52 protein-coding genes and 3 tRNA genes are annotated in these 54,351 nt (G+C 66.9%); 28 read left to right on the top strand and 27 right to left on the bottom strand.

From position 1 onward, the window contains the following. Window positions 1-106: 106 nt before the first annotated feature. The 7 genes from ACYDAT_RS07855 to ACYDAT_RS07825 all read right to left on the bottom strand — a co-directional run bounded on the left by ACYDAT_RS07855 (window position 107) and on the right by ACYDAT_RS07825 (window position 4,354). A complete protein-coding gene (locus tag ACYDAT_RS07855; protein WP_461449431.1) occupies window positions 107-253 on the bottom strand; it encodes a DUF3309 family protein in 147 nt (48 codons plus the stop codon). A 108-nt stretch (window positions 254-361) separates the two neighbouring features. Further along, window positions 362-514 carry a DUF3096 domain-containing protein gene (locus ACYDAT_RS07850; protein WP_461449429.1) on the bottom strand — a complete coding sequence of 51 codons (153 nt, stop codon included), beginning with the start codon at window positions 512-514 and terminating at the stop codon, window positions 362-364. Between the two features lie 104 nt (window positions 515-618). Beyond that, window positions 619-819 carry a CsbD family protein gene (locus ACYDAT_RS07845; protein ID WP_461439630.1) on the bottom strand — a complete coding sequence of 67 codons (201 nt, stop codon included), beginning with the start codon at window positions 817-819 and terminating at the stop codon, window positions 619-621. A gap of 102 nt (window positions 820-921) precedes the next feature. Then, window positions 922-1,086: a DUF1328 domain-containing protein gene (locus ACYDAT_RS07840; RefSeq protein ID WP_461439629.1), complete on the bottom strand. Its 165-nt coding sequence runs from the start codon at window positions 1,084-1,086 to the stop codon at window positions 922-924. A gap of 348 nt (window positions 1,087-1,434) precedes the next feature. Next, window positions 1,435-1,917, bottom strand: coding sequence for a GNAT family N-acetyltransferase (locus ACYDAT_RS07835; protein ID WP_461449427.1), 483 nt, complete (start codon window positions 1,915-1,917; stop codon window positions 1,435-1,437). A 161-nt stretch (window positions 1,918-2,078) separates the two neighbouring features. Then, window positions 2,079-3,869: an acyl-CoA dehydrogenase C-terminal domain-containing protein gene (locus tag ACYDAT_RS07830; RefSeq protein WP_461439626.1), complete on the bottom strand. Its 1,791-nt coding sequence runs from the start codon at window positions 3,867-3,869 to the stop codon at window positions 2,079-2,081. Window positions 3,870-3,898: 29 nt separating this feature from the next. Beyond that, window positions 3,899-4,354: a hypothetical protein gene (locus ACYDAT_RS07825; RefSeq protein ID WP_461439625.1), complete on the bottom strand. Its 456-nt coding sequence runs from the start codon at window positions 4,352-4,354 to the stop codon at window positions 3,899-3,901. 258 nt (window positions 4,355-4,612) lie between these two features. Here ACYDAT_RS07825 and rpsP point away from each other — a divergent pair, with 258 nt between their 5' ends. The 4 genes from rpsP to rplS are packed head-to-tail and all read left to right on the top strand — an operon-like array spanning window position 4,613 to window position 6,540. After that, window positions 4,613-4,864 carry a 30S ribosomal protein S16 gene (rpsP, locus tag ACYDAT_RS07820; RefSeq protein ID WP_297900139.1) on the top strand — a complete coding sequence of 84 codons (252 nt, stop codon included), beginning with the start codon at window positions 4,613-4,615 and terminating at the stop codon, window positions 4,862-4,864. Then, on the top strand, window positions 4,861-5,370 hold the full coding sequence (rimM, locus tag ACYDAT_RS07815) for a ribosome maturation factor RimM (protein WP_461439624.1): 510 nt from the start codon (window positions 4,861-4,863) through the stop codon (window positions 5,368-5,370). Before rpsP ends, rimM begins: the two co-directional genes overlap by 4 nt. A gap of 17 nt (window positions 5,371-5,387) precedes the next feature. After that, window positions 5,388-6,137 (top strand): tRNA (guanosine(37)-N1)-methyltransferase TrmD, encoded by a 750-nt coding sequence (gene trmD / locus ACYDAT_RS07810; protein ID WP_461439623.1) that lies wholly within the window; start codon window positions 5,388-5,390, stop codon window positions 6,135-6,137. 46 nt (window positions 6,138-6,183) lie between these two features. Then, entirely contained in the window at window positions 6,184-6,540 is a 357-nt protein-coding gene (gene rplS / locus ACYDAT_RS07805; RefSeq protein WP_461439622.1) for a 50S ribosomal protein L19, read from the top strand. Window positions 6,541-6,665: 125 nt separating this feature from the next. On the opposite strand, the gene ACYDAT_RS07800 is transcribed toward rplS, so the two are convergent. Then, the gene (locus tag ACYDAT_RS07800; RefSeq protein WP_461442110.1) at window positions 6,666-8,705 is read right to left on the bottom strand and encodes an EAL domain-containing protein; all 2,040 of its coding nucleotides are present in this window, start codon (window positions 8,703-8,705) and stop codon (window positions 6,666-6,668) included. Between the two features lie 120 nt (window positions 8,706-8,825). Next, complete coding sequence (gene epmB, locus ACYDAT_RS07795) at window positions 8,826-9,833, bottom strand: EF-P beta-lysylation protein EpmB (RefSeq protein WP_461439620.1); 1,008 nt, start codon at window positions 9,831-9,833, stop codon at window positions 8,826-8,828. Window positions 9,834-9,922: 89 nt separating this feature from the next. Here epmB and efp point away from each other — a divergent pair, with 89 nt between their 5' ends. The 7 genes from efp to ACYDAT_RS07760 all read left to right on the top strand — a co-directional run bounded on the left by efp (window position 9,923) and on the right by ACYDAT_RS07760 (window position 16,253). Next, window positions 9,923-10,489: an elongation factor P gene (gene efp, locus ACYDAT_RS07790; RefSeq protein ID WP_297922211.1), complete on the top strand. Its 567-nt coding sequence runs from the start codon at window positions 9,923-9,925 to the stop codon at window positions 10,487-10,489. A gap of 220 nt (window positions 10,490-10,709) precedes the next feature. After that, window positions 10,710-12,038, top strand: a complete 1,329-nt coding sequence (locus ACYDAT_RS07785) for a TRZ/ATZ family hydrolase (RefSeq protein WP_461439619.1) — start codon at window positions 10,710-10,712, stop codon at window positions 12,036-12,038. Window positions 12,039-12,057: 19 nt separating this feature from the next. Beyond that, window positions 12,058-12,768: a bifunctional 2-polyprenyl-6-hydroxyphenol methylase/3-demethylubiquinol 3-O-methyltransferase UbiG gene (gene ubiG / locus ACYDAT_RS07780; protein ID WP_461449425.1), complete on the top strand. Its 711-nt coding sequence runs from the start codon at window positions 12,058-12,060 to the stop codon at window positions 12,766-12,768. Further along, window positions 12,765-13,436 carry a phosphoglycolate phosphatase gene (gph, locus tag ACYDAT_RS07775; protein WP_461449423.1) on the top strand — a complete coding sequence of 224 codons (672 nt, stop codon included), beginning with the start codon at window positions 12,765-12,767 and terminating at the stop codon, window positions 13,434-13,436. Before ubiG ends, gph begins: the two co-directional genes overlap by 4 nt. Next, window positions 13,433-14,275 carry a phytoene synthase gene (locus ACYDAT_RS07770; protein WP_461449421.1) on the top strand — a complete coding sequence of 281 codons (843 nt, stop codon included), beginning with the start codon at window positions 13,433-13,435 and terminating at the stop codon, window positions 14,273-14,275. The genes gph and ACYDAT_RS07770 overlap by 4 nt, the downstream gene beginning before the upstream one ends. Window positions 14,276-14,309: 34 nt before the next feature. Then, window positions 14,310-15,308, top strand: coding sequence for a GTP cyclohydrolase FolE2 (gene folE2, locus ACYDAT_RS07765; protein WP_461449419.1), 999 nt, complete (start codon window positions 14,310-14,312; stop codon window positions 15,306-15,308). A gap of 216 nt (window positions 15,309-15,524) precedes the next feature. Next, window positions 15,525-16,253: a class I SAM-dependent methyltransferase gene (locus ACYDAT_RS07760; RefSeq protein WP_461449417.1), complete on the top strand. Its 729-nt coding sequence runs from the start codon at window positions 15,525-15,527 to the stop codon at window positions 16,251-16,253. Between the two features lie 152 nt (window positions 16,254-16,405). Here ACYDAT_RS07760 and ACYDAT_RS07755 read toward each other — a convergent pair whose 3' ends face one another. Then, on the bottom strand, window positions 16,406-17,593 hold the full coding sequence (locus ACYDAT_RS07755; RefSeq protein ID WP_461449415.1) for an alpha/beta hydrolase: 1,188 nt from the start codon (window positions 17,591-17,593) through the stop codon (window positions 16,406-16,408). Window positions 17,594-17,659: 66 nt separating this feature from the next. Then, entirely contained in the window at window positions 17,660-18,283 is a 624-nt protein-coding gene (locus ACYDAT_RS07750; protein ID WP_461439912.1) for a GNAT family N-acetyltransferase, read from the bottom strand. A 197-nt stretch (window positions 18,284-18,480) separates the two neighbouring features. On the opposite strand from ACYDAT_RS07750, the gene ACYDAT_RS07745 reads away from it, so the two are divergent. The 6 genes from ACYDAT_RS07745 (at window position 18,481) to dsbG (ending at window position 30,932) form a co-directional block, all read left to right on the top strand. After that, entirely contained in the window at window positions 18,481-19,092 is a 612-nt protein-coding gene (locus ACYDAT_RS07745) for a Maf family protein (RefSeq protein ID WP_461439913.1), read from the top strand. A gap of 120 nt (window positions 19,093-19,212) precedes the next feature. Then, window positions 19,213-20,727, top strand: a complete 1,515-nt coding sequence (rng, locus tag ACYDAT_RS07740) for a ribonuclease G (protein WP_461439914.1) — start codon at window positions 19,213-19,215, stop codon at window positions 20,725-20,727. Window positions 20,728-20,829: 102 nt separating this feature from the next. Then, the gene (locus tag ACYDAT_RS07735; protein ID WP_461449413.1) at window positions 20,830-24,732 is read left to right on the top strand and encodes a YhdP family phospholipid transporter; all 3,903 of its coding nucleotides are present in this window, start codon (window positions 20,830-20,832) and stop codon (window positions 24,730-24,732) included. An 88-nt stretch (window positions 24,733-24,820) separates the two neighbouring features. Continuing rightward, window positions 24,821-26,260: a metalloprotease TldD gene (gene tldD / locus ACYDAT_RS07730; protein ID WP_461439916.1), complete on the top strand. Its 1,440-nt coding sequence runs from the start codon at window positions 24,821-24,823 to the stop codon at window positions 26,258-26,260. Between the two features lie 202 nt (window positions 26,261-26,462). Beyond that, on the top strand, window positions 26,463-29,840 hold the full coding sequence (locus ACYDAT_RS07725) for a S41 family peptidase (protein ID WP_461449411.1): 3,378 nt from the start codon (window positions 26,463-26,465) through the stop codon (window positions 29,838-29,840). 219 nt (window positions 29,841-30,059) lie between these two features. Then, window positions 30,060-30,932 carry a thiol:disulfide interchange protein DsbG gene (dsbG, locus tag ACYDAT_RS07720; RefSeq protein WP_461449409.1) on the top strand — a complete coding sequence of 291 codons (873 nt, stop codon included), beginning with the start codon at window positions 30,060-30,062 and terminating at the stop codon, window positions 30,930-30,932. 70 nt (window positions 30,933-31,002) lie between these two features. Here dsbG and ACYDAT_RS07715 read toward each other — a convergent pair whose 3' ends face one another. From ACYDAT_RS07715 to ACYDAT_RS07680, 8 genes are all read right to left on the bottom strand, one after another. Then, complete coding sequence (locus ACYDAT_RS07715; protein ID WP_461449407.1) at window positions 31,003-31,929, bottom strand: aspartyl/asparaginyl beta-hydroxylase domain-containing protein; 927 nt, start codon at window positions 31,927-31,929, stop codon at window positions 31,003-31,005. A gap of 80 nt (window positions 31,930-32,009) precedes the next feature. Then, the gene (locus tag ACYDAT_RS07710) at window positions 32,010-33,422 is read right to left on the bottom strand and encodes a bifunctional enoyl-CoA hydratase/phosphate acetyltransferase (protein WP_461439662.1); all 1,413 of its coding nucleotides are present in this window, start codon (window positions 33,420-33,422) and stop codon (window positions 32,010-32,012) included. A 7-nt stretch (window positions 33,423-33,429) separates the two neighbouring features. Then, a complete protein-coding gene (locus ACYDAT_RS07705) occupies window positions 33,430-34,116 on the bottom strand; it encodes a DUF502 domain-containing protein (RefSeq protein ID WP_461439663.1) in 687 nt (228 codons plus the stop codon). Window positions 34,117-34,401: 285 nt separating this feature from the next. Beyond that, window positions 34,402-34,881 (bottom strand): thioredoxin family protein, encoded by a 480-nt coding sequence (locus ACYDAT_RS07700; RefSeq protein ID WP_461439664.1) that lies wholly within the window; start codon window positions 34,879-34,881, stop codon window positions 34,402-34,404. A 63-nt stretch (window positions 34,882-34,944) separates the two neighbouring features. Next, a complete protein-coding gene (gene rlmM / locus ACYDAT_RS07695; protein ID WP_461449405.1) occupies window positions 34,945-36,036 on the bottom strand; it encodes a 23S rRNA (cytidine(2498)-2'-O)-methyltransferase RlmM in 1,092 nt (363 codons plus the stop codon). Window positions 36,037-36,048: 12 nt separating this feature from the next. Further along, complete coding sequence (locus ACYDAT_RS07690; protein WP_461439666.1) at window positions 36,049-36,609, bottom strand: nucleoside deaminase; 561 nt, start codon at window positions 36,607-36,609, stop codon at window positions 36,049-36,051. Window position 36,610: 1 nt separating this feature from the next. After that, window positions 36,611-37,000, bottom strand: coding sequence for a hypothetical protein (locus ACYDAT_RS07685; protein WP_461449403.1), 390 nt, complete (start codon window positions 36,998-37,000; stop codon window positions 36,611-36,613). A gap of 14 nt (window positions 37,001-37,014) precedes the next feature. Next, window positions 37,015-38,754, bottom strand: a complete 1,740-nt coding sequence (locus ACYDAT_RS07680; RefSeq protein WP_461449401.1) for a glutamine--tRNA ligase/YqeY domain fusion protein — start codon at window positions 38,752-38,754, stop codon at window positions 37,015-37,017. 97 nt (window positions 38,755-38,851) lie between these two features. On the opposite strand from ACYDAT_RS07680, the gene ACYDAT_RS07675 reads away from it, so the two are divergent. The 5 genes from ACYDAT_RS07675 to msrA all read left to right on the top strand — a co-directional run bounded on the left by ACYDAT_RS07675 (window position 38,852) and on the right by msrA (window position 43,174). Further along, window positions 38,852-39,130 carry a putative signal transducing protein gene (locus tag ACYDAT_RS07675; RefSeq protein WP_461449399.1) on the top strand — a complete coding sequence of 93 codons (279 nt, stop codon included), beginning with the start codon at window positions 38,852-38,854 and terminating at the stop codon, window positions 39,128-39,130. A gap of 119 nt (window positions 39,131-39,249) precedes the next feature. Further along, a complete protein-coding gene (gene nadA / locus ACYDAT_RS07670; protein WP_461449397.1) occupies window positions 39,250-40,227 on the top strand; it encodes a quinolinate synthase NadA in 978 nt (325 codons plus the stop codon). After that, a complete protein-coding gene (gene nadB / locus ACYDAT_RS07665; protein ID WP_461449395.1) occupies window positions 40,228-41,727 on the top strand; it encodes an L-aspartate oxidase in 1,500 nt (499 codons plus the stop codon). A 52-nt stretch (window positions 41,728-41,779) separates the two neighbouring features. Beyond that, the gene (locus ACYDAT_RS07660; protein WP_461439672.1) at window positions 41,780-42,415 is read left to right on the top strand and encodes a glutathione S-transferase; all 636 of its coding nucleotides are present in this window, start codon (window positions 41,780-41,782) and stop codon (window positions 42,413-42,415) included. A 93-nt stretch (window positions 42,416-42,508) separates the two neighbouring features. Next, complete coding sequence (gene msrA, locus ACYDAT_RS07655; RefSeq protein WP_461439673.1) at window positions 42,509-43,174, top strand: peptide-methionine (S)-S-oxide reductase MsrA; 666 nt, start codon at window positions 42,509-42,511, stop codon at window positions 43,172-43,174. A gap of 76 nt (window positions 43,175-43,250) precedes the next feature. Here the strand turns inward: msrA and ACYDAT_RS07650 are convergent, their stop codons facing one another. The 4 genes from ACYDAT_RS07650 to ACYDAT_RS07635 form a co-directional block, all read right to left on the bottom strand. Next, a complete protein-coding gene (locus tag ACYDAT_RS07650) occupies window positions 43,251-43,832 on the bottom strand; it encodes a DUF3501 family protein (RefSeq protein WP_461439674.1) in 582 nt (193 codons plus the stop codon). Between the two features lie 10 nt (window positions 43,833-43,842). Continuing rightward, entirely contained in the window at window positions 43,843-45,168 is a 1,326-nt protein-coding gene (locus ACYDAT_RS07645) for a (Fe-S)-binding protein (RefSeq protein ID WP_461449393.1), read from the bottom strand. 99 nt (window positions 45,169-45,267) lie between these two features. Continuing rightward, on the bottom strand, window positions 45,268-45,687 hold the full coding sequence (locus tag ACYDAT_RS07640; RefSeq protein ID WP_461447452.1) for a rubrerythrin family protein: 420 nt from the start codon (window positions 45,685-45,687) through the stop codon (window positions 45,268-45,270). Window positions 45,688-45,957: 270 nt separating this feature from the next. After that, the gene (locus ACYDAT_RS07635; protein ID WP_461449391.1) at window positions 45,958-46,914 is read right to left on the bottom strand and encodes a LysR substrate-binding domain-containing protein; all 957 of its coding nucleotides are present in this window, start codon (window positions 46,912-46,914) and stop codon (window positions 45,958-45,960) included. 92 nt (window positions 46,915-47,006) lie between these two features. Here ACYDAT_RS07635 and prmC point away from each other — a divergent pair, with 92 nt between their 5' ends. Together prmC and ACYDAT_RS07625 are read left to right on the top strand one after the other, a co-directional pair. After that, window positions 47,007-47,855 carry a peptide chain release factor N(5)-glutamine methyltransferase gene (gene prmC, locus ACYDAT_RS07630; protein ID WP_461449389.1) on the top strand — a complete coding sequence of 283 codons (849 nt, stop codon included), beginning with the start codon at window positions 47,007-47,009 and terminating at the stop codon, window positions 47,853-47,855. A 29-nt stretch (window positions 47,856-47,884) separates the two neighbouring features. After that, entirely contained in the window at window positions 47,885-48,370 is a 486-nt protein-coding gene (locus ACYDAT_RS07625; protein WP_461449387.1) for an acyl-CoA thioesterase, read from the top strand. Here ACYDAT_RS07625 and ACYDAT_RS07620 read toward each other — a convergent pair. Genes ACYDAT_RS07620 through ACYDAT_RS07605 form a run of 4 tightly spaced genes read right to left on the bottom strand, consistent with a single transcriptional unit; the run spans window position 48,367 to window position 53,285 of the window. Further along, entirely contained in the window at window positions 48,367-50,985 is a 2,619-nt protein-coding gene (locus ACYDAT_RS07620; RefSeq protein ID WP_461449385.1) for a hypothetical protein, read from the bottom strand. The genes ACYDAT_RS07625 and ACYDAT_RS07620 overlap by 4 nt on opposite strands. An 8-nt stretch (window positions 50,986-50,993) precedes the next feature. Then, the gene (locus tag ACYDAT_RS07615; RefSeq protein WP_461449383.1) at window positions 50,994-51,839 is read right to left on the bottom strand and encodes a fimbrial biogenesis chaperone; all 846 of its coding nucleotides are present in this window, start codon (window positions 51,837-51,839) and stop codon (window positions 50,994-50,996) included. Next, window positions 51,836-52,633, bottom strand: coding sequence for a hypothetical protein (locus tag ACYDAT_RS07610; RefSeq protein WP_461449381.1), 798 nt, complete (start codon window positions 52,631-52,633; stop codon window positions 51,836-51,838). Before ACYDAT_RS07610 ends, ACYDAT_RS07615 begins: the two co-directional genes overlap by 4 nt. Window positions 52,634-52,652: 19 nt before the next feature. Beyond that, window positions 52,653-53,285 carry a hypothetical protein gene (locus tag ACYDAT_RS07605; protein ID WP_461449379.1) on the bottom strand — a complete coding sequence of 211 codons (633 nt, stop codon included), beginning with the start codon at window positions 53,283-53,285 and terminating at the stop codon, window positions 52,653-52,655. 557 nt (window positions 53,286-53,842) lie between these two features. On the opposite strand from ACYDAT_RS07605, the gene ACYDAT_RS07600 reads away from it, so the two are divergent. From ACYDAT_RS07600 to ACYDAT_RS07585, 4 genes are all read left to right on the top strand, one after another. Then, window positions 53,843-53,928: transfer RNA gene (locus ACYDAT_RS07600), tRNA-Tyr, on the top strand. A gap of 70 nt (window positions 53,929-53,998) precedes the next feature. Then, window positions 53,999-54,072 (top strand) — tRNA-Gly (locus ACYDAT_RS07595). A 26-nt stretch (window positions 54,073-54,098) separates the two neighbouring features. Further along, a tRNA-Thr gene (locus tag ACYDAT_RS07590) sits at window positions 54,099-54,174 on the top strand. A 54-nt stretch (window positions 54,175-54,228) separates the two neighbouring features. Then, a partial coding sequence (locus ACYDAT_RS07585; protein WP_304059801.1) for a GTP-binding protein occupies window positions 54,229-54,351 on the top strand: 123 nt, incomplete at its 3' end.

Raw genomic sequence — 54,351 nt, 5'->3', positions numbered from 1 at the left:
GATCGCCAACATGCTCGGCGTGCGTCGCGAGGGCGTGACCGAAGCGCAGGCACAAGGAAGGAAACGCTGCGCGGCATTCCTGCAACCGAAGCAGCACGGCAGCGACTCAGATGCGGCCCATGAGCAGCAGAATGATCACGATGATCAGGACGATGCCCAAGCCACCGCTGGGTCCATAGCCCCAGCTTCTGCTGTGTGGCCAACGCGGAATCGCGCCGAGCAAAAGTACAATCAGGACAATCAGCAATATCATGCCAAGCATCGGGTTTCTCCATGCGCAACGGGCGGTGACGCAGGTGCACTGCCACCATGCGCGGATCGATTGACGGAAACACAGCAGGGTCGCTGCAGTGGATGCGGATCAGAGATGCAGGGCGCCCGTGCCGAAGATTCCGATCAGTCCGATGATGATCAGATAGATCGCGACGATGTAATTCAGCAGTCGCGGCATGATCAGGATCAGCACGCCGGCAATCAGCGAAACCAGTGGCCCGATACTCAGATACAGATGCATGATGATGTTGTCCTTTGATCACGCGATAGCACATCGCGCCAGTGATCAGCCTTCGGTTGTTGAAAAGTGCCTCGCGGATCGGCAATCGGCCCGTCTGAGCCGGTTCAGCGCAGCGACCGCTCGAATGCGGCGACCTGGGCGTCGGCCATGTCCTTGGCGATGCCATAGCGCTCTTGCACTTTGCCCACCAGGTACTCGCGATGGCCGTCCTTCTGGCCCAGATCGTCGTCGGTGAGCTTGCTCCACTGCGTCTTGAGCTTGCCGTGCAGTTGTGACCACTTGCCTTTGATGATGTCGTTATTCATTGTTGTTCCTTCAAGTTGGTGGGTACGGAGCAGCGATGGACTTCTGGCGCACGCTGCCTGTCTTGCCGAACAGGAACGGGCTTGGCATCAAGCGCGCCTGCATCAATGTCGGCCGCGCCGGCTGTAAACAAACGAGACGAGAAACAGCACCAGAAACACGATGAACAGGATCTTGGCGATTCCAACCGCGGCGCCGGCGACACCGGTAAAGCCAAGAATCCCGGCGGCCAGCGCGATGACCAGGAATATCACTGCGTAATACAGCATGCTGTCGCTCCTCAATTGTGATCGCATGACGCTGGGCTCCATGGCGGCGGGGTGGACAGATCACGGCAAAGTGCGGTCGATTTGGAACTGGTCGAACATGCAGCAGCCGGAAGAACGTCGTGGCTGATTCATGCGCCGCCAGAGCGGGTGCCGCACTTGGCAGAATCCGAACGGAACTTTATCCATCAGATGGTTTGCAGTCGGTGCGCTGACGTACAAAGCAACCGTGTGCTCTCGGTGACACCGGTGCGATGTGCTCGTTGAATGCGCCTGCGGTGCGGACCCCGGGGTGTTGGACTGCGAAGTTCAGTCATGCCATGCCCACCGCGCGCAGCGATGGGTGCGTCCTCACCGTAGCGGCCGCACCAGCTTGAGCAGGTCGGTGTGGAAGCCGTTGCGCTCGTACAGGGTGCGGGCGCGGGTGTTGCCGGGGAACACGTTGAGGGTCAGCGCGACGGCGCCGTGTTCGCGCGCCCAGTCCTCGGCCCAGACGAGCAGGGCGCGGCCGATGCCTTGGCTTTCGCGCGCGGCGGGCACGGCGAGGTCGGAGATGTGCGCGGTGGGTTTGCCGCTGAGCAGGTCGCTGCTTTTTTGCAGATGCAGCAGCGCGGCGGGCTCGCCGTCGTTGTCTTCGGCGATGAACATGTAACTGCCGGGCGGCTCGTCCAGCAGGTGCCGGCGCAGGTCGCCGCGCAGGTGGCTGAGCGCCTCGCTGCGCTTGCGCCACGCGGGCAGGTCAAAGGCCAGCAGGCGCTCGGCCAGACTCAGGATGAAAGCTTCATCGCCGGCTTCGGCGAGGCGGAAGTGCAGCTCCGGGGTGGTGTCGCTCATGCGCGGTGCGGTCGTGACGGCGGCGGTGTGTCGTGGGAGCCAATTTAGCCTGAACGCAGGGCTGTGGAAAAGGGCCGGGCGCTTGTGGCGTCGCGTCGTGGTTTGCACGCACTGCGGAAACGCCGTGTATGCGTTTTCGCAGTGGTGTCTGTATCTGTGGCTCAGCCGAACAGCGCTTCCGGCAGATCCATCAGGCTGGCGGCGCCGGCGCGCAGGCTCGTGGCGTGCGCCTCGGTGCGCGGCAGGATGCGCTGAAAGTAGAACCGCGCGGTGGCGCGCTTGGCCTGCTTGAACTTGGCGCCGCGCGCGCCGGCATCGGCGGCGGCTACGCCGCGCGCCCAGAAGTAGGCGAGGGTGATGTAGCCGCTGTAGAACAAATAGTCGACCGCGGCCGCGCCGATTTCATCAGGATTGCCGGCGGCGGCCACGCCCACGCGCTGGGTGATCTCGCCCCATTGCTGCGCCAGCTTGCCCAGCGGGGCGACGAACTCGGCGAGCGGCGCGTTGCCGGCATGCTGCTGGCAAAACGCGCCGATGCGCTCCAGGAACAGCTTGAGTCCCGTGCCTTGCAGTTGAAACACCTTGCGCCCGAGCAGATCCAGCGCCTGGATCTGCGTGGTGCCCTCGTAAATGGTGGTGATGCGCGCGTCACGCGCGAACTGCTCCATGCCCCATTCGGCGATATAGCCGTGGCCGCCAAGAATCTGCTGGGCGTCGTAAGTGCACTGGTTGGACAGCTCGGTGAGCAGGCCCTTGCAGATCGGAATCAGGAACGACAGCTCCTGCTCGGCGCGCTCGCGCTGTGCGGCATCGGTGCTGCGCAGTTCGGTATCGCCCAGCAGCGCGGCGTGCAGCACCAGCACGCGCCCGGCTTCGGCGATGGCTTTCTGCGTGAGCAGCATGCGCCGCACATCCGCGTGCACGATGATCGGGTCGGCCGGTTTGGCGGGGAACTTGGCGCCGCTGAGCGCGCGCATCTGCAGGCGTTCGCGCGCATAGGCGAGGCTGTTCTGGTAAGCGCGTTCGATCAACCCCAGGCCTTGAATACCGACCGCGAGACGCGCCGCATTCATCATGGTGAACATGGCGGTCAGACCTTTGTGTGGCTGGCCGACTAGATAGCCTTCGGCACCGTCGAAGTTCATCACGCAGGTCGCCGAACCCTTGATGCCCATCTTGTGCTCGATCGAGCCGCAGGCGACGCCGTTGCGCGCGCCCACGCCGCCATCGCGCGCCACCTTGAATTTGGGCACCACGAACATGGAAATACCCTTGGTGCCGGCCGGAGCGTCGGGCAGGCGCGCCAGCACCAGATGCACGATGTTCTCGCTCAGATCCTGCTCGCCGCCGGTGATGAAGATCTTGGTGCCACTGATCTTGTAGCTGCCGTCGCTGCCCGGCTCGGCGCGCGTCTTCAGTAGGCCCAGATCGGTGCCGCAATGCGGCTCGGTCAGGCACATGGTGCCGGTCCAGCGCCCGGCGACGATGGGCTTGAGAAACACCTCGCGCTGCCATTCCTCGCCATGTTGCAGCAGTGCCTCGGTGGCGCCGGCCGAGAGCAGCGGATAGTTGCTCCACGACAGGTTGGCCGAGTCCAGCATCTCCTTGACCAGCGCGCCGATGGTCTCGGGCAAATCCTGGCCGCCGTAAGCCTCGGGCGCGGTCAGCCCGGCCCAGCCACCAGCCACGAACTGCGCGTTGGCGTCCTTGAATCCAGCCGGCGTGGTCACGCTGGCGCTGGCCTTGTCGTAGTGGCAGCCCTCGGCGTCGCCGCTCTGGTTGAGCGGGGCCAGTACCTGCTCGCTGAAGCGCGCGGCTTCATCGAGTACGGCGTCAATGAGTTCGCGGTTGAGCGCCTCGCCGCGCGGCAGCGCCTTGAGCACCCGTTCGGCGTCGAGCACGTCGTAGAGGGCAAAACGCATGTCTTCCAGCGGCGCGGCGTACTTGGTCATGGTCGATCTCGGGATGGGCGGGAATATGGTCAGCGCCAGGCGTCGGGCAGGCCGGGCACCGGCGACAGGTAACCCTGATGCGTCAGCGGATAGTCGCGTTGGTCCCCGGGCTTGGGTCCGGCGCGTACGCTGCCGTCGAGGTTGTAGGCGATGTTGCCGGCCTTGTCGGCCAGCAGCGCAGCGCGCGCGGCAACGCCGGGCTGCAGAGTGAGCACGGCGACGTCGGAGCCGGTCGCGGCGATGTCCATATCCAGCGTCGTGTCGACCAAGCCGGCCAGGTGTCCGGCGATGCTCAGGCGCAGTTCCAGTCGGGTGAAGCGCATGCTGCGCAAGGCGTAATTTTGCAAGCGCACGGTGACCCGCCAACGGCCATCGGCCTGCTGGCGGATCTCCTGCACGCTGGTCGCGGGCGGGAAGATCGGCCGGGTCGTGGCGCAGCCAGCGAGCAGCAGCACGGCGACAAGTGGGATGAGCGCACGCTTCATGACAAACCTCGAACAAGCGTTTGAATCATACTCCCGAGTATGGTGTGGCCCGCAAGCCGGCTGTGGCGTTTGGCGGCACCTGCCGCGGTCGCCAATGCCAGCCAAAAACACGGCGTGGTGACTGCCGGCGAGACCGCCGCAGACTTGCCCGAGCGTCGGAAGGGGCTTTCTTTTGCGCCGGGAATGCTTACAATACACGGCTTTTCCACGCCGCAATCCCGGAACGGGACTCGGTGTCACTCGGGAGTTTTGTTCCTCATGGTCAAGATTCGTCTGACGCGCGGCGGCGCCAAAGGTCGCCCGTTCTACCACGTGGTAGTCACCGATCAGCGCAGCAAGCGCGATGGCCGCAGCTTGGAGCGCGTCGGGTTCTTCAATCCGATGGCCGCCGGTGGCGAACAGCGCCTGCAGCTTGACGTGGCCAAGGTGCAGGGCTGGGTGGCCAAGGGCGCGCAACTGTCCGACAAGGTGCGCGTGCTGGTCAAGGAAGCCTCGCGGCAAGCTGCTTGAGCGAAACACGCTGGGTCGTGCTGGGCCGCATCGTTGGCCATCACGGATTGCGCGGCGAGTTCAGGCTGTATTCGTACACCGAGCCTCCCGAGCAGATATTCAGCTACCGCCCCTGGCGCCTGCGGGCCGCCGATGGACGTGAAACCGAGCTGCAGCGCGTCAACGGCAAGCGTCACGGCAAGGCGCTGATCATCAGCCTACCCGGGGTGCTGGATCGCGACGCGGCCACCTGGATGGATGCCGAAGTCAGTGTGGCGCGCGCGGCGCTGCCGCCGCTGGCGGAAGGCGAGTTTTACTGGGCCGATCTCGAAGGACTCGAGGTCATCACCCTCGAAGGCGTGTCGCTGGGGCGGGTCAGTCACCTGATTTCGACCGGCGCTAACGATGTGATGGTAGTGCGGGATTCCGAGCGTGAGCGGCTGCTGCCGTTCGTGCCCGGACAGTGGGTGCAGCAAGTGGATCTGGCCGCCGGTCGCATCGTGGTGGACTGGGATCCGGCGTTCTGAATCGCGGGAGCGGGAACATGCGTATCGATGTCGTCACGCTGTTTCCAGAATTCGTACAGCAGAGCGCGGCGCTGGGAGTGATCGGCAGGGCACAGACGCGCGGGCTGCTCGAGCTCGGCACCTGGAATCCGCGCGATTTCGCCAGCGATGCCTACCGCAGGGTGGACGAACGTCCCTTCGGCGGTGGGCCTGGCATGGTGATGCTGATCGAGCCTTTGCGCGCGGCGCTTGCCGCAGCGCAGGCCGCAGCGGCAACACCGGCGCCCGTGGTGTACCTGAGCCCGCAGGGCACCAGGCTCACCCAGGCGCGCGTCGAGCAGTTTGCGCAGATGCCGCGCCTGCTGCTGCTGTGCGGGCGTTATGAAGGTGTGGACGAGCGCTTGCTCGAACACGCGGTCGACGAGGAAATTTCGCTCGGCGACTACGTGCTTTCGGGCGGCGAGTTGGCTGCCGCCGTCGTGCTGGATGCGGTTGGGCGCCTGCTGCCGGGGGCGCTCAATCACAGCGAATCGGCGGCGCAGGATTCTTTCGCGGATGGCCTGCTGGACTGTCCGCACTACACGCGGCCCGAGCGGGACGCGCTGGGTGATGTACCGCGGGTGCTGCTTTCTGGCGACCACGCGGCCATCCGCCGCTGGCGCCTGAAACAGGCGCTGGGGCGCACCTGGCTGCGGCGCCCGGACCTGCTGGCGGAACGCGTGCTCGATGCCGAGCAACGCCAACTGCTGGACGAATTTCGCCGCGAGCGGCTGGCGGCGTTAGGCTAGGCGTTCATTGTCGGGCGCATGCACTACGGAACCCAGGATCATTGCCATGAACAAGATCGTTGAACAATTCGAAAAGGTCCAGATGACGCGCACCCTGCCCGAGTTCTTTCCGGGCGATACGGTGGTGGTCAACGTCAAGGTCAAGGAAGGCAACCGCGAGCGCGTGCAGGCCTTCGAGGGCATCGTCATCGCCAAGCGCAATCGTGGCCTGCATTCGGCCTTCACGGTGCGCAAGATCTCGCACGGCACCGGCGTCGAGCGTGTGTTTCAGGCGCACAGTGCCGCGATCGATTCGGTGCAGGTCAAGCGCCGCGGCAAGGTGCGTGGCGCCAAGTTGTATTTCCTGCGCGAGCTGGAAGGCAAGGCCGCGCGCATCAAGGAAGACGTCGCCGCGCGCGACTGATTCCGGCTTGGCTGGTTCCCGCCTGCGGGCTTCGGCCTGCTTGCGCTTGACGCCCGTTTTGCCACCACCCGCACGCGCGTCGTGCGGGCTTGGTCGTGTCCGCGCTGCGCATCCGCGCGCGGTGCTCAGCCGGCGAGGCGCTCGGGCTCGTGCTGGAAATTGCCCTGCACGTAGCTGATGCCGGCGGCAAACAGCAACGACACGCTGTTGACGTCCTCGACCCACTCGGCCACGGTTTCCTTGCCCCGCGCCTGCGCCTGCTGCGCGATCTCGCGCACGCGCCGCTGATTCTCGGCATTGCGCGCTAGGTCGTTGACGAAGCTGCGATCCAGCTTGAGGAAATCGGCGTCGACGTGATCCAGCAATTGGAACGAGTTGAGGCCGACGCCGAAACGCTCCAGCGCCAGACGGCATCCCAGTGCGCGCGTCTGCTGGCTGAAGCGCCGTGCGTGCCTGAGGTTGGTCACCACCTCGTTTTCCTGGAACTCCAGAATCAGGCGTTGGCCATCGACGCTGGACTCACGCAACTTCTCGCCGATCCAGTCGGCCAGTTTCTCGTCGAGCAGGCTGGGCGTGGAGATCTTGACGAAAAAACTCTGCTGCGAGAAGCCGGACGAGCCCAGCAGGCGGATCGCCTCGCGCAGCACCCAGCGGTCGATCGCCGGCAGCAGGCCGTGACGCGCGGCCACCGGCATGAAAATGCCGGGCAGCACCAGACCTTGCGCGCCGTCCATGCGCAGCAGCAATTCGCTGAGGTTGCTCTCGCTGCCGAGCAGGGCGATCACCTGCTGGTGGAACATCACGAAGCGACCATGCGCCAGCGCGTCGCGCAGCAGGTTGTGCCAACGCTTGTCTTTCTCGGCCTCGGCGCGCTCCTGCGCGGCCGGGTCGAACAGCGCGAAGCGATTGCCGCCCTCGCCCTGCGCGTTGCGCAGCATGTTGCCGGCCTGATCGAGCACCGCCGCGGTGTTGGCATTCTTCTCGCCCATCAGGCTGCCGCCGATGCTGATGGTGACCACCAGCGAGTGATTGCCAAGATCGAGGATCGCGCCGTTGATCGCCTGCAGCAGCGCGGTGCACAGCACCTGCACCGATTCGTGCGGGCGTCCGCGCAGCAGGATCACGAAGCCGTGGTCGGAGAAGCGCGCGGCGATGTCGTTGGGACCGAGCACGCCCTTGATGCGCTCCACCGAGCCGCGCAGCAGCGTATCGACGTTGCTGATGCCGATACGATCGACCACGCTGGCGAAGTGGTCCGGCTCCAGCAGCAGCACGGCCTGATCGTTGCGGCCCTTGCCGGCGTCGGTGACCGCGTTGCCCAGCAGATCGATGAAATGGGTGCGGTTGTACAGTCCGGTCACGGCGTCGCGCTGCAGCTGTTCCAGCAGCGATTCGTCCACGACCTGGCGGCGCACGATGATCTGCAGGCAGGGCTCGCCCTCGAACGAGGCCTGCGAGAACTCCAGCAGTGCGTCGAACACGCTGCCATCGGCGCGCTTCAGGCGCAGGTCCAGCCGTGCCGGCGGCGGTTCGCCGCGTGACAGGCGCTTGAGCAGGCCGCGGAAGTCCTCGGTGCCGTCCTCGGCGACCAGATCAAGCAGGGTCTGACCCTCGATCTCGGCGAATTCCTCGAAGCCGAGCATCTCCAGGTAAGCCTGATTGGCGCGCACGTGCATGCCCTCGTGCACATAGGCGATGGGGTCGCGCGAGGAATCCAGCAGCGCGTCGCAGCGGCGGTCGGATTCGCGCAGGGCGGCCTCCAGGCGGCGCACCGCGCGGCGCGCGATGAGCGCTTCGGCTTCCTGCAGCACGATACCGCGCAGTTGTTCGCTATTGCCGGCCAGCGCCACGGCGCGCGCGCCGCCGCGAAAGGCCTGTGCCAGCGCAGCGGCATCGATGTTATCCAGCAGCGCCAGTAGCGCGATGTCGCGCGCGCTGGCGCCGATCAGGCGCGCCACGTCCGCCAGCGGTAGATCGCGCGCGCTGGGTACCGCCAGCACCAGATCCGGGCCGAGGCTGTCCAGCGCCGCCAGGAACTCCGCCTCGTTGCCCACGCGCGCGGGGCGCACGGCGATACCGCCATTGCGCAACTGGCTGATGATCTGTTCGGCGTGCTCCAGCGCATCGGCGACAAACAGGATCTTGATGACGGAGTCTTGCTTCATGCACCCATCTTATTCGGCGAGGCCCGCGTGGCGCGGGCGTTGTTCCCTGTTTCGGCTTTTACCGCAAGCAAGACGTCATTGCCATGCCTGGCGCGCGCGCGACGAATGTTGGCGAACGCATCACGGACTTTGCAGCGGGGTCTTGGCGGGCTGGCCGGGCTCCTCGCGCACCAGCCGCGGCAGCAGATAACCGGGCAGGCGCTGGCGCAGGGCATCCACCAACTCCAGCGCGCGCGCATCGTCCACCTCGAAGTGCAGCGTGCCCTGCACGTGATCGAGCTGGTGCAGGTAGTAGGGCAGCACGCCGATGGCGAACAGTTGCTCGCTGAGCGCACGGAGGCAATCGGCCGAGTCGTTGATGTGCTTGAGCAGCACCGATTGATTGAGCAACTGCGCACCGGTCGCGCGCAGGCGCGCGCAGGCGTCGGCCACGCTGGCGTCCAGTTCCTGCGCGTGGTTGGCGTGCAGCACGATGACCACCGGCCATGGCAAGGCGGCGAGCCACGCGCACAGTTCGGCATCGACGCGCTCGGGCAGCACCACCGGCAGGCGCGTGTGCAGGCGCAGGCGCTTGAGCTGCGGCAGATCGCGCAGCGCGTCGCTCAGCTCGGCCAGCTTGGCGGTGGACAGTGACAATGGGTCGCCGCCGGACAGGATCAGCTCGTCGATGTCCGGGCGCGCGCGCAGCCAGTCCACGGCGCCGCGCCAGTGCTGCGCGGCGGCGGCTTCTTCGGCGTAAGGAAAATGGCGACGGAAGCAGTAGCGGCAATGCACCGCGCAGGCGCCGCTGGCGATCAGCAGCGCGCGCCCGCGGTACTTGTGGATCACTCCCGGCGCGGCGCGCGCGGCGCCATCGCCAACCGCATCCAGCAGCGCCGCGGGGCGGCTGTCGCACTCGGCCAGTTGCGGCAGTACCTGCAGCAGCAGCGGGTCGCGCGCATCGCCGCGGCGCATGCGCGCCACGAAGCCGCGCGGCACGCGCAGCGCGAAGCCGGCATCGGCGGCCGGCAGGTTGCCAGCCAGATGCGCAAGATCGAGCAGATGCAGCAACTCGTGCGCGTCGGTGATCGACTCGCGCCACAGGGTCTGCCAGCGTGGCTGCGGGCGCGTGCTGCTTGCCGCTATCATTGATGGTTCCAGTTCCGGGCCAGCCCGGCGCCAACCCCCGCATTCTATCCGCATGCCGCCCGCGCGCGGCCCCACGCCTCGGAGCACGCATGGCCAGCTACGGACTCAACGACGTCAAGAACGGCCTCAAGATCATCATCGACAACGACCCCTACACCATCGTCGATGCCGAGTTCATCAAGCCGGGCAAGGGTCAGGCGTTTACCCGCATCCGCATCCGCAACCTGCGCAACGGGCGCACCGTCGAGCGGACGATGAAGGCCAACGAGTCGGTCGAAGGCGCGGATGTGGTCGACAGCGACATGCAGTACCTGTACAGCGACGGTGAGTTCTGGCACTTCATGCAGCCGGACAGTTTCGAGCAGCACACCGCCGACAAGACCCAGGTGGGTGACGCCGCGCAATGGCTGAAGGGCGAGGAGATGTGCATCGTCACGTTGTGGAACGGCGTGCCGCTGACGGTGACGCCGCCCAATTTCGTCGAGCTGAAGGTCACCGAGACCGATCCCGGCGTGCGCGGCGATACTTCCGGCGGCGGCGGCAAGCCGGCCAAGCTGGAAACCGGCGCGGTGGTGCGCGTGCCGCTGTTCGTCAATCAGGACGAGATCATCAAGGTCGATACGCGCTCCGGCGAATACGTCGGACGGGTGAAGTGACGCGCCGGCGCGCAAACGCAGTTCGCGCCTTTGCCGGCGCGCCATCCCCGCGCAGGCGGGGATCCAGTGGGGTGCGGCGCGCGAACGCAGTTCGCGCCTTTGCCGGCGCGTCATCCCGGCGCATGCCGGGATCCAGTCGGGCTTGCGCTGCGCTGCGCTGGATCCCGGATCTGCGCTGCGCGCCGTCTACAATGACGTCATTGACGGAGATGCCGTCATCATGAACGGCATAGCCACACCCATCGACTTGCTGCTCAGCGCGCGCTGGGTGGTGCCGGTGGAGCCGCGCGGCGCGGCGCTTGAGGATCACGCCGTGGCCGTGCACCAGGGCGCGATCGTCGCGCTGCTGCCGCAGGCCGAGGCGCAGGTGCGCTACCGCGCGACACAGCACATCGCGCTGGGCGAGCACGCGCTGCTGCCGGGGTTGGTCAACGCGCATACGCACAACCCGATGACGCTGCTGCGTGGCCTCGCCGACGACCTGCCGTTGATGACCTGGCTGCGTGAGCACATCTGGCCGGTGGAGGCGCGCGTGCTGGGACCGGAGTTCGTGCGTGACGGCACCGAGCTGGCCATCGCCGAGATGCTGCGCGGCGGCACCACCTGCGCCAATGAGAATTACTTTTTCCCCGATGTATCGGCGGCCACCTACCGCGCGCACGGTTTCCGCGCCGTGGTCGGGCTGCCGATCATCGAGTTTCCCAGCGCCTGGGCGCGCGATTCCGACGAGTATTTCGCGCGTGCCTGCGAGCTGGCCGATGCGCTGCGCGACGACGCGCTCATCAGCGCCGCCTTCGCGCCGCACGCGCCCTACACGGTGGGCGACACCAGCTTCGCGCGCGTGCGCCTGCTGGCCGATCAGCTCGATCTGCCAGTGCATTTGCACCTGCACGAAACCGCGCAGGAAATCAGCGACTCGCTGCGCGAGCACGGCCAGCGCCCGCTGGCGCGCCTGCAGCGCATGGGATTGCTCAACGATCGCCTGATCGCGGTGCACATGACGCAACTGACCGAGGCCGAGATCGCGCAATGCGCGCAGGCCGGCGTGTCGGTGGTGCATTGCCCTGAGTCCAACCTCAAGCTGGCCTCGGGTTTTTGTCCGGCCGAGGCGCTGCGTCGCGGCGGCGTCAACCTTGCCCTCGGCACCGACGGCTGCGCCAGCAACAACGATCTGGACATGTTCGGCGAGATGCGCAGCGCGGCGCTGCTGGCCAAGGGCGTCAGCGGCGATGCCAGCGCCATGGACGCCGCCAGCACGCTGCACGCGGCCACCCTCGGCGGCGCGCGCGCGCTGGGGCTCGACGCGCGCATCGGCTCGATCGTGCCCGGCAAGCGCGCCGATCTGATCGCCGTGCGCATGGACGCGCTGGAAACGCAGCCGCTGTATCACATCGTCTCGCAACTGGTGTACGCCACGCCGCGCAGTCAAGTGAGCGATGCGTGGATCGACGGCCGCGCGCTGCTGCGCGACGGCGCGTTGACCACGCTCGAACGCGATGTCCTGCTGCGGCGCGCGCGCCATTGGCGCCAGCGCATCGCCACCATCTGAACCCGACCCAGGCCACACCATGAGCACACCCGCCGCCAATGCCGATCCCGCCGAGCTGGCCAAGTTCGGCAGCCACGCCGCGCGCTGGTGGGACGCCAGCGGCGAGGCGCGGCCGCTGCACGATCTGAACCCGGTGCGCGCCGCATGGATCGCCGCGCGCATGTCGTTGCAGGGCGCGCGCATCGCCGATGTTGGTTGTGGTGGCGGCTTGTTGTCCGAGGCGCTGGTCGCATGCGGCGCGCGCATCACCGGCATCGACCTCAGCAGCGAGCTGATCGAGGTCGCCAGGCTGCACCTGCACGAATCGAATCTGAGCGTCGATTACCGCGTCAGCAGCGCCGAGGATCTGGCGCGCGGCGAGCCGGCGAGCCGCGACGGCGTGTGTTGCCTCGAACTGCTCGAACACGTGCCCGATCCTGCCGCGCTGGTGCAGGCGCTGGCCGACCTGCTCAAGCCCGGCGGCAAGTTGGTGCTGTCCACGCTCAATCGCAGCCCGCAGGCGTTTGTCGGTGCGATCGTCGGTGCCGAATACCTGCTGCGCCTGCTGCCGCGTGGCACGCATCACTATGCTCGTTTCATCCGCCCCAGCGAACTCGCCGGCATGCTGCGCGCGGCCGGACTGGAGCTGGTCGAGCTGGCCGGGCTGGGCTACGAGCCGTTCACGCGCCGCGCCTGGGTGAGCGCGCGCGTGGACGTGAATTACATCGCGCTGGCGCGCAAGCCGGAATGAGCGCGGCCCCTCCGCGCTGCGCCGGCGTGCTGTTCGATCTCGACGGCACCCTGCTCGACAGCGCGCCCGATCTGGCCGCCGCGCTGGCGGTCATCACCCGGGAGCAAGGCGTCGCCATGCCCGATTACGCGCGCGTGCGTGCCGTGGTTTCCGCTGGCGGCAGCGCGGTCTTGCGCACGGCATGGCCGCAAGCTGCGCCTGGGCAAGTCGCCGCGCTGCTGCCGCGCTATCTGGATATTTACGCCGGCATGCTGGCCGAGCACTCACGGATGTTTCCCGGCATCGATGCGTTGCTGGCGCGCATCGAACGGGCCGGGTTGCCTTGGGGCATCGTCACCAACAAGATCGAGGCGTTGACGCTGCCGCTGCTGCAGCGCATCGGTCTGGCCGCGCGCGCCGGCGTGGTGGTGTGCGGCGACACGTTGGCGCAGAAAAAACCTGACCCGGCGCCGGTGCTGCACGCTTGCGCGGCGCTGGGCATTGCGCCCGACGCGACGCTGTTCGTCGGCGACGATCGTCGCGACGTCGAGGCTGGTCGCGCCGCTGGCGTGAGCACCATCGCCGTGGGTTGGGGCTACAGCAGCGGCGAAAATCCCGCCGATTGGCAGCCCGATGTGCTGGTGCAAACGCCTGCGCAACTGGCGCAGGCGCTGGGTTTCTCCGCATGAGCGCCGAGGCCGCGGCCAGCTTCGTGCAGCAATGGCGCGCGGCGCGTCCACTGCGCGACCTGGCGCTGCGTTTTCTGCCCGCCGATGAAACCGGCGTGCCGCTGCTGCTGGCGCTGGAGTCCGAGCTGTTCGGCATCCTGCATGCCATCGCCGCCGCGCAAGTGGCCGGCGCCAAATTGGCGTGGTGGGCCGAGGAACTGGCCGGCTTCGGCACGCCCGCCGCGCGCCATCCGCTGAGCCTTGCGCTGGCCGCCGATGCACGTGCCGCGCGCGTACCCGTGGCGCTGTGGCCGCAGGCCGCCGTGTCGTTGCTGCACGCGCTCGAAGCCCCCGCCAGCGCCGATTTCGCCGCGCAATTGCAGGTCGCGGAGGCCATGGCTGAGCCGTTCGCACGCATCGAGTGCGCGTTCGTGTTCGGGGTGCAGGCCGACTGCGCGCGCACGCGGCGCGTGCTGGCCGTGCAGCACCTTGGCAGCGAACTGTTGCAAACGCCGCAACGGGCGACGCAGGGGCGCGCGCCGCTGCCCATGCAAAGCCTGGCGCGGCATGCGCTGGCGCGCGCCCAGCTCGATCAACCTGGCGCCGTGCGCACGGCGGCGCTGGCCGAGCAGTGCGCGGCGCTGGCCGCTGCACTGCGTGCGGCCACCAGCTTGCCGGGACCGATCAACGGCCTGCGTGCCGCCGAGGCCGCGCACGACCGCCGCGCCTTGCAGCGCGCCGCGCGCGCCATCGAGCCGTTGGATACCCTGCTGGCCCAGCGTCAGGGTCTGACACCGGCGGCCGCCTTTGTCAGTTGGCGCGCGGCGCGCGCACAGCGCCGCATGCGCGGCGAGCCTTGACGCGACCGCCACGCCGCCCCACATAGCCTGCTTCATGTCCAAGACACCCGTTCCCGAGGATTTTCCCATGGCCTTCGATGTTCCGGCGCCGCGCGCCATGCCCGATGTCGCCTGCGAGCGCGACCCCGAGGTTTCCGGCCGCCTCGAGCGCGTCGGCATGCAGCGCATCGAGGCACTGCTGTGCCTGCCGCTGGCCGACGGTAGCCTGCGCGAGCTGCCCGCGCGCATCGATGCCTGCGTCGATCTGCAGGCCAGCGACGCGCGCGGCATCCACATGTCGCGCCTGTACCGCCAGATCGACGCCGCATTGGCCGCGCAGGCGTTCACCCCGGCCTTGTTGCACGAACTGCTGCAAGGCTTTCTGCGCTCGCACGAGGGTTTGTCCGCGCGCGCCATGCTGCAGGTGAATCTGGATCTGCCGCTGCGCCGCGCCGCGCTGGTCAGCAACCACAGCGGCCTGCGCCATTATCCATTGGCGCTGGCCGGCAGCCTCAAGCGCGGCGGCGCGCCGCGCATGGAGCTGGGCGTGGCGATCACCTACGCATCGACGTGTCCGTGCTCGGCGGCGCTGGCGCGGCAACTCATCCAGGAGCGTTTCACGCGGGATTTCTCCGCGCATGCGCCGCTCGACCACGCCGCGATTCGCGCATGGCTGGGTAGCGAGCAAGGCATCATGGCCACCCCGCATAGCCAGCGCAGCCGCGCCGACCTGCGCCTGCACCTGGCCACCACGGCCACGCAGTGGCCGATCGAAAGCTTGATCGACCGCGCCGAAGCCGCGCTAGGAACGCCGGTGCAAACCGCGGTCAGGCGCGAGGACGAGCAGGCCTTCGCGCGCCTCAACGCCGCCAATCTGATGTTTTGCGAGGACGCCGCGCGGCGCCTGCAGCACGCGCTGGACGCCACCCCCGACGTCGCGGATTTCTGGTTGCGCGTCGCGCACTTCGAAAGCCTGCACCCGCACGACGCCGTGGCGGTGGCCTGCAAGCGCGTGCCCGGCGGCTACGGCGCCGATGAGCGGGCGTTGACCTGATGCGCGGGTTGCCGGTCTCGATAGTGGCGCTCAACAGAGCAGCAAGCGTGTCGTGCGCCGAGCCTCATCCGAGCGCAGCAGAAACGACGCGTAATCGATGCGATGTCGGAACATCGGACAAGCCCCGGATTGCCCTTGCGCCAGCGCCAAGCAGCGATAGACAAGCGATGTGTCCGAAGCTCGGAATTTGTTTCGCTCGATGAGAACGATCCACTCATGCTTCAACGCTTTCTCAAAGCTGTCCGATTGCTTCAACCGAGTGCCCTGCGTTTTGGGTGGTGGGCATGTCCAATCTGCGGCTCCGCCCTTCAGGTACGCCTCAACACCAATGAAATGGGCGTGCGCTGCATGCGTTGTGGCGCGTCGCCGGTCACGCAGTCCATCGTGGACGTGATTCGCGGCAAGTGTTTGGATTTGTCTTCCCTGTCCGTCTACGAACTGTCATCTCGTGGAGTGCTCGTCGATTGGCTCGCACCACGTGCCGGATCGTTGACAACCAGCGAGTACATCCCGGAGGTGGCGCCGGGGAGTATCCGCCAAGGCGTGCGCTGCGAGGATGTGCGGCGACTGACATTTGCGGATGGCGCGTTCGACTTGTGCACGTCCACCGAAGTATTCGAGCACGTCGATGACGATCACGCTGGATTCGTGCAAGTGCGGCGCGTGTTGCGTCCTGGCGGCATGTTCATCTTCACCGTACCGCTGAGCGGAGCCGCGCACACCATCGAGCGTGCGCGCGTGCTCGATGGTCAATTGACGCACTTGCTTGAACCTGAATACCACGACGACCCGTTTTCCCGCAGCAAGCAGATTCTGTGCATGCGCAACTACGGAACCGATATCGTGGAACGGTTGCGCGATGCGGGATTTTCCCGTGCTGAATTGACGCGCCCGGCGTTTGACATGATGCATTACGCCCGCACGGTGATTGTTGCCCAACGCTGATAGAGCTGGCTCCGGTTGTCGGTTAATTCCCTCTGAAAACTCATGTTGTCGCCTTATCGTCGGTTGCGCGTGGCGCACTTCAGAAGCCTGCATCCGCACGACGCGGTCGCCGTGGCCTGCAAGCGCGTGCCCGGTGGCCATGACGCCGATGATCAGCCCTTGGCCTTGACCTGAGACACCGCCAAGGCGCCGCTGAATTGCCAGTCGAAGTAGCGTGTCAGCCAGGTCGTGCGCGTGGTGGTATTCGCGCGCAGCAGAAACGGCGGGTAGTCGCGGTGGTGCCGGAACACCGGGCAACGTCGCGCCGGCTGCTGGGCCACGGAACCCATCCAGTGCACAAACTCGGCGCCGAAACCCTGCACGGCGAATGGCAGCGAGAGATGGTCATACGTGCGTGCCGTGACTCGTTGCACGCGCGGCAGGCCCTGCGCCAGGCGCGCCAGCCCGCGGCCGCTGATCAGCCGGTCGCGGCTGCCGCGCACGACCAGCACGCAGGACGTTGTGTGCGCGAGCGCAGGTCGCGGCGACAGCGTGTACAGGTCGAGACCCAGCGCGCGGTCGACGTGATCGACGGCGGCGTCCATCTCGCCGCGCGTCACCAGCAGATGCGCCAGCCACAGCGGGATGAACAAGCCCGAGTCGGGTGTGCGGCGGATCGCCGACGCCGCATTGGCGAAAGGCTCCAGCGCGATGATGCCGCTCGGCGGTTGCGCCAGCCGAGCGGCCGTGAACAGCGCCACGTCGGCGCCGTAGGACACGCCGAACAGGTACAGCGGGTAATGGATCGCGCCGGCCAGTTCGAGCTGCGGAACCAGCTCGCTCAAGTCCATGGCCTCGGCTGGGCCGAATCCGGGTGGCGCCCGCGACGAGCCGCCCTGGTCGGGCAGGTCCACCATCACCACGCGATAGCCGGATTGCGCGAAGGCGATGGCCCACGACGACATCAGCAGCGCATTCATGCTCCAGCCCGGCAGCAGCAGCACGGTGCCCTTGCCCGGCAAGCGCGCGGGCAGCAGGTAGGGTGCCAGCGGCATTCCTGGCGCCCTGAACGACCAACTGCTGCTGTGCAGGCCGTGCTGGTCCTGCTGATGGATGCCGAAGACGCGCGGCGCGCTGTACCAATAGACCAGGGTCAGGCCGTTGGGTAGGTGCACCTGCGCGCGCCGGAATCCGATGACATGCCGCGCCATTTCGTGCTCGAAGTGCACGACCGTGTGTCCGGGTCGCGCGGGGTGCTCGATCTGCTGCGCGACGTAGCGCGGGACGATTTCCGCGCAGCCTGCCAGCAGCACGGCGGCCAGCAACACGCTCGTGCGCAGGATGAATCGCAGCGAATGCATGCTGAAAGTGTAGCCATTGCAGGCAATGTTGTGCCCGGCAGCGCGTCGTGGCCCGCCGCGCGTGCATCACAGCGGAATGCGCACCCGCACCACGCCGGGATCGCCGGACACGCGCGCCAGTTCGCCACCGTGCGCACGCGCCAGATGCAGCATGGTCACGTTGTCGTGGGCGACGTGGCTCCACAGCTCGCGCATGCCGGCGTGTCGCGCCGCGTGCATCAGGGTTTGCAGCAGCAGCCGGCCGTAGCCTTGACCGGCTTCGGCGCGCTCCACCAGCAGGGCAAACTCGGCGCAGGCGCAGGCCACATCAAGGAACATGCGGCCCACGCCGTGCAGTTCGCCGTGGCCCGGCTGCGCCGCGCTGGCAATGACCCATGCCTGCTCGATTTCGCCATCGGGTGTGCACAGGCGCTGCGGCGCGCCGGGCGGCAGTTCGCGCATGCTGTGCAGAAAGCGGCGGCGGATTTCGGTGGATGTCAGCCGCGCGAACAGGCGTTCCAGCGCCGGCTGGTCGGGCGCCTGGATGCTGCGCAACCACAGCGCATGCTGGCCGGTGCGCGTCAGTGCCGGTACGGCATCGCCGCCGGGCGCGAGCTCATGCGCGGCATAGCGCTGCGCGGCGGGCGCGGGCGGGCGACCGTGGCGCAGCGCATCGAGGGGGCTGCTGGCGTTGCTATCAAGGATCGGCATGGTGCTATTGTGCGCCGCAACATAAGTTGTTGTATACGCCTGCGTACGGGCCGTTCAAGCGTGCGTTCATGGTGGCCCCATGTTGCGGGCACGGCAGCGTTCGGCACCTTTGAAATGACGCGTGATGTCGGCGGACAGCCGTTCGGCAATAGCCGCACCGCTTCCGCTGTGTCGCGCGCTGCTGCGATCATCCGCGCATGAATCCCGCGCCGCGCCTGTTGCTTGCCTCCCGATCGCCACGCCGCCGCGAATTGCTGGCGCGTCTGGGCTGCGCCTTCGAACTGCTCGATGTGCAAGTACCCGAACAGCGCCACGCCGGGGAAACGCCGGCCGAGTACGTGCAGCGCGTGGCGCACGACAAGGCCGCGGCGGGCTGGGCGCAGGTGCGCGGGCCGCAGCCAGCGCTGGTGCTGGGCGCCGATACCGAGGTGGTGTTGGACGACACGGTGTTTGGCAAACCCGCGCACGCGGCGGCGGCGCTGGCCATGCTGCAACGTCTGAGCGGACACGAGCACGAGGTGCTTTCGGCGCTGTGCCTGCTGGGTGCCGGCGGCACGCGCGCCGCGCTGGTGCGCAGCACGGTGCGTTTTGCGCCACTCGACGCGGAAACCTTGCACGCTTACGTCGCCAGCGGCGAGCCGTTCGGCAAGGCCGGGTCTTATGCGATTCAGGGCTATGCCGAGAGCTTCGTGACACACCTTGCCGGCAGCTATTCGGGGGTGATGGGTTTGCCGCTGCACGCCACCGCCAGTCTGCTGCGTGCCGCCGGGGTGGCCCTGGGGCCACCGCGTGCCGCATCGTGGGAATGAACCGCCGCGCGCGTTTCCGGGCCGCACTGCCGCATTGCGCATGACAGTTGCAGCGGTGGAAGGCTATAAAGCATCCAGAACATTTGGCCGCGGTCTTGAACGCTGGCACATGAGGTTGGAGTGAGCGAGGAAATCCTGGTCAACGTCACCCCGCGCGAGACGCGCGTGGCGGTGATCGAGAACGGCATGTTGCAGGAGGTGCACCTCGAGCGCGCTTCGCGGCGTGGCAACGTGGGCAACATCTACAAAGGCCACGTGTCGCGGGTGATGCCTGGCATGCAGGCCGCGTTCGTCGATATCGGGCTGGAGCGCACCGCATTCCTGCATGCCGCCGACATCGCGCGCGCGCCGCTGGCCGAGGGCGCCGAGGCTGCGGCGGGCAATGGCGCGGGTAGCGGCGTCAATGGCAACGGTCACGGCCACGCCGCGTTGCCCTCGATCTGCGAGCTGCTGCGCGATGGCCAGGACATCGTGGTGCAGGTGATCAAGGATGCGATCGGCAGCAAGGGCGCGCGCGTATCGGCGCACCTGTCGATTCCCTCGCGCTGCCTGGTGCTGCTGCCGCAGGCGCGCACGCTGGGCATCTCGGCGCGCATCGAGGATGAGGACGAACGCGCGCGGTTGCGCGAGATCATCGCGCGGCGCACCGGCGAGAATGCGCTGGGTTACATCGTGCGCACCAATGCCGAGGGCGCCAGCGAGGACGCGCTGGCCTTCGACCTCGCCTATCTGGGCAAGGTTTGGCGCGTGGTGCAGGAAAACATCGCGCGCGCGCGGGTCGGCGAGCGCGTGTACGAGGAGCTTTCGCTGCCGCTGCGCGCGCTGCGCGATCTGATGCACGAGGACATGGAGAAAGTACGCGTGGACTCGCGCGAAACCTTCGACAAGCTGGTCAAGTTCGTGACCAAGTTCATGCCCGAGCTGGCGGGGCGCATCGAGCATTACGCTGGCGAGCGCCCGATATTCGACTTGTTCGGCGTCGAGGATGAAATCCAGCGCGCGCTGGACAAGAACGTGCCGCTGAAATCCGGCGGCTATCTGGTGATCGACCAGACCGAGGCGATGACCACGATCGATGTCAACACCGGTGGTTTCCTCGGCGCGCGCAATCTGGAGGACACCGCGTTTCGCACCAATCTGGAGGCGGCGCAGTCGGGCGCGCGGCAACTGCGCCTGCGTAATCTGGGCGGCATCATCATCATCGACTTCATCGACATGGGCGATCCCGAGCACCGTCGTCAGGTGCTGCGTCATCTGGAAAAATCCCTGGCCGGCGACTACGCCAAGACCACGGTGTACGAGATGAGCCCGCTGGGGCTGGTGGAGATGACGCGCAAGCGCACCACCGAAAGCCTGGCGCGGCAGTTGTGCGAGCCGTGCCCGACCTGTTCGGGTCGCGGCGTGCTGAAAACCGCCGAGACCGTCACCTACGAGATTTTTCGCGAGATCACGCGCGCGGTGCGTCAGTTCGAAGCGCGCCAACTGCTGGTGCTGGCTGCGTCGCGCGTGGTGCAGCGCATCCTGGAAGAGGAGTCGACCGCCGTGGCCGAGCTGGAGCAGTTCACGCGGATGAGCATCCGCTTCCAGCCCGAGGAGCACTACACGCAGGAACAGTTCGATGTCGTTCTGCTCTGACCGGTTGTCGCACCAGGCTCATGCGAGCTTGATGCGCGCGCGGGACATTCGCGTCCAGTACCAGCGCGGTGTTTCCCGACGCCCTGCCAAGCGCGGATGCCCGTGTCGCTGAAGTCTCGGCATCGCAGTTGGCAGCGCCGCCTACGCTTCTGGCTGGGCGCGTTGATCGCGACAGTGATCATCGCGTTGGCCACGGCCATGGCGCTGGGACAGATTCTGCTGCCGCTGGCGGCACGCTATCCGCAGCGCGTGGAAGCTTTGCTGTCACGCGAATTGGGGCGGCCGGTGCGGTTTCAGAGCATGCATGGCATCTGGCGCCCAAGTGGCCCCGAACTGACCCTGAGCAATCTGATCCTGGGTTCGCGCAGCGGCGCGCCGCTGCTGCGACTGGCCGAGGCCAAGCTGCGCTTCAGCTTCGGGCGGCTGTTCTGGCCTGATCGCCACTGGATCGAGCTGAGCGCGCGCGGACTCGATTTGCAATTGGCGCGCGATGCGGCCGGGAGCTGGCATATTGCGGGTTTTGGCGGCGCACCGAACGCTGGCGGGCAGAGCCTGTACTCGCTGCCGGTGGACTTGAAACTGACCGATTTGCGCGTCGAGGTGCAGCCCGGTCCTGCGGCGCCGCGTTACGGCTTCACCGCCGATGCGGTGCTGATCTCGGATCGCGATGACGCACTGCGTTTCGGCGCCAATCTGCGCCGCGACGGCATGGCGCACGACATGCGCGTGGCCGGCCGCTTCAGCGCCGATGGTCACAGCGGCGCGCTGTACGTGAATATCGCCAATGCCGATTTGGGCCAGTTGGCGCGCGACATGCTGGTGTCGGGTTATGCGCTGACGCGCGGCCGCGGCAGCGTGCGCGCCTGGCTGGATTGGCGCGACGGCCGCCTGCAGCGGGCGCAAACCGAATTCGACGTGACCGATCTCGCGCTCAGCGGCCCGCAGGCGCGCGCGGCGCAGTTGCCGCGGTTGAGCGGCACGCTGGATTTGCGCCGCGACGGTGCGTTGTGGCGTTTGCGTTATGCAACGCCTGCGCCGCGTGGCCAATCGTCCGGCCTGCTGCGAGCGGTTTTCGAGCGTCGTGGCGGAATGCCATGGCTGCGCGTACAGGCCGATGATGTGCAACTGGCGCCGCTGGTGCCGCTGTTCGGGCTACTGCCGCAGGCGCCGCCGAGCTTGTCGCAATGGCTGGGGGTGGCCGCGTTACAGGGGCGTATCGATCACGCCGATGTGCGCTGGTACGGATCGCGGGCGTACAGTTTTGTCGGCAGCGTGCGGGGTCTCGGTTGGGCGCCCACCGCATCACTGCCGGGCATCGACCAACTCGATGCAGTCATCCGCGGTGATCAGGAGGCGATCGCGCTGGAGCTACCGCGACAGGCGCTCACGCTGCGCTATCCGCACGTGTTCCGCAGCCCGCTCGCGTTCACCGCGCTCAGCGCGACGCTGGCCGCGTGGCACAGCGCGGCAGGCTGGAAGATCGGCATCGGCGCGCTGGATTTCGATGCCGCGCAATTTGCCGGCCGTGCCCAGGGAACGATCCTGTTGCGTCCAGGCCAACCCAGGCCGGTGCTGGATGTCTACGCCGCGCTGCGCCATGCCGATGTCGCCGCCGCCAAGTTGTTCTGGCCGACCAACATCATTTCGCCCAAGGGCGTGGGCTGGCTGGATCGTGCCTTGGTCAGCGGCAGCGTGGACAGCGCGCGCGCGGTATTTCGCGGCGATACCGCCGACTGGCCGTTTCGCGATGATCAAGGCCAGTTCCAGGCGCTGGCGAAATTCCGCGAAGTCAGCTTCGATTTCAATCCACACTGGCCGCTCGCGGTGGATCTGGCCGGCACCGCGCTGTTCGAAAATGACGGTCTGACCGTGGGCGCCACGCAAGGCAGTGTGCTGGGCAATCCGCTGCGTCACGCACTGGCGCGCATCAGCGATCTGGGTGAGATCACCCTGGCGCTATCCGCCGAGGGCGCGGGGCCGGCGCCGCAACTGCTGGACTTCGTGCGCAAGAGCCCGATCAGCAACCATTTCCGCGATGCGATCAAACCGCTGCGCATCAGCGGCAACGCCGGCTGGAGTTTCACCCTGGTGCTGCCGCTGCACGACGTGCACCAGTTCGCGCTGGACGGCACCGCGCAGCTCAGGCAGGTGAGCGTGGAGGCGCCCGAGTGGCAGCTCGCGATTCGCAAGATCAACGGCCCGCTGCAATTTGATCGTGGTGGCATCAGCGCCACCGGGCTGACGGCGGAGTTTCGCGGCACGCCGGCGACGCTGGCGATTGCCGCGGGCAAGGACACTGGCGTGCCGGGGCGCCCGCTGCAGGCCAGCCTCGCCGGGCAGTTCGACGCCGCGACCCTGCTGCGTGGCATCAATGCGCTGCAAGTCTGGGTGCCGCGACTGCAAGGCAGCGCGCCGGTGACACTGGGGCTGCGCATCGACACGGGCAACGGCACCAGTACCAGTGGCAACAGCGCCGCCACCAACGCCGCCAGCAGCGCGAGTACAGCCAGTGCCGCCAGCCCTGTTCGTAGCAACGGCGGCAACGCGACGCGCACGCTGAGCGTGGATTCCACGCTGGTCGGCATGCGCCTGAACCTGCCGGCGCCACTGGACAAACCCGCCGCCAGCAGCCTGCCGCTGCATCTTGAGATCGGCCTGCCGTTCGCCGGCGCGCGGCTGCGCGGCACGCTCGGCGGGCAATTGCTCAGCGCCAACGGGCGTCTGCCTGCGGCTGCGGGGCAAGGCCTTGCGCTGAGCCTGGGCCTGGGTGGCACGCCGCCGCCGCCGTTGCCGACGGGAGCGGCGGGCGGACTCGTGCTGGCCGGCAGCACACCGGTGATGGATGTCTCCGGCTGGTCCGCGGTCAGCACCGGCAACGGCAGTGGCGCACGTTGGCCACTGAGCGGATCGGTGCAAAGCCCGCAGGCCTTGCTGTTCGGGCGCGTGTTCAAGAATTTGCGGCTGCAATTGCAAAGCAGCGCGCAGGGCCTGCAGGTGCAGGCCAGCAGCCCGGCGCTGGAAGGCAGCCTGAGCCTGCCCGCTGACTTGCAACGCGCCGGCATCACCGCGAATCTCAAGCGCCTGTACTGGCCGGCCGAGGGCGTCAGCACCGAACCCGGCACGCCGGCCGCGCCGACGCCGATGGCCGCGGCCAATCCCGCGCTGCTGCCGCCGCTGCACCTGCGCGTGGATGATTTTCACCTCGGCACGGCGCAGTTTGGCAGCGCGAATTTCCAGAGCACGCCGATTGCCGGCGGCATGCGCATCGACCAGCTCGACTCGCATTCGCCCAACGTCACCATGCGCGCACGCGGTACCTGGATGGGCGACGCGCGCAGCAGCCGCACGCAAATGGTGATTGAGTTCAGCGCGGCTGATCTTGGCCACATGCTGGAGGCTCTGGGCTACCAGAATCTGGTCGGCGGCGGGCGCACCGTGGCGCACCTGGATGCGAGCTGGGCCGGTGCGCCCTCGGCGTTCGCGCTGGATGCGCTCGATGGCACGCTCAAGATCGCCGTGACCGAGGGCCGCATTCTCGAAGTGAAGCCGGGTGCGGGACGCTTGCTGGGTTTGTTTTCGATCGCCGAATTGCCGCGGCGGCTGATGTTTGATTTCGGCGACGTGTTCCGCAAAGGCTTCGCATTCGATTCGATCAAGGGTGATTTCACCCTCGGCAACGGCAACGCCGTCACCCATGATCTGGAGATTCGCGGCCCCGCCGCCGATATCAAGGTCGACGGTCGCACCGGCCTGCGCGCGCGCGATTACGACCAGATCGTGAGCGTGTCCCCCAAGGTCGGCAGCACGCTGCCGCTGCTGGGTGCGGTAGCCGGTGGCCCCGTGGGCGCGGCCGCCGGCCTGGCCTTGCAGGGGCTGCTCGGTTCGGGCCTGGCGCATGCCAGCGCCACCACGTACAGGATCACCGGCAGTTGGGAGAAACCGCTGATCGTGAAGATCAATCCCGCGCCGGCCAGCTCCGCGGCTCGCCCGCCGCCGCAGCACTGATCGCGCGCGCGGGGCTTGCGCTGCGCCGCCGCTGTCCCTACGTTGCAGGTCTCACTCGTCATCCGGCGCGTCGCGTCAGGCATTCCCCATGGATCAGGTTTTCAGCCTCGCCGAGCAGCGCCTGCTGGCGCCCGGCGATCTCGACAGCGCGGCGTTGCAGCGCGTGTTCGCACAGCTCATGAGTCCGCAGGTCGATGCCGCCGATCTGTATTTCCAGCACTCGCGCGCGGAGAGCTGGGTGCTGGAGGACGGTATCGTCAAGGATGGCCAGCACAGCATCGAGCAGGGCGTCGGCGTGCGCGCGATCAGCGGCGAGAAGACCGGCTTCGCCTATTCCGATGACATCGTGTTGCCGCAACTGCTCGCCGCGGCCGGCGCCGCGCGCGCCATCGCGCGCAGCGGGCGTGGCGACGGCCAGCCGCTGGCGCTGCGCGAGCCACGTCGGCTGTATCCGGCGATCGACCCGATCGACAGCATCGACACCGCGCGCAAGCTGGCCGTGCTGCGCGAACTCGATGCCTATTGCCGCGCGCGCGATGCGCGCGTCAAGCAAGTCATCGTGAGCTTGGCCGCCGGTCTCGACACCGTGCTGGTGGCCGCGGCCGACGGCACGCTGGCCGCCGACGTGCGGCCGCTGGTGCGCCTCAACGTGCAAGTCATCGTCGAGGCCGAGGGCCGCCGCGAGCAGGGTTACGCTGGCGGCGGCGGTCGCTATTCACTGGAAGAATTGCTGGGCAGTGGCCGCCCGCAACATCTTGCCGACGAAGCCGTGCGCGCCGCGCTGGTCAATCTAGAAGCCGTGGCCGCGCCGGCCGGCAGCATGACCGTGGTGCTCGGCCCTGGCTGGCCGGGGGTGATGCTGCACGAAGCCGTAGGCCACGGCCTGGAAGGCGATTTCAACCGCAAGGGCACCTCGGCCTTCAGTGGGCGCATGGGCCAGCGCGTGGCCGCGCCAGGGGTCACCGTGGTCGATGACGGCACGCTGCCCGGCCGCCGCGGCTCGCTCAGCGTGGACGACGAGGGCACGCCCAGCGCTTGCACCACGCTGATCGAGGACGGCATTCTGGTCGGCTACATGCAGGACAAACTCAACGCCAAGCTGATGGGCATGGCGCCCACCGGCAACGGCCGCCGCGAATCCTTCGCGCACCTGCCCATGCCGCGCATGACCAATACCTACATGCGTGCCGGCCCGCACAGCCACGAGGAAATCATCTGTTCGGTGAAGAAGGGCTTGTACGCGGCCAACTTCGGCGGCGGCCAGGTCGATATCACCAGCGGCAAGTTCGTGTTCTCGGCCAGCGAGGCGTACCTGATCGAGGACGGCCGCATTACCCGCCCGGTCAAGGGCGCCACCCTGATCGGCAACGGCCCCGAGGCCATGACGCGCATCAGCATGATCGGCAACGACCTGGCCCTGGACGAAGGCGTGGGCGTGTGCGGCAAGGACGGTCAGAGCATACCCGTCGGTGTCGGCCAGCCCACCCTGCGCATCGACGCCATGACCGTGGGCGGCACCGCGGCTTGATTCGTGGCAAACATGACGGTTTCGTAAGAACGGCGACCGCAAGTTGGCAGGCGCATGCAGGAACTTGTTCATGCTTCGGACAGTCCTTGACGGGTGGCCGCTGATGCGCGCCGCGCGCGGGCGGCGGCGCCGAATTTGATGCGCGCGTGCTGCCACGGCGCGCGCATTCGAGCCGCTTCGCTCCCCTGCCCAAGGATTGCCCATGATGCTGAAGACTCTGGCTGGCGCGTTCTGCGCGGCGCTCTCTCTCGTCTTGCTTGCGCCCAGCGCGCTGGCGCAGCCTGTGCCCGGCCCGGTGCAGGCGCTGATCCGCTATCCCAGCATCCACGGCAACACCGTGGCATTCGAAGCCGGCGGCGCGGTGTGGAAGGTGGGCGTGCAGGGCGGCGAAGCCACGCGCCTGACCTCGGATTCAGGCTACGACTCGCACCCGCTGCTCTCGCCCGACGGCAAGTGGGTGGCCTTTACCGGCTGGTATCGCGGCAACACCGATGTGTACGTGGTGTCGGTGAATGGCGGGCCGGTCAAGCAGCTCACCTGGCGTTCGATCAACGCTCAGATGCACGGCAAGATCATGACCGCGCCGGACAACATCGTGATCGGCTGGACGCCCAACAGCCAGGACGTGGTGTTCCTGTCGCGCCGTGAAAGCTTCAACCCGCAGATCGAGCGCGCCTTCGAGGTGCCGGTGACCGGTGGCCTGCCGGTGGCCCTGCCGATGCCATGGACCGGCCCGCTGTCGTTCAACGCCAGCGGCACCGTGGTGGCTTACAACAAGCTCGCGCGCGTGCTGCGCGCGTTCCACCGCAAGCACTACTACGCCGGTCAGGCCGACAACATCTACACCTATGACCTCGCCAGCGGCGCCAGCACGCAGTTGACCCATTGGAAGGGCGAGGACGCCTACCCGATGTGGTACGGCAATACGCTGTACTTCGCCTCGGATCGTGGCAAGAACGGCGTGCTCAACCTGTGGCAGCGCGACCTCAAGACCGGCGCCACGCAGCAGGTGACGGACTTCCCCACCTACGACGTGGACTGGCCCAGCCTGGGCAACACCGGCATCGCGCTGTCAGATGGCGGACTGTTGTACGTGTATTCCTTCGCCACGGGCAAGCTCGCGCAAGTGCCGGTGACGGTGCCGCTGGGCGGCTCGCGCACGCTGCCGTATGAATACGCCGCGGCCAAGATGATCCGCGGCGCCGACATCGCGCCCGATGGCAAGTTGGCGGTATTCAGCGCACGCGGCGCGCTGTTCACGGTGCCGGCCAAATACGGCCACACCACAGAAATCAGCCACACCGTGGCCAGCAATGACAAAGCCCCTGCCTGGTCACCCAACGGCAAGTGGATTGCCTACATCCGCGACAACGGCATCGACAGCCAGGTGATGCTGCGCGCGGCCGACGGCAAGGGCGCGCCCAAGGCGCTCACCCGGGAAGCCGACATCACCTACGCGGGTCCGCTGCTGTGGAGCCCCAACGGCGACTGGCTGACTTACACCGATTCGCGTCAGCGCCTGTGGCTGGTGGACGTGAACACCGGCGCGCGCAAGGAAGTGACCACCGACCGACAAAAAATCATTGGCGCGTTCCAGGACGTGGCATTCTCGCCGGACAGCCGCTGGCTGGCGTTTTCCAAGCACCTGCCCAACCACCTGCACGCGTTGTTCATCTATGGCGTGGACAACGGTCAGTTGCATCAGGTCAGCCGCGGTGATTTCAACGACAGCAATCCGGCGTTCTCGCAGGACGGCAAGTATCTGTACTTCGTCTCGGCGCGGCTGGTGAATCCGGTCCTGTCCGCCTACAACTTCGGTGCCTCGGGCGTGGTGCCCGATGGCCTGTACGTGACCACGCTCGAGGCCAGCACGCCGTCGCCGTTCGCGCCGCGCACGCAGGCGCCGGCCGCGTCCAGGCCCAAGTCGGGCGCGAAGGGCAAGACCAAGGGCAAAAAAGCCAAGACACCCGTGGTCAACATCGACTTCAACGGCCTGATCAACCGTGCGGTGCAGGTGCCGGTGCCAGCCGCCAACATCATGCAGGTGGCCGAGGCCAAGGGCGTCGTGTACTACGCCACCATGCCGGTGCCGGTGCTGGGCGGAGCGATTCCGGGCGAGATGCCCGAATTGCGCGCCTATGACCTGGCCAAGCGCAAGGCGCTGACCCTGGCGCAGGGCGTCGGTGGCGGGTTCGCGCTGTCGGCCGATGGCTCGACGCTGCTGTACAGCCTGCACGGCAAGTGGGTGCTGCGTCCAGCAACATTCTCGCCAGCGGCCAAGGCCAAGCCGCTGAACACCTCGCACATGCAGATGCAAGTGGTGCCGCGCGCGGAATGGGCCGAGATCTTCAACGAGGCCTGGCGCAACGTGCGCGATTACTTCGTCAATCCCGAGCTGATCAAGGCCAAGTGGGCCGCCATCGGTGACCGCTACCGCGCGCTGTTGCCGCTGGTGCAAACCCGTGAAGACCTCAACTTCATCATGGCCAACATGATCGGCTCGCTGGGCGAAAGCCACATGTACATCTTCGGTGGCGACATGGGTTGGCACTCCCCGCCGCAGCCGACCGCCGGACTGGGCGTCGAGTTCGCGCTCAACGCCAGCGCGGGCCGCTATTACCTGAAGCGCATCTATCACGGTGACAACACCGTGCCGGGCTACTACGCGCCGCTGGCGCAGCCGGGGCTGAAGGTGAAGCAGGGCGATTACGTGCTGGCCATCAACGGCAAGCCGCTGACGGCATCGATCAATCCATATGAGCTGTTGCAGGGCACACTGGGACAGACCATCGCGCTGAGTATCGCCAGCACGCCGGACGGCACGCCGTGGACGATTCTGGTCAAGCCAGTGGTCAACAGCGGCAAGCTGCACCTGCTGCACTGGATCAACAACAACCGGCGCGAGGTGAACAAGTTGTCCGACGGCAAGATCGGCTACGTGTACTTGAATGACATGGAGGCCACTGGCCTGCATGAGTTCGTGCGCCAGTACTACAGCCAGTTGAACAAGCCGGGCCTGATCATCGACGACCGCTGGAACCTCGGCGGTTTCATCGACACGATCCTGTTCAACCAACTCGACCAGAAACCGGTCGCGGCCTGGACCAACCGCCACGGTGCCTACTACCAGAGTCCGGAGGATGCCTACGTCGGGCACATGGCGGCGCTGATCAACCACGGCTCGGCCTCGGATGGCGACATCTTCGCCTACCGCTTCCAGCAGTATCACCTCGGGCCGACCATCGGTTCGCGTACCTGGGGCGGCGTGCGCGGCTATGACAACACCTTCCCGTTGCTCGATGGCGGTGCGCAGGTGGTGTCCGAGATCGCCATGTACGGCACCAACTCGAAGTGGGTGGTGGAGAACATCGGCGTGGTGCCATCGATCGAGGTGCATGTCAATCCCGGCCTGCTCGCGCGGGACAACCGCGACACGCAAATCGAGAAAGCCGTGGACGTGCTGCTGCAGGAAATCAAGCAGCATCCGACCGAAGTGTCGCCGCCGCCGCCATGGATGCCGGCCTTCCCCGTGCAGCCCGATTATCCGCCCTGCCCGGTGACCACCGGCACCTGTCAGTAACCGCCGCGTCACGGCCAGCCCATTGCGGGCTTGTCCGTGGCAGAGAGTCCAACGCGGCGCGAAGGCCCGCCCTCCGCGCCGCGTTTTTTCGTGGCGTGGCGTGCCGCAATGCTGGCGTTGCCTCGACACGGCCGCACACGGCATGACATACACTGCAGCGCTGCCTTGGCGCGCTTGCGTCGCGCCGATTCCGTGGTTTCATTTGCTGACGAGATCGCCATGATTGCCATGTACCAGCGCGCCTTGCGCGCCCTGCTTTCCCTGCTGTTGTGCGTTGCGGGCGGCTTCGCGTTGACCGCGCAGGCCGCACCGGTCGCTGCGACGGCACCGCCGGCGCCCTTGTCGCTGGCCAAGGTACGGGCGTTGATCAGCAGCGCCAGCCGTGGTCGCGCGATCGCTCAATCGATTTTTGCCGGACCTGGTGGCCTCACCGGCGCCGTGGTCTCCTACAAGGACGCGCCGAACGCGCCACCCAGCGTGATTTGGGTCAACGACGACGCATCGGCGCTGCTGGTGGGCAAGCTGATCGGACCCAAGGGCGAGGATCTCGACAAACAGGCCGCGCAAAACATCGGTTTGCTGCTTTCGCCGGCCAAGGCGCTGGCCGCCGCCGCCCAGCCCGAAACCGGCGCGATCATGGCCGGCAGCAAGGGGCCGGTGCTGACTGTGTTCATCGATCCCAACTGCATCTTCTGCCACATGCTGTATCAGCAACTCGAACCATTGCTGGCCAAGGGCACCCTGCGCGCGCGCTACGTGCTGGTGGCGGTGGTCAAGCGCTCCAGTTTCGACAAGGCCGCCGCGATCCTCAGCGCCAAGAACCCGGCCGCGGCTTTGCAGCAGGATCAAGCGGCGTTCGATCCCAAAACCGAGGAAGGCGGCATCAAGCCAGACACCGCACCGGTCAAGGCCGTGACTGACCGCATCGGCGCCAACAATGCACTGATGAGCAAGGCCGGGGGCGATGGCACGCCCATGCTGCTGTTCTGCGGCAAGGACGGCAGCGTGCAGCAACTCGAAGGCATGCCGCGCGATGTCAACGCTCTGCTGGCGGAGATGGCCAGTGGTCCCGCGCCGGCCTGCGGCGGCTGAGCGGCACGGTCAGCCCGCCCGACGCGCGCTGCCGGGAAGCTCCGACCGGCAGCGCGGTGCGCCGCCAATCTCAACGCAGAAAAATCAGCGCCAGCACGGCCATGATCAGCAGGTATTTCACCGTGCGGAAACCGCGCGGCCAGCGCCGCTTCCAACTGCCCAGCGTGTTGTTGAAGCGGTTGAGGCGTGCGTACAGGCGATTGATCGCGCCCACCGGCTCGCCGGGTACGTTCTCGGTGGCGGTGGCCTGGCCCATGAAGCGGCTCACCGCGCGATTGATCGCGCGCATCACCGGTGTGTACAGCGGCCGCTCGATATCGCAGAACAGGATCACGCGCGTGTGCTCGGTGCGGTTTTCGGCCCAGTGCACGAAGGTCTCATCGAACATGAAATCCTCGCCGTCGCGCCACACCAGTTCCTCGCCATCGACCAGGATGCGGCAGGCCGGCGAATTGGGTGTGGCCAGCCCGAGGTGGTAGCGCAAGGATCCGGCGAACGGATCGCGGTGCGCGTTGAGCTTGCTGCCCGGCGGCAGCAGCGCGAACATCGCGGCCTTCACCGAGGGGATGGCGTTGACCAGCGCCACGGTTTGCGGACACTGCGCCTGCGCCGAAGGCAGGGCGTTGCCGTACCACTTCAGGTAATAGCGCTTCCAGCCCTGGCGGAAGAACGAATCGAAGCTGGCGTCGTTGTGGCCCTCGGCCTTGCGGATGTGCCCGGCCTCGGCCAGCGCCAGCGCCTCGGTGCGGATCGTCTGCCAGTGACCCTTGAGCGCATCCAGCTCGGCGAAGCGCGCGCGCTCCACCACGGGCTTCGAGGGTACCTTGGAGAACAGGTACATCAGCAGGTTGTAGGGCGCGAACAGCGCCGAGTGATCGACCAACTGGCGATCGAAACGCAGACGTGCGCGTCCGCGCAGATGCACCGCGAGCACGGCGCCGACATAGGCGTACACGATCAGGAACTTGATCGACAGCGGATCGAAAGGCAGGGACATCGGCGCGACAAGGGACCGGGTAGCGCCATAGCCTAGCCCAGCGCGCATGAACCCGGGTGCGGAGCCATGCCGCGAGCTGATCAGTCCGGTGCCGCGGGCGCTTGCAGGAGCGGATTCGCCGTACTGCCCAGCAGCACCGCCAGCGCCGCCGAAGCCATGCGATTGCGCACGCCGTCGGCGCGGCTGGTGAGCATGATCGGCACGCGCGCGCCCAGTACCACACCGGCGGCATCGGCATCGGCCATGAAGGTGAGCTGCTTGTACAACATGTTGCCGCTTTCCATGTCCGGCACGATCAGGATGTCGGCCTGGCCCGCCACCGGCGAGACGATGCCCTTGATGCGCGCGGCATCCATGCTGACGGCGTTGTCGAAAGCCAGTGGGCCATCCAGCACGCCACCCGTGATCTGGCCGCGCTCGGCCATCTTGCATAGCGCCGCGGCATCCATGGTCGAGGTGATCGCGGGATTGACGGTTTCAACCGCCGACAGCAGTGCCACGCGCGGGCTTTCGATGCCGATGCGCCGCGCCAGATCGATGGCGTTTTGCACGATGTCGCGCTTGTCGGCCAAGGTCGGATAAATGTTGATCGCCGCATCGGACAGCAGCAGCGGCCGCGAGTGACCGGGCACGTCCAGCACGAAGGCATGCGACAGGCGGCGCTCGCTGCGCAGGCCGAGATCCTTGTCCAGCACCGCGCGCAGCAATTCATCGGTATGCAGGCTGCCCTTCATCAGCGCCGCGGCGTGACCGGCGCGCACCTGCGCCACCGCGACGCTGGCCGAGGCGTGGCTGTGCGGTGTGTCGATGATTTGCAGCGCGCTGATATCAGTTTGCGCGGCCTGCGCCAAGGCGTGGATGCGCGCCACGGGGCCGACCAGCAGCGGCTCGATCAGGCCTTCGCGCCAGGCTTCGATGGCACCGTCCAGCGCTTCGCTGCTGCACGGGTGCACCACCGCCACGCGCAGCGGCGGGTGGCGCCTGGCCGCGCTCAGCAGGCGTCCGTAACCGACGTGCGCCTGCACCATCACCTGCGGCAAGTCGGGTGCCTGCATGCGCAGCTTCAGGCGTGGCGCCGACACCTCCACTTCGCCGCGCAGCAGCGCTTCGCCGCGCTGGTTGCGGCACGCGCAGGCCAGGCTGAGGTGCTTGTGCCGGGCCTCGCGCGCGGTCACGGTGACTTGTGCGGTGAGCGTGTCGCCGGGCCGCGCCGGGGCCAGAAAATCGAAGCGCTGGCGCACGAACAAGGTGCCGGGGCCGGGCAGGCGCGTGCCCAATACCGCCGAGATCAACGCCACCGCCCATTGCCCGTGCGCGATCACGCCGTGCATCGGGCTGGCCGCGGCGTAGTCGGCATCGAGGTGCGCCGGGTTCAGATCGCCGGTGACGCTGGCGAAGGCGCGGATATCGTCGAGATCCAGCACGCGCGTCAGTTCGGCGTGATCACCGATGGCGATCTCGTCGAACAGGTGATTCTCGAGCATCGGCGTCATGGCGTGCTCAGGGTTGCGGTGGGGTTTGCGGCGCCGGCATGCGGTTGCTGCAGGGCACCGAAGGCGGCAAGTTGTCGGGCGCCGCGGCACCGCCGGAGATGATGAAGGCCATGGCCTGGTCCACGGTCCAGTCGGTGGGCGTGACGCAATCGAGCGGCACGATCTCCAGATAGCCGCCGGTGGGGTTGGGCGTGGTCGGCACGAACACGGCCACCATTTCGCGCCCGGTTTCCTGCTCGCGCATGGTGCTGGTGACAAAACCAATGGTGCGCATGCCCGGGTGCGGAAACTCCACCAGCACCACGCGCTGCGTGCCACTGGGTTTTTTCTGCATCATCGCGGTGAGCTTCTTGGTGCCGTCGTAGATGGTGCGCACCATCGGAATGCGCACCATCAGCGCATCGAAACCGGCCAGCAGACGCCGGCCGAGCACGCGACTGGCCAGCCAGCCGACGAAGTACAGCAGCAGCAGCGTGGCGATCAACGCCAGCACGGTGTTGATCCAGCCGTGGGTCAGCGCACCGGCCAGATCCGGCGCGAACCTGCGCAGACCGCCGAGCGCGCCTTCGACCATGGGGCTGCCCAGCTCGGCCAGCAGGTGCAGCACGAAACCGAACACCGCCACCGTCACCCACAGCGGGATGATGGTGAGCAGGCCGGTGATCAGGTAACGCTGGACATAAAAGCGGCGCATGCGCGACTCGCGTTCGGGTCGATCATTCTAGCCCGCGCGATCACGCCTGCGCCGGGCTGATCGCGTGTCGATGGGTGGGCTCTTCGCGGGCGTGATGAAGGGGCGTAAAAATGGCCATTCCTCTGGTCATTCCCGCGCAGGCGGGAATCCGGAAATCGCGCCGACAAGGCGGAGCCGCTGGATTACCAGCTTCGCTGTTGTGAAGCGCTTCCCGCCTGCGCGGGAATGACGACGGATGACGCGGGCGGCAGTTTGCTCGAGTCGTGTTGGGTGTGTCGGCGCGGATCAATGCGTCGTGTTGATTTGCTTCAGCGTCTGCTCGAAAAACGCGTACACGCCGGCATTGCTCATGCGTCGTGCGTTGGCCAACTCGCCGGCCTGGGTGGCGTACAGCAGCTTGCCATCGGGCGAGACGATCACCGCCGCCGGAATGCCTTTCTTGATCGGATCGCCGTAGCGTTCGGCCACATCGAGATTGCGATCGAAATTGCCGACATCGACCTTGACGATGTTGAAGTGCTGGCGCATCAGCGCGGCGTTCTTGCCGCCGGACAACGACTTGGCCAGCGCGCGGCAATCCGGACACCAGTTGGCGCCAAAGAAGATCAATACCGGCTTGTGATCGGCGCGCGCGGCCTGCATCGCGGCCTGCACCTCGGCCTTGGCGTCGGCCTTGGGATTGTAGGGTTTTTCCAACGGCGCGGCGCTGGCGCCGAACGCAAACACGGAACCCAGAACGAGCAGCGCGAAGGCGAGACGTTTCATCGGCGAATCCTCTGGGGGTGGGGCCGCGGCAATGCTAGCAGGGCGGCCCGGCCGAGTGGTTGCTCAGCGCGGCGAAGGCGGCAGCGCCAGCACGGTGACTTCCTCGCGGTCATGGTGCAGTTGACGTGCGCGCAGATCGATACCGGGCACGGCGGCGCGCAGCAGATCGAGGCACAACTGCACTTCCTCGCGGCGTTTTTTCATCGGCAGCTTGAGATTGAACAGCGCGTGGCGACAGGCGCCTTCGCGCAACCACGCGGCCATCAACGTGGCGACGCGGCGCGGTTGCTCGACCATGTCGCACACCAGCCAGTCCACCGGTTTGCTCGGGCGATAGCGAAAGCCATCGCTGCGCAGGTGCTCGACCAGGCCGGACTCCAGCAAGGCGGGCTGCATCGGCCCGTTGTCCACGGCGCTGACGTGGATCGAGCGCCGCACCAGTTGGTACGTCCAGCCGCCCGGCGCGGCGCCGAGGTCCACCGCGCGCATGCCGGGGCGCAGCCAGCGTCCGCGTTCGCGCTCATCCAGCAACACCAGCAACGCCTCCTCGAGCTTGAGCGTGGAGCGACTGGGCGCGGCGGATGGAAAGCGCAGGCGCGGGATGCCACCTGGCCAGGGCGAGGCCGCGCCGTGCGCCGCGCTGCACAGCAAGGCCGCATCGCCGGCGTTGAGCAGGACGTGCAGATCGCGTGGTGCCCGCGCGTGCAACAGGCCGGCGCGCTGCAGTGCGCCACGCAGCGGCGCGGCCAGCGCGCGCGCCAGCGCGGACAGCTCGCGTCCACTATCGCTGTCGGCATGCTCGATCAATACCTGCGCGTAATGCTGGCCCTGCGCCTGCGTGGCGTGCAGCAGCGGCGTGACGCGATCATTGGTGGGCAGCGCCTGCAGGCGCGCGTGCAGACTCCATGCGGTGCGCGCAAAAATCAGTTGCGGCCACGGCGTGGTGGCTTCCAGCGCGTCCAGCGTGGCGGCGTCGTGCAGCTCGAAGCTGGCCATGCCGCTGTCGACATTGGCGCGCGCGAATCCGGACAGGCCCGCCGCCGCGGCCGCCGTGGCCAACTCGCCCGCGGCCTCGCCCTCAAATCCGGCGCGGCACAACACCACGCGGCCGGATACGGATGTGCTGTATGCGCTGTCACGGTCGGCAGGGGTCATGGCGGGTGCGGCTCAGTACGTCACGCCGCCGCGCGCGGTGTAATCGGCCAGCACCGCGCAGGCCTGTTCGCGCTGCACGTCGCGCTGCACGGCAATGCCACGGCGCTCAAGTTCGCCGATCCAGTCCGCCGGCAGCGGGCCTTCGTCGAAGGCAGTCAGGCGCATCACGTCCTCGCTGCGCGCGCCGATCAGTATTTCATCGATGCCAGCCCAGATGCTGGCGCCGTAGCACTGGCAGCAGGGTTGCGCGCTGGTCGCAAGCACGATGCCCAGCGCGTCCGTATTGAGGCGATAGCGCGCCAGGCGCGTTTGCGCGGTCATGAACGCCATCATCTCGGCGTGCGCCACCGAGCAGTTCATGGCCTCGACGCGGTTGACGCCCACGCCCAGCAAACGCCCGTCGCGGGTGAACAGCGCCGCGCCGAATGGTCCGCCACTGCCATGCTCCACGTTGCGCCGCGCCAGTTCGATGGCCAACGCCATGCGCGCATCGCTGTCGGCGTAATCGCGCTGTTCCAGGCCGGATTGCTGCAGCCACGCCGGCAGGGTCAGATGCACTTGTCCGTGAAGCATGTCAGTGCGGCCCGAATGCGCTGGCGGCAGCATTCACGGCTATGCAGTGCCGCGCCGCGCAGCGGCAGGACCGGATCGCCGGAAAGCCGCAGGCCGACATCATCCCCCGGCGTTTGCACTCGGCCTGCACCGCGGACGGAGCGGCGGGGCTGTGCTTGTTCACGCAGGCCGGGTAGTAGCCACAGCAGTTGCCGATGTTCTTGATCACGCAGTCGCTGTCCACGCGGCAGGTGTAATTGATCGTGGGCGCGAGGCTGCTGCTGGCCGCTGCGGGTTGTGGCGCGCTGGCGGCGTGAACCGGCAGCAAGTTGGGCGGTGTAGCGCAGGCGGCCAGCGGCAAAACCAGCAACGCTGGCAGCAAGCGCGAAACCAGCCAGTGGGGCCTGAACATGACAACCTCCGGACTCAGATCGCCGCGCGCTGCGTCCACGTATCGCGCAGCGTGACGATGCGGTTGAACACCGGTCGTGCCGGGGCGTGATCGCGCGGATCGGCGATGAAATAGCCGAGGCGTTCGAACTGGCAGCGGTCTGCGGGTGCCGCGCGGGCGGCGGCGGGTTCGACGTAGCCCTTGAGCACGCGCCGCGAATCGGGATTGAGGTGATCACGGCAGGTCTCGCCGTTGCTTTCGTCGTCCGGGTCGGGCACGTTGAACAGGCGGTCGTACAAGCGCACCTCGGCGGCGACAGCATGCGCGGCGCTGACCCAGTGGAGGGTGCCCTTGACCTTGCGCTCGGCGCCGGGCATGCCGTGGCGGGTTCCGGCATCGAGCGTGCAGTGCAGTTCCGTCACGTTGCCGTGTGCGTCCTTGATGATTTGCTGGCAACGCACGATGCCGACGCCGCGCAGGCGTACCTCGCCGTCGGGCAGCAGACGGTGAAAGCCCTTGACCGGCTGCTCCATGAAATCCTCGCGCTCGATCCACAGCGTGCGCGCAAACGGCACCGCGCGCGCGCCGAAACCCGCGTCCTTGGGATGGTTGGCGAACGTCAGTGTCTCGAAGTGATCAGTCGGCAAGTTGCTGATCACCAGCTTGAGCGGATCCAGTACCGCCATGCGCCGCGGCACGCGCGCGTCCAGATCCTCGCGTACGCAGGCTTCGAGCACGCCGAGGTCGATGCTGCTGTTCTGCTTGCTGATACCGATGCGCTCCCAGAACGCGCGGATCGCCGCGGGGGTGTAGCCGCGTCGGCGCAGACCCGAGAGCGTGGGCATGCGCGGATCGTCCCAGCCGTCCACGAGTTGGTCCTGCACCAGCGCCAGCAGCTTGCGCTTGCTCATCACCGTGTAGCTGATGTTGCCGCGCGCGAATTCGATCTGCTGCGGCGCACTGGGTGGCAGCCACAGGCCCTTGTCGCGCAGTGGCGCGGTCAGCGTCGCATCGCCGGGCAGATCGAGCTGGCGCAAAAACCAGTCGTACAGCGGGCGGTGATCCTCGAACTCCAGCGTGCACAACGAATGCGTGATGCCCTCCAGCGCATCGGACACGCAGTGCGCGTAGTCGTACATCGGATAAATCGGCCAGGCGTCGCCGGTGTTCTGATGCGGCATCTTGCGAATACGATAAATTGCCGGATCGCGCAGGTTGATGTTGCCGGCGGCCATGTCGATCCTGGCGCGCAGGGTGCGGCTGCCGTCGGCGAATTCGCCGGCGCGCATGCGCTTGAACAAATCGAGATTTTCCTCGATGCCGCGCTCGCGAAACGGTGAGTCGCGACCGGGTTGGGTCAGCGTGCCGCGATAGGCGCGCACCAGTTCGGCATCCAGATCATCGACGTAGGCCAGGCCCATGCGGATGAGTTTTTCCGCGCCCCGATAAAACACCTCGAAGTAATCCGAGGCATGGCGCAGCGTGTCCCACTCGAATCCCAGCCAGCGCACGTCAGCCTGAATGGCCTGCACGTACTCGATATCTTCCCTGGCGGGGTTGGTGTCATCGAAGCGCAGATGGCAGCGCCCGCCGTTCTCGGCGGCGATGCCGAAATTGAGACAGATGCTCTTGGCGTGGCCCAGATGCAGATAACCATTGGGCTCGGGCGGAAAGCGCGTGACCACCGCACCGCCATGTTTGCCTGCGGCACGATCGGCGGCCACGATTTGGCGGATGAAATGCTGCGGCGGACTGGCGGGGAGGTCGTTGGCCATGGTCGGCGAGATCGAGACAAAGAGCGCAAGTCTAGCCGAGCGGCCCGCTGCGCCGCTGCGCGCGCCGGCGTAGGCTATGCACTCCAAGGGTCGTCCCATGCAGACTGTTTACAACGCTGATTCCATCGTCGATGCGCAGATCGCCAAGGATGCGCTGGAAGACGCCGGCATCCCGGCTTTCATCGCCGGCGCGGCGTTGATGGGTGGCATCGGGCAATTGCCGGCGCGCGGCTTCATCCGCGTCATGGTGCCCGACGTCGCGTTGCCCGAGGCGCGGCGCATCCTCGCCGAGGTGTTCCCCGAGCCCGCCGCCGCTGCGCGCGTTGCCGGTCATGATCCGGCCGCCTTCGGGCCCACGGGCTTCAAGCCGGCCTGATCGGTGCGTTGCGCGATGCTCGCGAACTGAAGCGCGCCCAACCGCCGCGGCAATCTTGCTTGTCCCTTGACGCGCGCGCGCCTAGCATGAACGCCCTGATTAATACTCGGAGAGAGAATATGTCTACCGCCGCCGCAGAACTGCGCAGCAAGCGCTTCGCCGCCGCCGTGCCCGACCTGGAACGCATCGAGGCGATGCCGCTGCTGGCCGAGATCGATGCGCTCAAGCACGCGCGCAATGCGGTGGTGCTGGCGCACAACTATCAGGCCCCGGCGATTTATCACGGCGTGGCCGATTTCACCGGCGATTCGCTGGCGTTGGCGCAGCAGGCGGCGCGCAGCGAGGCCGAGGTGATCGTGGTCGCCGGCGTGCAGTTCATGGCCGAGACCGCGAAGCTGCTCAACCCGACGCGCATGGTGCTGATCTCATCACTCGCGGCTGGCTGCTCGCTGGCCGAGTCGATCAGCGCCGCGGATGTGCGCGCGCTGCGCCGCCGGCATCCGGGCGTGCCGGTGGTGAGTTACGTCAACACCTCGGCGGCGGTAAAGGCCGAAAGCGACATCTGCTGCACCTCGGCCAACGCGCTGCGCATCGTCGAGAGTCTGGGCGTGCCCAAGGTGATCTTTCTGCCCGATCGCTATCTCGGTCATCACGTGCAGCAACAGACCGGCATCGAGCTGGTGCTGTGGGAGGGCGCCTGCGAAGTGCACGAGCGCTTCACCGGCGCGCAGTTGCGCGGGTTGCGTCGCGACCACCCGGGGCTGCAAATCGTGGCGCATCCCGAGTGCCCGCCCGAGGTGCTGGCCGAGGCTGATTTCGTCGGTTCCACGCAGGGCATGGTCGATCATCTGGCGCGCAGCAAGCCGGCGCAGGTCGTGCTGATCACCGAGTGCTCGATGAGCGACAACGTCGCCGGGGAGTTTCCCGAGATCCGCTTCGTGCGCCCCTGCAACCTATGCCCGCACATGCGCCAGATCACCCTTGTCGGCATCCGCGATGCGCTGCGCGACCTGCGCCATGAAGTGACGTTGCCGGCGGAAATCATCGCCCCGGCGCGGCGCGCGCTGGAGCGCATGCTGGCCGTGGGGCGCGCCTGAATGAGCACGCAGCCAGCTTTCATTGCCGGCCCGCCCAGCGAAGTTCTAGTGATTGGCGCTGGCGCGGCGGGCTTGTCCACGGCGCTGGCCGCCGCGCCGCGCGCGGTGCGCGTTCTCAGCCTGGCCGAGCCGGCACGCGATGGCGCCAGCACTTGGGCGCAGGGTGGCATCGCCGCGGCCCTGGGCGCGCAGGACAGTCCGGCGCTGCACGCGGCCGACACGCTGGCAGCCGGACAACACCTCAATCAGCCGGATGCGGTCGCGCGCCTCACCGCGGCGGCGGCGAGCGTGATCGACTGGCTGCAAACACTCGGCGCGCATTTCGATCGCCGCGACGATGTGCTGCTGCTGGGGCGCGAGGCCGCGCACGGTCAGGCGCGCATCGTGCACGCGCATGGTGATGCCACCGGCGCCGAGGTGATGCGCGCGTTGGGCGCGGCCAGCCGCGCGGCGCGTCATATCGAACTGCTGGCCGCGCGGCGCGCCATCGCGCTGGCGCAGGACGCGTCCGCTCGCGTGGTCGGTGCATGGGCATGGAATGGTCACGCGCTGGAGCTGTGGCCGGCGCGCGCCGTGGTATTGGCCAGCGGCGGTTATGCCGCGTTGTATCGCTCCACCACTAATCCGGCGGCCTCCGATGGCAGCGGCATGGCGCTGGCGTTGGTGGCCGGTGCGCGGCTGACCGATCTGGAGTTCGTGCAGTTTCATCCCACCGCTTTGGCTCCTGCGGACGCCGCGCACGACGGGCAACTGCCGCTGCTGACCGAAGCCTTGCGCGGCGCCGGCGCGACGCTGATCGACCAGCACGGACAGCGCTTCATGCTCGCCGAACACGCGCTGGCCGAACTGGCGCCGCGCGATGTGGTGGCGCGCGCCATCGCCGCGCGTCGGCTGGCCGGCAGCGCGGTGTTTCTGGATGCGCGCGCGGCGCTCGGCGCCGAGTTTCCGCAGCGTTTTCCGACCGTATTCGCTGCCTGCATGCGGGCCGGTATTGACCCACGCGCGCAGCCCATGCCGGTGACGCCCGCGGCGCATTACTGCATGGGTGGCGTGTTCACCGATGACCGCGCGCGCAGCACGCTCGATGGTCTGTACGCCGTGGGTGAGGCCGCCGCCAGCGGCGTGCACGGCGCCAATCGCCTGGCCAGCAATTCGCTGCTGGAAGGCTTGGCCTTTGGCCGCGATCTGGGACTGGCGCTGGTGGCGGACTTGCCGCGCGGTGGCGCGACGGCGCAGCCGTGCCCGCGACGCCATCAACCACTGGCGGCGGATGTGCGTGCCGAGCTGGCCGCGCTGCTGTGGGCACAAGCCGGGCTGGTGCGCTGCGAACAGGGCCTGGCGCTGGCCGCCGCGCAAATCGAGCGGTGGCTGGATCAGCAAGCCACGGACAGCAGCGGCGCCGACCTGCTGCGCTTTGCCGCCGCCGCCGTTGCCGCCATGCGCGCGCGTCGCGACAGCATCGGCGCGCACTGGCGCAGCGATGCGCAGCAGGCGGCCTGAGCCGCGCGCATCGCGCTACGCTTGTGCTCCCACCCCATCCGCGAGACCTGCCATGAGCGAGCTGCCTGTACTGGTGATCGGCGACAAGACCTATTCCTCGTGGTCGCTGCGGCCGTGGCTGTTGCTGCGCCAGGCCGGCATCGCGTTCGAGGAGCGATTGCTATGGCTGCATCGCCCCGAATTTCGCAGCGAGGTCGTGCGCTACTCGCCCAGTGGCCGGGTGCCGGCGCTGTTGCACGATGGCGCGGTGATCTGGGAGTCGCTGGCGATCCTTGAATACATCAACGAGACCTGGCTGCAGGGCCGCGGCTGGCCGGCCGAGCGCAAGGCACGCGCGCAGGCGCGTGCGATCGCCTGCGAGATGCACAGCGGTTTCGCCGCTCTGCGTCGCGAACTGTCGCTGAATCTGCGCCGGCACGGCTCCGTGCTGCAGCCTGGCCACGACGCCGCGCAGGACATCCAGCGCGTGCTGACGCTGTGGCAGGACACGCGCACACGTTTCGGCGGCGGCGGCCCGTTTCTGTTCGGAGCTTTCGGTTGCGCCGACGCCATGTACGCGCCGGTGGCGTTGCGCTTCGTGGTCTACGGCATCGCCCTGCCGCCGCCGGCGCAGGCCTATGTCGATGCCATTCTCGCCCTGCCGGCCATCGCCGAATGGCGCGCCGCTGCCGCGCTGGAGAAGGACTGAGGCGCATCACGCCAGTGCGACGGCGCGCGCGTGAGCTGGTGGCGCAAGCGCGCCATGCACCTCGGGTGCGCATCGTGATTCGTGGAGAACGCCATGCTCGGAATCGGTGCTTTCAAGCAACGCCTGCCCAGCGCCGAACAGGCGCTGCCGGGACGCGCCACGCCGCTGCCGCTGCTTGATCGTCATTGCGTGCATGGTCACGCCTTGACCGCACTGCCGCCAGGCATGCGCGCGGTGATTTTTGCGATGGGCTGCTTCTGGGGCGCCGAGCGTGCGTTTTGGTCGCTGCCAGGCGTGTACACCACGGCAGCGGGCTACAGCGGCGGCCACACGCCGCATCCGACGTATCGTGAAGTGTGCAGCGGACAAACCGGCCACGCCGAAGCGGTGCGCGTGGTGCACGACCCGAGCGTGATCCACTTCGAGGAACTGCTCAATGTGTTCTGGGAGCGCCACGATCCCACCCAGGGCATGCGCCAGGGCAACGATGTCGGCACGCAGTATCGCTCGGCCATTTATGTCAGCGACGCGCAGCAGTTGGCCGCCGCCACAGCCTCGCGCGCGATCTACCAGCGCGCGCTCAGCGCCGCGGGGCAAGGCACGATCAGCACCGAGATCGGCATGGCCGGCGCGTTTTACTACGCCGCGGACGAACACCAGCAATACCTGGCCAAGCATCCGCTGGGTTACTGCGGGTTGGGTGGCACCGGCGTGGCGTGTGCGCTGGGTTTGGGTGTTATCGCAGCGGCCGGCGACTGAGCGCAGCCGCGCGTTTGCCCGCGCACGGATCATCGTGCCGGTCTGCAGGCGTGGCCGTCCGTTCCTTCCGAGTCTGTCAGTCGAAATCAGCCGCCAGAGCCGCGTGCTGGGCGGCATCGAGTTGCATCTCGACGGGCTGCGCCGGATGCGTCGCGCGCAGCGTCACCGCGGCGCCGGCGCGCCAGGCCGCGATCATGGCCGTGCCCAGCTCGAAGCGCAGAAAGTGCACGGCGGCGGTCTTGCTGTCGTTGCTGCGCGGCAGATCCTCGTCGGCGATGGCCAGCACCGATGCGTGGCCGGCGACTTGCAGCGCGATGTGGTGCTCGATGTCGCGCAGATTCTCCAACGCGCGGCGGCGCTCGTCGATGTCGGGGTATTCGATCAGCAGCGTGGCCTTGAGATTGTGGCCATCGGGGATCAGCGGGTTGTAGGTGGCCAGTTCCTCGGCGATGGCCTCGGGCTCGAAGATGCGCTCGATGCGCAGCATTTCCTGCACCTGGTATTGCACGGTCACGCGGTCCTCGAACAGCAGCGTGAGGTGCGCGCCGAGGTGCACGCTGCGCGCACGCTTGTGCGCCATGGCGCGGGCGCGATATTCGCCGCGTTCGCGCGCGTAGCGCTCCAGGCTGAGCAGATCGTCGTGAACAAGCGTATGCATGATGAGCCTCTCAGATGGCGTAGGCCTGACGCAGCAGGCTGATGGGATGTTCGGCCTGGATCGTGCCGCCGAGGCCATGGGCGATATGCGCGCCAGCCATCGGGCAGTCGCTGCTGAAGTGCTGCGGCGCGGCCTGCTCGACGCGCGTTTGCACCGGCTTGGCGATCTTGCGCGCGATCGGATAAGTGGCAGTCTTGACGCCGTAGGTGCCGTCGTGGCCCGAGCAGCGCTCGATGGTGGTGATCTCGGTGTCAGGCACCAGCGCCAGCACCTCGCGCGTTTTCGGGCCGATGTTCTGCACGCGCTGGTGGCAGGCGACTTGCCAGGCGATCGTGCCCAGCGTGTTCTTGAAATCGGTCTTCAGCAGACCGGCCTGCTGGCGCAGCATCAGATACTCGAACGGGTCGAAGAAGCGCCGCTTCAGCAACTGCACGTCGGCGTCATCGGGGAACATCAGCGGCAGTTCCTGCTTGAACATCAGCACGCAGGACGGAATCGGCGCCAGCAAATCGAATCCCTCGCGCGCCAGCGCGGCCAGCACCGGAATGTTTTTCTCCTTGTAGGCGCGCACGCTGTCGAGATCGCCCAGCTCCAGCTTGGGCATGCCGCAGCAGACTTCCTGCATGACCATGCGCGTGGGGATGTCGTTGTGGATCAGCACCGCATGCAGATCCTCGACCACTTGCGGCAGGCTCACATCGCAATAGCAGGTGGCGAAGATGGCGATCTTGCCGTGGGTGCGACCCGCGGGTGTGGCCGTGCCCTCGGCCTTTGCGTGCCTGAGGCGCTTGCGCGCGGTGCGGCTGTGGTACGCGGGCACCATGGCATCGGGATGCACGCCGAGTGTTTTGTCCAGCAGCTTGCGCCCCACGCCGCTGGCGTTGACCGCGTTGACCACCTCGGCCACCACCGGGATCGAGGCGATGCGTCCGACCGCGGTGGTGCTGGACAGTATTTTTGCCTTGAGCGGCACGCCGTGCCTTTTGAAGTGCACCGCCTTGGCGCGCAGCATCAGGTGCGGAAAATCCACGTTCCACTGATGTGGCGGCACATAGGGGCATTTGGTCTGGTAGCACAGGTCGCAGAGATAACAGTGCTCGACGACCTTGGCGTAGTCGGTCTTGGCCACACCGTCGATTTCCAGCGTGCTGGAGTTGTCGATCAGATCGAACAGTGTCGGAAACGCGTTGCACAGGCTGACGCAGCGGCGGCAGCCGTGGCAGATATTGAACACGCGTTCGAGTTCGGATTCGAGCCGCGTCTCGTCCCAGAAATAGGCCTCGGTCCAGGCCAGCGGATGGCGCGTGGGCGCCTCGAGATTGCCTTCACGCGTCATGCCCGCTCCGCGAATCGTGCTTAAGAATGAGAAGGCGCCAGCGTTGCGCCGGCGCCGTGGACGATGCAGATCGCGGCGCCCATCGCGCTGCGTGTCTGCTCAGCCCAGATCGTTCAGCGCTTTCTGGAAGCGGTTGGCGTGCGAGCGCTCGGCCTTGGCCAGGGTCTCGAACCAGTCGGCCACTTCGTCGAAGCCTTCCTGGCGCGCAGCCTTGGCCATGCCCGGGTACATGTCGGTGTATTCGTGGGTCTCGCCGGCGATGGCGCTCTTGAGGTTGGCGTGGGTTTCGCCGAACGGCAGGCCGGTGGCTGGATCGCCGCACTGCTCGAGGTACTCAAGGTGGCCGTGAGCGTGGCCGGTTTCGCCTTCGGCGGTAGAGCGGAATACTGCGGAGACATCGTTGAAGCCTTCCACGTCGGCTTTGGCCGCGAAGTACAGATAGCGACGGTTGGCCTGCGATTCGCCGGCGAAGGCGTACTTCAGGTTTTCCTCGGTCTTGCTGCCTTTCAGGGTGCTCATGTTCAACTCCTGGCGATGGCTGGGGGCGATGGGTGATCGTCATTGTCAATCTAAGCTTCGGCCAGCTCCAAATGAAATCGAATGAATCGATGGCAACGATACCGATACGCTATGGAACATCACGGCGTGCGTGAACTCGAAATGCACAAGCGGTGTGCGACACGGCGGCGCCGCGATCTGCTCTACGCCGGCTTCAACCTGCTGGTGCTGGCGCTGCTGCCGAGCAGGCTGCGCTGGACTGGCTGTAACGCATTCAGCCCGGTTGGCGGTTCAACCAGCCCGCGTCGCTGCGCGCGTGGTGGGTACTTCGCGGCAGGCTTCGGGTTGCGCATCGAGCAACTGCGGTGGCAGATCCTTGATGACTTCGCTCAGGCGCTTCAGGAATGGCCCCATCGCAGTGCTCTTGCGCCACACCATGGCGATGCGTCGGCTGGGCGCGTGATCGCTGAAGCCCAGCAGATGCACATTGGGCGCGCAGGCCACCGGCGGACGCACCGCAAGGATCGGCAGCAGGGTGATGCCGACATTGGCGGCCACCATCTGGCGCAGGGTTTCCAGGCTGGTGGCGCGAAAGCCGCTGCGCTCGGCGGCGCCGGTGGAGTGGCACACTTCCAGCGCCTGATCGCGCAGGCAGTGGCCTTCTTCCAGCAGCAGCAGGTTGAGCGTGCACAGCTCGTCGAGTTTCAGTTGCGTGTGCACGGCCAGCGCGTGTTGCCCGGGTACGGCCAGCACGAACGGTTCCTCGAACAGGAACTCGGCGTGCAGCGAGTCCTCGTGCAGTGGCAGCGCCATGATCGCGGCGTCGAGCTTGCCCTCGCGCAGCAGGCGCAGCAGCACTTCGGTTTTTTCCTCGGTCAGCAGCAGTTCGAGCTTGGGGAAACGTTCGCGCAGGCGCGGCACCACGTGCGGCAGCAGGTAGGGCGCGAGCGTGGGGAAAATGCCCAGGCGCACGGTGCCCGATTCGGGATCGCGCGTGCGCCGCGCGATGCTGCGGATCTGCTCGACCTCGTTCAGTACCTCGCGCGCGCGTTGCGCGATTTCCATGCCGACCTCAGTCAGCAGCACGCGCCGCGGCGTGCGCTCGACCAGGGTGATGCCCAACTCGTCCTCGACCTTCTTGATCTGCGTGGACAAGGTCGGCTGGCTGACGAAGCAGGCCTCGGCCGCGCGGCCGAAATGCTTGTGTTCGGCGAGAGCCACGAGATAGCGAAGATCGCGAAGGTTCATGAGGGGCGATCAAGTGGGTCAATGGTTGGACTATAACCCCGCGCCCATTGCGGCGCTCACGTAGCATCTGGACTCTTGACACGATGCCGCACATGACCGATCTCCGCACTCTGCTGGCCACCGCACGCACGCAGCTCGCCAGCGACGAGGCCGCGCTGGAGGCCGAGCTGCTGCTGGCCGTGACGCTCGGGCACCCACGCAGTTGGTTGTACGCGCACGCCGATGCGGTTCCCGAGCCTGCTGCGGTCGCGCGCTTTGCGGCGCTGATCGCGCGCCGCGCCGCCGGTGAGCCGGTGGCCTATCTGCTGGGCCGGCGCGGGTTCTGGACGCTGGAGCTGGAAGTCGGCCCCGAATGCCTGATCCCGCGCTCGGAAACCGAGCTGCTGCTGGAGCAGGCGCTGCTGCGTCTGCCGCAGGATGCGCCCGCGCGCGTGGCCGATCTCGGCACCGGCAGTGGCGCCCTGGCGCTGGCGCTGGCCAGCGCGCGGCCGCAGGCGCACGTGCTGGCCACCGATGCCAGTGTGGCGGCGCTGACGCGCGCGCGCGCCAACGCACAGCGACTGGGTCTGACGCAGCGCGTGCGTTTTGCCAAGGGTGACTGGTGCGCGGCGTTGGGCGCCGAGCGCTTCGCGATGCTGGTTTCCAATCCGCCGTATCTGGCCGATGACGACGCGCATTTGCGACAGGGCGATCTGCGCTTCGAGCCGCGCATGGCGCTGGCCGCGGGCGTTGACGGGCTGGATGCGCTGCGCGCGATCATCCGCGCCGCGCCGGAACATTTGCATGCGCGCGGCTGGCTGCTGCTCGAACATGGTGCCGAACAGGGCTTGGCGGTGCGCGCGCTGCTCGCCGCGCGCGGTTTCGTCGAGGTGCGCAGTCTGCGCGACCTGCAGGCGCACGAGCGCGTCACCCTGGGGCAATGGCAGAATGCGGCGCCATAATGCGCGCCCGCAACACATCGGAGCATCGCGTGAGCGCAGTCCAGCGTGAACTGAGTTTCCGATTTCTGGCCCAGCCCACCGACGTCAACTTCGGCGGCAAGGTGCACGGCGGCGCGGTGATGAAGTGGATCGACCAGGCCGCTTACGCCGCGGCGGTGGGTTGGAGCGGTGCCTATTGCGTGACCGCCGCGCTCAGCGGCTTGCAGTTCATCGCGCCGATCCGCATTGGCGATCTGGTCACCGTGCAGGTCAAGCTGATCCGCACCGGGCGCAGCAGCATGCATTACGCGGTGGATGTGCTGGCGCGCGATCTGAAAGCGCATGAGCAGCGTCTGGCCACCAGTTGCGTGATCGTGTTCGTGGCGCTGGATGAGGCCGACGGCAAGCCGGTGCTGGTGCCGTCGTGGCAGCCGCAAAGCGCCGAGGATCGGCGCCTGGCCGACAGCGCCGATGAGCTGGCGCGCCTGTCCAAGGCCATGGAAAGCGCCATGCTGGCCGCGCGCGGCGAAAGCTAATTTTTGGCCGGCGCAACGGCCAAGTCCTGCTGATACAGGAACGCGCGCCGCAGCGTGACGCTGCGGCTGGCACCGTCGGCGCGCACCGTATACGTGCCGGGTGGCAGATCATCGACGCGGTAATAGCCCCATTGGTCGCTGTCGATTTTCTTCACCACTTTGCCCTGGGCATCGATGACCTCGATGGGGGCATTGACCAGCGGCTGGCTGGCACGGGTGATGCGCCCGGCAAATCCCAGCCGCAGCGAGACATGGAAATTGGCGGTGGTGGTCACGCCGGCGCGCACCTGCACCCAAGGCGCGGCCTGATCGGGCACCAGATCGATTGGCATGTGCTCGGCATCGAGCTGCACGCGGTACACGCCTGGTGCCAGATTGGCGATCAGGTAATGACCATTGCTGTCGAGTTTGCCGCGTGGACGGCCATCGATCAGCAGCGGCACGCCGGCCAGATCCGACCAGTGCACGTTGGCCGGCAATTTACCGCTGATGCGGCCGGAAATGGCGCCCACGCGCGCCGCGTAGCTGCCCATGCTGCCGCGTGTCAGCCCCGAGGACGTGACCGCGAAATCGGCCACCATCACGAACTGCACCAGCAGCCCGCCAACGCCAGGAATCGCGGCGTTGAGCGGGTCGTTTTGCACCTGCAAGTGCGCGGACAGCCCGGGCATGGCTTCGACTGCGGCATCCAGCAGATAACCGAAACGACCGCGCCCCTGCAGCAGCCCGGCGGTCCACAGCACCGGACGCGGTCCGCGCCACATGCCGCTGAGCAAGGCCGAATAACGCGTGCCGAGATAACCGTCGTGCGTGGCCGCCAACGTAGTGCTGTAGCCATCACTGAAGCTGTGTTGCCACTGCGCCTGACTCACGCCGGAATAGCTGCTCAGGGACACCTGGTCGTGTGCGCCAGGCAGCCACGAGGCGTTCCAGGCGTAATTGCCGAAGTAATCCGGCTGCGCGCTCAGGCCGAGATTGGCGTAGGGGCGCCAACTGAAGCCGGGCTTCACGAAGCGGATGGGCTGGCCGTAGATGGGATCGTAGGCGTCGCGCCCGCTCAGCGTCAGGCCCAAATCCGGCCGCACATTCCAGTTGAGCGTGGCGTAACGGTCGTAAGACGCGGCCGTGTACGTGGCGTAGCGGCCATAGAACGCGGCCGTATAATCGGGGAAATAATTGGCGCCACGCTGGATCGCATAACCGCTCCACGACAGGCTTTTCGATTGGCCGTTGCCACTGAGACTCCAGGCGCTGGCACTGCCGTTGCGTCCCAGCGTCATGCCCCAGGTGCCGAGGCTGCCAAAGCCGCCGACAGCGTTGACGATGCCGTAGTCCTGGCCCCCGGCGCGCTGCACGGCGCCGCCCAGCGTCCACCGCTGGCTGAGTCCGTAGCGCAATTGGTAAAAACCGCCGAGGCCGTGCGTGCCCACGGCCGGATCGAACGGGTTGCCGTCGGCGCCAACGCCGCCATAGGAGATGATGGTTCCCGCCGGCAAGGCTTGCGCGCTGCTGGCCACGTTGACTGATTCGATGCGCACCGGCGTGCCAGCGCCGAAGCGCTGGTACAGCGCCACTTCCACGCGCTCGTCGCCACGCAGCAGCACGTCGCGAAATTGCCAGGTGCCATCCAGGCGGATCGCGGTGCGCGCGACGACCTGACCGTTGACGCGCAGCTCGGCGATGCCGCCGGGCGGACCATTGCCGCCGCTGACCGTGCGCCCGCCTTGCAACTGGCTGGCGACGAGTTGATCGGCGCCCATGGCCGTGCCGTAAGCCAGCGCCGGCTGATTGGTCCACGCGTATTGCGCTCCGGTGAGCTGCGCATAGGGCAGCAGCGGGTCCAGCGCGAGCTGGTCCTCGCCCAGCATCCAGCGCCCGTTGCCTTGATCGAGAATCCAGCCGTAGTTGCTCAGCCGGTTCTGTCCGCCTGGATTGGTGTAGTAGCGCATGCGCCAGAAGCCCGGCCCCAGCGCGCCGCCGAGATCGGTGTAGGTGCTCAGCGTGCTGGTGCCGCCGAGGCGTGTGTAATACGCCTCGCTGTGCCAGCTCGACAGGCTCAGCGAGGGCGCGTAGATATCGGGTTTGACCTGCTGCGTGCTCAACGCCGCACCGGGTGCCGTACTGCCCGGATTCCATGGCAGCTCGGTTTTCAGCGCGAATTCCTGTTCGTCGAAACTGATCTTTGCGCCGAGCGCCTTGGCTAGCGTCACGATCGGAAAATAGCGCTGCTGGTCATGGCTGATCGCCTCCGCTGTTTGCAGTTGGGCATTGCCCAGCGGCGTCGGCAGCACCAGCAGCGGACCTTGTTCCTGCACCAGGCTGCCGATGCGGCGCGCGAATTGATCCAGATCCACGGCGTAGCCGCCTTGCGGCAGCGGCAGCAGGGTGATGCTCTGGCCGCTGTCGCGGCCGTTGAGGAAAAATCCGGCGACACGGGTGGCATGGGGTGCCGGAGCGACGTAGCCCGCAGGTGGAATGGTCGCATTCACAGTAGTCGACGCGCTGACGCCGGGCTTCGCGATAGCCAGCATTGGCAGCGCGCACAGCAGCAAGGTGAGCCAGCGCAGGCGCAGACGGTATCCGCGTACGCAGCGGTGGCGGGTGCCGGCCGTCATTGCCTTGATCAGGGTTTGGCGCTGGCGGGCACCACGAACGCCAACTTGCGGTCGACGTTCGGCGTGCCGAAGGTGCCGCGCAGATACAGCACGTACTTGCCGGGCGGCAGCCCGTTCTTGTCCTCGAACTCGAGGCGCACGCTGCGCGTCAGGCCGGGCAGCACCGCATCCGGGGTCAGTTGCCCGCTGGCGGCAAGGCCGCTCGGTGCTTTGAAATCGGATTGGCCCAGTTGCGCCGGCCACGGGCCGCTGGCCGGTACCGCGCCCTGCCTCCACACCACGTACGTGCCGATCATGCGCGCGGTGGCGTTGCCGGTGTTGCGCACCTCGAACGTCACGCCGTGCGCGTCCGGCTTGGCGCTGAGAATCTCGCCGAGCATCGTGTAGGGCGGCACGCGCGCGTATACCGCAGAGCCCAGGCGGAACAGCGCCTGGATGGTGCCCTTGGGATGATCCGCCTCGGGCTGCTCGGTGAAATAGATCATCGCGCGGTGCTCGCCCGGCGTCAGCGGCACCGCCGGGCGAATCGCGAAGCGCACGACTTGAGAGCCTTCGGCCGGCAGCGTGAACGTGGTCGGATTGATCTGCAGCCAGGGCGCCAGTGACTGTTCGGTGGGCGCGATCTCGATCACGTTGCCCTGCGCGTCCATGGTCCAGTTGATCACCGACACCACCACCTGCTTGGGCGTCTTGGTGAAGTTCATCAACCGGAACGACCAAGTCTGGTTGGGCTTATCCAGATTGATGGTGTAGATCTGCGGTGACACCGCCACTTGCGCCCATGCGGCCGACGCAGCGATCGCGCCGAGTAGCACCACCAACGACAGAGCAAGCATGCGCGCGTATCGGATCATGGCGATTTGATCGTGGCCTGCACGATATTTAATGAGTACGTGGTGGCACCGGTGGCGGCAAAGCTGCTGGTGATGAAGTTGAACGACACCTGCGCGTTCCAGATATTGCAGAGAAAGTAGTTGAAAGGATTGTTGCTGTATGCGCAGAGGTATGGGTTGTTGGGGTCGTACTGGTACTGCATGCTGTAAGTGGCCTGCATGGACAGCGCGTTGGCGGTGGCAACGACCGTCGATCCGGTGCCCGCAGGATTGCTGGTCAGCGTGGCGGTGAACGGGGTGCCCTGACCGCAGTTTATCGAGGTTGCATACTGGAACAAGGTGCCACCGGCACGCGGCACGGAGCCGACCACGGCGCCTGGGTTGATCGCGCCGGCATCAGCGCTCAACTGCCCACCATTGGCATAGGCGCTGGGTGCGCTGGTACCCATGTTGAAGCTGGGGGGCTGACCTCCGGTGACGTCGAAGGCGCCGATCGAACTCAGCGTGCTGCTCCCGGAGAGCCCACTGGTGAATCCGTAGATACGGCAGCCGCCCCGGCCGGCCGGGATCGCCACGGTCGGGCCGGCACGCGTGGCGGTACGCGCGACGGGCGCCATGCCGGACTTGCGCATGGCGCCGGGCGCAGCGGCATTCCCGGTGACTGCATTCGGCAGACCCTGCCGCTGCATGGCGCTGGCCGGTCCGAGCACGACGATATTTCCACCGCCGCGCAGGGTCAGCGTGGCCTGCGCATAAAGTGACGGCGGCACCGTGAGCAGTGCCGCCGTCATCAGCAGGGCGAGCCTGCGTTCCATGACTTGAACCACCCGTTGATCAGGTGCTGCTTGCGGTGATGTAGATCGTCGCGCCCGAGTAGGTCTCGGCGGTCTTGGCGTTGCTGAGGTCCATCGTCATGGTGACGTTGCCCACCTGTGGCGTACCGCCAAGGCCCGTGCCGTTGAACGAGGTTGGAGACGTCGCGAGGCTGCTCAGGGCAATACTCGATCCTGTCGTCGAGCCGTTCAGCGTCGCCGAAGCCTGTGTGGTGGAACTACTGAAGGATACCGAGACTGAGGTAGTGCCCGAGGTTGGCGTGGTGATCGAGCGCACCGCCCAGACGTTGCCCAAGGTCAAACCGACAGCGCTGATGCTGCCAGGCGCGCCTGGAGCGAAGGTCGCCGCAGTGGCGCTGAGCGTGCTGGCCGTACCGGTCGCAGTCAGCCCTTGTGCTCCGAGCGCGGTGGGCGCACCACCGGCCAAAGCCAGCAGCGCCGAGGAGGGCACGGTCAGATTGATCGCGCTGTAGTAATAAAGCAGCGTGGTGGGCTGCAGGATCACGCTGAACGTGGTGCTGCCCGTGGTACTGGCGGTCGCAGCCGCGGCCGGGGTGGGAGTGAACGCCATGCCCAGCGCGATGGCGAGGCTGGCGGCGAGGGCGCTGGCGCGCAGGGTCTTGGTGATACTCATGGTGCGATCTCCGGGTTGGTCGTATCAGGAACAGGGCCGGTTTTGATCCGGACGCCAAACTCCCAAGCAAGCACAATGCCAAACCACTTGAACGTCGTTTTGTGCGCTTAAAGTACAATTTTAGTTACATTGCCTAAGTTCTTGCATTATCTATGTTTTGTCAAACGGTTTTGGCGATCCTGATGCAACAGCGCGGGCTGCGCCCGCGCGATTGTCACGCGTCGTTACGGTCGCACGGATGTCGCGATTGGGCACACGATCACACTTCAGGCAGGCTTTTTGCGTCCATTGGTTCAGGGGCAAGTGGGCGCGGCGGGGGTGATCATGAGGTTCCGGCCACGCTGTGGCGTCGGCATGGACAACATCGCCGCGTGCCCGGACTCGGCTACACCACTGCAGGCCCTGGCGCGCAGCTTGTACGACAGGCCATTCGTGGCCCGCGCGAGTCCGAACTTGTCCAGACCGTTCCAAGACGCTGCAGGATGGTCGATAGAGCCTACGCAGCGAAGACTTGTTGACAGTCCGCGACGTGCTCGGGACAATGCCCGTTCTTTGTTGGAGGGATACCCAAGCGGCCAACGGGGGCAGACTGTAAATCTGCTGGCTTACGCCTTCGGTGGTTCGAATCCACCTCCCTCCACCAGCTTGAGGGCCGCTGACGGTACGAGTTGCAGAGTTCCACAAGATCGCGCAGCGCGTTGCTCGGCACCCGTGCGGGAGTAGTTCAATGGTAGAACCTCAGCCTTCCAAGCTGATGGTGCGGGTTCGATCCCCGTCTCCCGCTCCATTGAAGCTTCGCGCCGGCACTTCACCGCTCACGTAGCTCAGTCGGTAGAGCACTTCCTTGGTAAGGAAGAGGTCACTGGTTCGATTCCAGTCGTGAGCACCACATCTGCGGCGGTCTGCCGCCTCCTCCAATCACTTTCTGGGTCACTGCAAAGTCATGTCCAAGGAAAAATTCGAGCGTAAGAAGCCGCATGTGAACGTGGGGACGATCGGCCACGTGGATCACGGCAAGACGACGTTGACGGCGGCGCTGACGAAGGTCGGCGCGGAGCGTTTTGGC

The sequence above is a fragment of the Metallibacterium sp. genome (assembly GCF_054637675.1).
The sequence above is the reverse complement of the archived record's forward strand: the minus strand, read 5'-3'. Positions and strand labels throughout refer to the sequence as shown.

What these genes read in the sequence shown, in the direction of transcription:
- ACYDAT_RS07620 (WP_461449385.1), bottom strand. Translation starts at nt 50,985, where the DNA reads ATGACGGCCGGCACCCGCCACCGCTGCGTACGCGGATACCGTCTGCGC.
- ACYDAT_RS07725 (WP_461449411.1), top strand. Translation starts at nt 26,463, where the DNA reads ATGATGCTGAAGACTCTGGCTGGCGCGTTCTGCGCGGCGCTCTCTCTC.
- trmD (WP_461439623.1), top strand. Translation starts at nt 5,388, where the DNA reads ATGCGTATCGATGTCGTCACGCTGTTTCCAGAATTCGTACAGCAGAGC.
- ACYDAT_RS07745 (WP_461439913.1), top strand. Translation starts at nt 18,481, where the DNA reads ATGAATCCCGCGCCGCGCCTGTTGCTTGCCTCCCGATCGCCACGCCGC.
- prmC (WP_461449389.1), top strand. Translation starts at nt 47,007, where the DNA reads ATGACCGATCTCCGCACTCTGCTGGCCACCGCACGCACGCAGCTCGCC.
- ACYDAT_RS07685 (WP_461449403.1), bottom strand. Translation starts at nt 37,000, where the DNA reads ATGTTCAGGCCCCACTGGCTGGTTTCGCGCTTGCTGCCAGCGTTGCTG.
- ACYDAT_RS07675 (WP_461449399.1), top strand. Translation starts at nt 38,852, where the DNA reads ATGCAGACTGTTTACAACGCTGATTCCATCGTCGATGCGCAGATCGCC.
- nadA (WP_461449397.1), top strand. Translation starts at nt 39,250, where the DNA reads ATGTCTACCGCCGCCGCAGAACTGCGCAGCAAGCGCTTCGCCGCCGCC.
- efp (WP_297922211.1), top strand. Translation starts at nt 9,923, where the DNA reads ATGGCCAGCTACGGACTCAACGACGTCAAGAACGGCCTCAAGATCATC.
- ACYDAT_RS07645 (WP_461449393.1), bottom strand. Translation starts at nt 45,168, where the DNA reads ATGACGCGTGAAGGCAATCTCGAGGCGCCCACGCGCCATCCGCTGGCC.
- ACYDAT_RS07855 (WP_461449431.1), bottom strand. Translation starts at nt 253, where the DNA reads ATGATATTGCTGATTGTCCTGATTGTACTTTTGCTCGGCGCGATTCCG.
- ACYDAT_RS07835 (WP_461449427.1), bottom strand. Translation starts at nt 1,917, where the DNA reads ATGAGCGACACCACCCCGGAGCTGCACTTCCGCCTCGCCGAAGCCGGC.
- ACYDAT_RS07635 (WP_461449391.1), bottom strand. Translation starts at nt 46,914, where the DNA reads ATGAACCTTCGCGATCTTCGCTATCTCGTGGCTCTCGCCGAACACAAG.
- ACYDAT_RS07650 (WP_461439674.1), bottom strand. Translation starts at nt 43,832, where the DNA reads ATGCATACGCTTGTTCACGACGATCTGCTCAGCCTGGAGCGCTACGCG.
- dsbG (WP_461449409.1), top strand. Translation starts at nt 30,060, where the DNA reads ATGATTGCCATGTACCAGCGCGCCTTGCGCGCCCTGCTTTCCCTGCTG.
- ACYDAT_RS07850 (WP_461449429.1), bottom strand. Translation starts at nt 514, where the DNA reads ATGCATCTGTATCTGAGTATCGGGCCACTGGTTTCGCTGATTGCCGGC.
- nadB (WP_461449395.1), top strand. Translation starts at nt 40,228, where the DNA reads ATGAGCACGCAGCCAGCTTTCATTGCCGGCCCGCCCAGCGAAGTTCTA.
- epmB (WP_461439620.1), bottom strand. Translation starts at nt 9,833, where the DNA reads ATGATAGCGGCAAGCAGCACGCGCCCGCAGCCACGCTGGCAGACCCTG.
- folE2 (WP_461449419.1), top strand. Translation starts at nt 14,310, where the DNA reads ATGTCCAAGACACCCGTTCCCGAGGATTTTCCCATGGCCTTCGATGTT.
- ACYDAT_RS07800 (WP_461442110.1), bottom strand. Translation starts at nt 8,705, where the DNA reads ATGAAGCAAGACTCCGTCATCAAGATCCTGTTTGTCGCCGATGCGCTG.
- rlmM (WP_461449405.1), bottom strand. Translation starts at nt 36,036, where the DNA reads ATGACCCCTGCCGACCGTGACAGCGCATACAGCACATCCGTATCCGGC.
- gph (WP_461449423.1), top strand. Translation starts at nt 12,765, where the DNA reads ATGAGCGCGGCCCCTCCGCGCTGCGCCGGCGTGCTGTTCGATCTCGAC.
- msrA (WP_461439673.1), top strand. Translation starts at nt 42,509, where the DNA reads ATGCTCGGAATCGGTGCTTTCAAGCAACGCCTGCCCAGCGCCGAACAG.
- ACYDAT_RS07615 (WP_461449383.1), bottom strand. Translation starts at nt 51,839, where the DNA reads ATGATCCGATACGCGCGCATGCTTGCTCTGTCGTTGGTGGTGCTACTC.
- ACYDAT_RS07610 (WP_461449381.1), bottom strand. Translation starts at nt 52,633, where the DNA reads ATGGAACGCAGGCTCGCCCTGCTGATGACGGCGGCACTGCTCACGGTG.
- ubiG (WP_461449425.1), top strand. Translation starts at nt 12,058, where the DNA reads ATGAGCACACCCGCCGCCAATGCCGATCCCGCCGAGCTGGCCAAGTTC.
- ACYDAT_RS07760 (WP_461449417.1), top strand. Translation starts at nt 15,525, where the DNA reads ATGCTTCAACGCTTTCTCAAAGCTGTCCGATTGCTTCAACCGAGTGCC.
- ACYDAT_RS07715 (WP_461449407.1), bottom strand. Translation starts at nt 31,929, where the DNA reads ATGTCCCTGCCTTTCGATCCGCTGTCGATCAAGTTCCTGATCGTGTAC.
- rpsP (WP_297900139.1), top strand. Translation starts at nt 4,613, where the DNA reads ATGGTCAAGATTCGTCTGACGCGCGGCGGCGCCAAAGGTCGCCCGTTC.
- tldD (WP_461439916.1), top strand. Translation starts at nt 24,821, where the DNA reads ATGGATCAGGTTTTCAGCCTCGCCGAGCAGCGCCTGCTGGCGCCCGGC.
- ACYDAT_RS07640 (WP_461447452.1), bottom strand. Translation starts at nt 45,687, where the DNA reads ATGAGCACCCTGAAAGGCAGCAAGACCGAGGAAAACCTGAAGTACGCC.
- ACYDAT_RS07750 (WP_461439912.1), bottom strand. Translation starts at nt 18,283, where the DNA reads ATGCCGATCCTTGATAGCAACGCCAGCAGCCCCCTCGATGCGCTGCGC.
- ACYDAT_RS07680 (WP_461449401.1), bottom strand. Translation starts at nt 38,754, where the DNA reads ATGGCCAACGACCTCCCCGCCAGTCCGCCGCAGCATTTCATCCGCCAA.
- ACYDAT_RS07705 (WP_461439663.1), bottom strand. Translation starts at nt 34,116, where the DNA reads ATGCGCCGCTTTTATGTCCAGCGTTACCTGATCACCGGCCTGCTCACC.
- ACYDAT_RS07825 (WP_461439625.1), bottom strand. Translation starts at nt 4,354, where the DNA reads ATGAAGCGTGCGCTCATCCCACTTGTCGCCGTGCTGCTGCTCGCTGGC.
- ACYDAT_RS07660 (WP_461439672.1), top strand. Translation starts at nt 41,780, where the DNA reads ATGAGCGAGCTGCCTGTACTGGTGATCGGCGACAAGACCTATTCCTCG.
- ACYDAT_RS07710 (WP_461439662.1), bottom strand. Translation starts at nt 33,422, where the DNA reads ATGACGCCGATGCTCGAGAATCACCTGTTCGACGAGATCGCCATCGGT.
- ACYDAT_RS07845 (WP_461439630.1), bottom strand. Translation starts at nt 819, where the DNA reads ATGAATAACGACATCATCAAAGGCAAGTGGTCACAACTGCACGGCAAG.
- ACYDAT_RS07785 (WP_461439619.1), top strand. Translation starts at nt 10,710, where the DNA reads ATGAACGGCATAGCCACACCCATCGACTTGCTGCTCAGCGCGCGCTGG.
- ACYDAT_RS07605 (WP_461449379.1), bottom strand. Translation starts at nt 53,285, where the DNA reads ATGAGTATCACCAAGACCCTGCGCGCCAGCGCCCTCGCCGCCAGCCTC.
- ACYDAT_RS07840 (WP_461439629.1), bottom strand. Translation starts at nt 1,086, where the DNA reads ATGCTGTATTACGCAGTGATATTCCTGGTCATCGCGCTGGCCGCCGGG.
- ACYDAT_RS07700 (WP_461439664.1), bottom strand. Translation starts at nt 34,881, where the DNA reads ATGAAACGTCTCGCCTTCGCGCTGCTCGTTCTGGGTTCCGTGTTTGCG.
- ACYDAT_RS07830 (WP_461439626.1), bottom strand. Translation starts at nt 3,869, where the DNA reads ATGACCAAGTACGCCGCGCCGCTGGAAGACATGCGTTTTGCCCTCTAC.
- ACYDAT_RS07690 (WP_461439666.1), bottom strand. Translation starts at nt 36,609, where the DNA reads ATGCTTCACGGACAAGTGCATCTGACCCTGCCGGCGTGGCTGCAGCAA.
- ACYDAT_RS07755 (WP_461449415.1), bottom strand. Translation starts at nt 17,593, where the DNA reads ATGCATTCGCTGCGATTCATCCTGCGCACGAGCGTGTTGCTGGCCGCC.
- ACYDAT_RS07770 (WP_461449421.1), top strand. Translation starts at nt 13,433, where the DNA reads ATGAGCGCCGAGGCCGCGGCCAGCTTCGTGCAGCAATGGCGCGCGGCG.
- rplS (WP_461439622.1), top strand. Translation starts at nt 6,184, where the DNA reads ATGAACAAGATCGTTGAACAATTCGAAAAGGTCCAGATGACGCGCACC.